Below are 57,671 nucleotides of genomic sequence, written 5' to 3'. Positions count from 1 at the left end.
AATCGCTTTTCTGTTCATTTTCAGTGACGGCTTCGATGGCGAGCATGATACCCGCTTGGCCCAAGCGCTCGCCCCCTTCGGTGTTGCACTGTTCGCGCTCGTAACTTTCTGCACGGTTAGCTGGCGAGGTTCCATTAGCGTTAGGCAGGCCAATCAAGCTGAGAACGAAGGGCGCGCAAAACTGCTTCAGGAGGGAGCTAAACTTTTGAGCGAGCCAAGCAAACCATCCCATGTGTCTGCCGGTGTCGCTACTCTAAGTGTGCTCATTCATAGCGGGCAAGGGGACTACGCGCGGAGCGCAATGAATCTGCTCGCTGATTTTGTCGAAGATCACATGCGTAACTATCACGGCAACCGGCATCGAGAAGAGATTTCCGGCGTCATGCGGTCGGGAGACGAGGCCGGTTTTAATACCGGCCGAAGCATCACCTTCTACGCTGCAGAGCCAGAACAGGATTACCACTACGACGATGATCCTGTATACTGGCACTACATTCCAGGGTTTGCCTCAGTAAGATATTTCGGAGGGGAATTTCCCTTCGATGACGAATACGAAATTGATAGATTGGAAAATGCATCGTTTAACGGCGTAACAATAGTGGGATGGAAGCGCGTAACGGTTGACGGTCGATTTGAGAGATCCATGTTCAAGAACTGCGGTATCACTCGTGTCGACTCGATTGATTCAGTTAATTTTCATGCGAATTATAAATATGCTTTTGAGAAATGTGATTTTTCGAATTGCATATTCGCGGATGAGAAGATCCTCGCGGTGGATTTTCGAGAGGGCGAAAATTACTTTCGGGCTGATGCCCCTCCTACACTCGCTGGCGGAACTGCGGCAATCGACTGGGCTGCGTTACTGAATCGGAGAGGATGACTGAACGTCATAAATCAATAACCTCCCTTTTGGGCCTTTCAGCTTCAGGTCCTGAGGCTTGGCGGTTGTCCGCTTCGAACCAGTCGCCGCTTGGCTATCGAGGGATTCTACATGCTCTGTGACAATTTGGGCTGACACGCTACCACGTCAGAACACAGGGGTTGTTATGGCTTCGTTTTCCCAAGAACAGCTGCAGGCAATTGCGGATGCACTCGCGGATACGTCGGAGGGATTGAGAGGCCCCGAAATTGGTCGCCTTCTGACGAGCTGTCGTATCAAGGATACCGATCCCGCCATCACGAAAAGACATCGCCTCTACAACGCCTTCGCCCATGAGCAGAATACGCGCCGCGATCGCACTCGCATCATTGGGTTCATCCGGAAGGCCATGAAGCCGGCGCGGTTTGTCCGCGAGCCTGAACGCTTCGAACCAATGCGTGCGAACCTCAACCGGGCGCTCGCGTTCACGGGGCTTTCGGTCGCCGCTTCTGGCGAGCTATCGAAGGCAGAAAAGGTCGAGACGCTCGGGCAGGCAGAGCGGCGAGCGCGAGAGCTGCGCGAAGACCTCGCTTCACGAGGCGTGCATCCGGACGTAATGAAGTTCTGTCGGCAAGAACTGCTGCAGGACAACTATTTCCACGCTGTGCTCGAAGCGGTGAAAAGCATCGCCGCCAAGGTGCGGTTCCGCACCGGGCTCGATGACGACGGCGCCGTGCTCGTCGACAGGGCGTTCTCGGGGACACCTCCGATGCTGGCAATCAATGCCCTCGCTACGAAAAGCGAGCAGGACGAGCAGAAGGGCTTCGGTAATCTCCTGAAAGGGACGTTCGGGATGTTCCGCAATCCCACCGCACACGAGGCGCGAATAAACTGGGCGATGTCAAAGGAAGACGCCGAAGACTTGCTGTCGCTTGTTTCGTTGATTCACCGTCGCCTGGACGCTGCCAGCATGCCTCCGCGGAGCTGATTGAAGGCGGTTGGCCTCTCCCTATTCGCCTAAGTCCGGGCGCCGCTTTCGACGTTCGCGCCACGCGCGATCTTCTCTTCGTAGGAGTGACTGTTTATGCCTTGCACGCACGTTCTTAACCGCGCGTCCGACCTTGGCGATATCGGCCCGCAGCCGATCTGGGGAAGCGCCCAAAGTCTCAGCTATGGATTCCGCCGTGGTGTTTTCCCGCATGAATTCGCGAGAAACCACCGCCATCTCGGGTCCAACGGGAAATATGCTGCGATGGATGTCGATGTGGTTACCCACGATTTCCAATTGGAAGGGGTTGTCCAAAGCCCGGATGAAACGATCCGGCGTCGGCTGATCCCCGAGCCATAAATCGTAGAGAGCGGATCGATGCAGCAAAGTCACATCATCGGTGACGTGGTGTGCCGTCTTTGCGTGCACATACCTGTCCTGGAAGAACCTCGTAACAGCAGACCAGTCCGTGAAGTAGACGCCATCCTGCAACCCTGGCAAAGAAAAAGGCAGCGAATTTAGTATGCAAGGGACGACCTCCTTGTTCGCAGCCTCAGGGCCAAATTCCTCGGTTAGGATATCTGGATATTGCCGAAGCGCGTCTGCTTGGCGCTGCAGTTGGCGCGCGTTGGAGCGGTTTTCGAGCGCGAAGTAATACGCCTGTGCGGGGTTTCGGCCCGAGAGGCTGCGATTCTTACACTCAAACAGAAAAACACGGTCGCCCCAGACAAGAACGGCATCGAATTCATATACCTCTGCCTCGCGTTTGACCTTAAAGCCCCGGCAATCCATTTCGCGGTCAGTGAAAAACTTGCGTACGCTGGTCTCGAAAGCGGCTCCCTTTCGTGACAGCTGCTCGCGCAGTCTGGAGAGGTTTGAGAGGACGACGCTGACAATATGGGTTGCGAGAACGGCCGGAGCGAAGAGAATAAGCTTGCCGCTAGAGGTCCTTACCAGCGGGCAGTCATACATATCGCGGCTGGTCCGTCCCAAAGACACATGCCCGAGAAAGATCCGTGTCGCCTCCGCAGAGAGCCCCACCTGCTGCAATCTGGCGGACAGCTCGGCCTCTTCGATAAGGATTACGCCAGCAGGGCTACTGTCGAAGCGCTCCTCCGCCAGGCCTTTCAGGAATGCGTAGCCACGCAGCCATTCGACCAAGCGGAGTTTGCCCGGCCGAGCAAGATCCTCGACCACCGCGTAGCCTAATATTGCGGACAACGATACGGCCGAATGAGCCTCCTCGGCCGACACGTAAGCATCCGGAAGCAGAGGAGCAGGGCCGGCGATGCCGCGTAATCCCTGACGCATTCGCGTTTCAAAGGACATCTCCAGGAATGTCTGCACCAGACGGTCCTGCAGCCGTTCGTTGGCGATGAAATCCCACAGCCACGTTTCCGTCGGGCCTGTGTGGATTACGCGCTGAATATTGTCGGGCAGCCCCTTTGGACGGGCCTCGCCCGTCAGTTCGGTCCACTCCGTCTCTAGAAATCTGCGGTGTTCCTCCGTGCGTTCCCACCGACCCCAGCAGATACCAAGGACTTCGGTGGAGCCCGCCTTGTAGATGGTTTCCTCATCCGCAGGTTCGAAATCTGGCACGACGAGCAGGCCATTCTTGTCGAACCAATCGTTGGTATACCCTTCCATCAACAGGGTGCTGGTCAGAGTCTTGACGATCGCGTCGGAGGCTGCATCAGGCGAAAAGTCGTTGCCATCGTCGTCCTTCAGGAGAACGCCTGCCATGGCCTCAAGGGTTTCTCCCTGGCGTATGGCTGCAGCGGCGCGCTTATTTACGTCCTTATACTGAGCGTTTGCGCGCTGTAGGTAGGCGGCTACCCTTACGTCTGGCAGCAACTTCGATACCTCAGCGCGAGCGAGCAATGTGAGAATGCCACGATAGCCATCCTCGATCGTCCGAAACGTCGCGCGGACGCTCTCAAAGCAAGACAGCGCGTCGTCTCCCAAGCGTTCCTTGAGATATGCGGCCAGTCCGTCGAGCAGCTGGTCTCGTAGCTTCTCGCGTTTCGGGTCTGGATATCTGAGAACTAACCGCCCGCATCGCCTTACGTGGCCCAGCAGTTCACCGGCGAGCGCTTCATCGAACTCGATCGCGTCCAGGTGAGTCTTAAGCTTTTGCCACGACAAGTCGTCGAGGGCGTCTTTGATCTCGCCTTCGCTAAGTTGCTTTTCCATGTGACTTATCTGCGGCTTGAATGCGCCGGCGTCCTTTTCAACCAAATGGGCTGCAATCTCTGAGCGCAGATCTGGTGTTTTCGCAAGGGCACGTGCGACATTCAGTTGAGAACTCTACACGGCTCACCGTGAAAATTATTGGTTTAGCTACTGAATGAGCCGATTAGAGTGCCAAGCGGGCTCTTGGGAATCTGTCATGATCATCGACCAGAAGCATGCCATCTCTTGGTCCCTCGTCGAGCGCGGCGCCGACGGCCGGAAAGTGATGACGGATCCCGCAATCACAAAACCATTCCTCTATCACATGCTGGAATGGCGTTACGCCAAGCTGATTTTCGAAACAAACAAACTGCGGCTCTCGCCCGTTCGATGTTGGCAGGACCCCTATGAGCGGTGGTGGTGCGATCGTCTGTTCAATCGCCCCGGACCCTTGTCGGGATTTCAATCGTACGGCTCGTGTTGGACCACAGGTGCACATGACGAACCGCGTTGGCGAATGGCAGGCTTTGGTCCCGAAAAAGAAACTCCTGTTGTCCGTATCCGCTGTCGTGTGGACGCGATGGTGAACGCGGCAAAAGCCCTCATCGAGAACAGCGCCGGCTCCGCTTTTCTAGGCCGCGTCCAGTATCGTGGCGAGAGAACTCTTGTTCGTCTGGCTCAGTCGATCGCAGAAGGATCGAAGAAAGAAGTTACCCGGATGGCCGCGACCATGCTGTTGCACAAGCGGCGGGCCTTCAAGTTCGAAGACGAAGTGAGACTCCTTTGGCTGGACAAGCAGGCATTGAGAGAGGGTGTCTATATCGACATCGAGGCGAAGACGTTCATCAATCAAGTGATGATTACACCTCATGCAAGCCCCACTGAAACGGCGAACATCAAACGGGAGATGAAGCTTTTTGGCGTATCTTGCCTCGCGTCTGGCGTGTTGAAGTCGCCGCGTTAGGTCGGTCTGCGAATCCACAAGTGGCGACCACCTAACTTTCAAGGCCCGCGTTCAATACGGCATGTCGATCACGGCGCCCGGCTCCCGGTCAGCCAATCCCCAAAACCGCTGACCTTGCCCCAGTTTCTATCCAGTTTTGAGTTCGTTTCCGGCGTGGGTTGTGCCCTGCTGGGCGGGTGATGCGACGGGCGCTGGCGCGGAGCCTTTGGCATAGCGCAGCGCGAGCGACCGTCGCGGATTGAAGGTGCTGGCGAACTCGGCCGGTGTCTGCCAGGCGATTTGGGAGTGCGGCCGCGCGGTGTTGTAGTCGGCGCGCCACAGGGCGATGGCTACGCGCGCCTGAGCCAGCGAGGTAAACAGCGTCTCGTTGAGCAGTTCATCGCGCAGTCGGCCGTTGAAGCTCTCGATGAAGCCATTCTGCATCGGCTTGCCGGGCGCAATGTAATGCCATTCGACGCGGCTCTGATCCGCCCATGAGAGGATGGCGTTCGAGGTGAACTCGCTGCCATTGTCGCTGACGATCATCCTCGGCCGGCCGCGCTCGGTAATGAGCCGGTCCAATTCGCGGGCAACCCGCATGCCCGAGAGAGACGTATCAACGATGAGTGCCAAGCACTCTCTCGTGCAGTCGTCGACGACGGCCATGATGCGGAAGCGGCGCCCGTCGGTGAGCTGGTCCGACACGAAGTCGAGCGACCAGCGCTCGTCGGGCCTCAGCGGCACCAGCATCGGCGCCCTGGTCCCGATCGCCCGTTTGCGGCCGCCACGGCGGCGAACGGCGAGCTTCTCCTCCCGATAGAGCCGGAACAGCTTCTTGTGGTTCACGACCAGGCCCTCCCGCCTCAGCATCACGAGAAGACGCCGGTAGCCGAACCGGCGACGCTCCTGCGCGATCGCCTTCATCCGCTCGCGAACCTCGCGGTCGTCCGGCCTGCTGGTCTCGTAGCGAACCGTCATGCGGCAACAGCCGATGGCTTTACACGCCCGCCGTTCGCTCATCCCGAAGCCTTCCTTCAGGCGAGTGACAGCTTTCCGCTTGGCCGCGGGCGTCACCATTAATGGGATGGTCCGCCCCGTCCTCCCGCAGCATCATCTGGGCAGTCACAACAAAGGAGGTTGCAATGTCCCCACGCAATGCGCCGCGCCCTGCGGCCGTCTATGGTGTCGATATCGGCAAGAACATCTTCCACGTCGTCGGCTTGGACAGCGACGGCGAGCCCGTCCAGCGAGTTCGCTTCCGACGCGATACGTTGATGAAGTTCTTTGAGCGGGCAGCGCCGGCAATCGTCGGGATGGAATCGTGCGCTGGATCGCAATGGATCGCCAGGAGACTGCATGCGCTGGGGCACAAGGTTCGCCTGATCCCAGCGCAGTTCGTGAAGCCCTACGTGAAGTCGAACAAGAGTGACATTATCGATGCCGAGGCCATCGCCGAAGCTGCCACTCGGCCGACGATGCGGTTCGCAGCAATCAAGAGCGAGAAACAAGCTGACCTCCAGGCGCTGCATCGGGTACGCGACCAGATGATCGGCACGCGAACCCGTCTGATCAACCAGATGCGAGCGTTCTGCCTGGAATATGGCATCGCGTTGAGACAGGGAGCGGGCCTGTTCAAACTCGACCTGCCACTGGTTCTGGACGACGCGTCGAACGACCTCTCGCCGGCGATGCGCAAACTGCTCTCGGACCTGTTCGCCGACCTACGCCGGCTGGAGCAGCGCATCGACGACGTGACGAGGGAGATCGCTGGGATTGCAGATCGAGAAGATGTTGCCCGCCGGCTTATGACGATCCCCGGAATCGGAGCACTGGGCGCCACCGCCCTTCTTGCGGCCGTCGGCAATGGGCGCCAGTTCCGGAAGGCCCGCGATCTGGCCGCTTGGCTGGGCCTTGTCCCTCGAGAATACTCGACCGGAGGCAAGCAGAAGCTACTCGGTATCAGCAAGCGCGGGAACCGCTACGTTCGCAAGCTGCTCGTTCATGGCGCGCGATCATGCTTCCGTCACCTGGATCGAACCCGGGATCGCCTGGGAAGCTGGCTTGACGGGTTGCAGAGCCGTATGCACCCGAACAAAGCTGTTGTCGCACTTGCCGCCAAGATGGCGCGCATTGTCTGGGTTGTCCTGACCAAGCCGGGAGCGCTCTACGAACGCAGGGACCCTGCTTTCGCCTGACGCTCCGGCTCGATTGCAAGGCTCGGGAATAGTGATGACGAAACAGTGGATCAGCATGCCGTAAGCCCTGTGCAAAAAAGCGGGCTTCGTGCCCGAACCATTTATTGGGAACGGCGTGCGCGGATCTCATCATGGCCTGGCTGCAACAGCAGCTCACTCGCGAGAGGCCGGATACATTTACGCAACTGGAATCGTCATCGGCGATGTCGCGAACCCTTGCACGGACGGGGCGGACCATACATTCTTTCCCACAAGATCCTTCAACGCGGCATTGTCGAGCATGGCGTCGGCCAGAAGCCGCTTCAGCCGCGTGTTCTCGTCCTCCAGTGCCTTCAGTCGCCGAGCCTCGGAGATATCCATCCCGCCGGAACGGGCCTTCCAGTTGTAGATCGAGGCGTCGCTGACCCCGTGCTTGCGGCACAGATCGGCAACCGATACCCCGGCCTCGTGTTCCTTCAAAATTCCGATGATCTGCTCTTCAGAGAAGCGGCTACGTTTCATGTCCTGGTCCTCTCGATGGGCCAGAACGAACTTCAAACCGGATTAGATCAGAGGGGCAAGGTCACCCGGGCCATCAGCACCGGCACCGCGGCGACGCCGGGGCAGACATTCTGCCGTTCGACATCATCTACCGGAGCTATATGAAACTGATGGAATTCTATCATGAGCGCAGAGTTTCCTTTCGCGAATGAAAGAAAGCTCGATTGACTCTCCCGCCCCATTCCCGTCTCGTTGAATCAACGTGCGGTTGCGGCGTGCAGAGCCAGTCGACGATCGCGCTTCATGAAAGGAAACCCATGGCAAGGCATCGCACCGCTGTGCACTCGACTACGTTGCAGCGCCCCGACTTACGGCCAGGGCTTTTTTCGCGCTTGCTTTCAACGCCGCCGACAAGGACGTACTCGGGGCGTCCGACAACATGAAAGTGTCGTTCATCGGCGTACCCGTTCGCGTCGATGCGAACGTCGTGGGCACGCCGACCATCGACCGCATCCTGGACAACAAATCAGGTTCCCTCCTCGATTACGACCTCCGCCTCCTCACCACAATCGCCAATCTGCTTGGGCAGACAGTGAAGCTGCATCGCATGTTCCTGGCAGCGGGAGCGTCAATCGGCAGAAACGACTTTGACTGCTGCCACGGACAGTGTTTTTCCGCGGCGCCGTGGAAGAGCGGACCGGGCAACAAGGTGCTGCAACTGGGGCCGATGATGCCAGACAGGTTGGCCACGCGGCCGACTGAGGCTGCTCCTTCGGCCGCCGCTACGGTCCCGTCCGTCCTCAGCGACCAGGCACCGCTGGCGCCTGCCAGCGCAGCCTCTTTAAAGGTACGAGTATGTCAAATCGCGAGCGTGTCATCGCGGCCGTGGAGAGATGTGGCTCAGTGCAGGCAAAGGCGGCGCCTGCTTGGACTGACGCCGCGCCAGATTGGATACACGCTGAGGAAATACGGCATCAGATCAAGCGTCCTTGAAAGGCCGACCGAGGCAAATATCAGGGACAAATCAAGCATTGGTGGTTGGCGGAGCCTTGGCCCGATGACGAGTGGATGCGGACCTGAGGGTCGGGCCAATCCGACCCGGGAGGACAGCCCGCCCGACCTCACGGGATCAATGTGCTGACAACGGCGGTGTGAACGAACCGTCGGTCGGCCATCTGCTCTAGACCATCAGTTCATCCCGGATTCCCTCTGCGACTGAAACGGAGAAAAACATGTCCGATGCAAAACTTCAGAGTGTGCTTTCGTCTCTTTCGCAAGTGGCGAGACAGTTAGATGCTCTGCCATCCGATACACCAGCGCCGGATTCAAGTTGGGTAAAACTAAACACGAATGAAAACCCCTTCCCGCTTCCGGCAATCATAATGCAAAGTGCGATTGCAGCTCTCGAACGGCAGTATCTATATCCAGAAGACGATAACATCAGCTTGAGGGAAGCAGCCGCGAATGCCTACAACGTCTCCCTGGATCAGGTGATCGCCGGCAACGGATCGTCTGAACTGCTTGGACTTGTCTACAGAGCATTCCTTGCCCCGGGGGATAGCGTGGCGATGATGTCGCCAGGCTTTTCGTTCAACCGCAAACTTGCAACGTTGCAGGGTGCTCAATTTGTCGAAATCGAATTTAGCGAAGATAATTCCTTGCCGATGGAGCAATTGCTCTTCGGTCCTGCAAAGGACGCCAAGTTCATTCTGTTAGCCAATCCGAACAATCCGACTGGAACGTTCGTTCCGGTGGCCGATATCGAACGCCTGGTAGCGAAATCGGACCGCTTGATTGTGCTGGATGAGGCCTACGTCGACTTTGCACCCGAGAATGGTCTACGCCTCATCAATCGCTATTCGAACCTTCTGGTCTTAAGGACATTTTCGAAAAGCTATGCTGCCGCCGGCGTTCGCGTCGGTTTCGGTTTCGGTCACCCTGAAATTATCGGCAGGCTACGCAACATCCAGAACGTCTTCAACATGAATGTGATCGGGCAGGCGGTTGGTATCAGCGTCCTTGCGCACCGCGCCGCCTATGCAGACAACCACAGACACATCAGGCATGAACGACGGCGAGTGACGCTCGCGCTGTCGCAACTTGGATTTTCCGTAATCCCTTCCCACGCAAACTTCTTGCTTGCCCGCGTGCCAACGGGACAGGACGGCTCATGGTGGCAATCAGCCTTTGCAAGGCAAAAAATACTTGTTGCCGTCTTTCCCGATAAAGGTTTGGAAAATTACATCCGCGTCAGCATCGGTACAAAAGAGCAAATGGATGCGTTTCTTCGTGCCGCTAGTCGTATTAGTAGAATATTGAATATGTCAAGGCCCCCGCATTAGGTTGTTAAGGCTCTGCTTTAGCATTTCGCAGGCAATAATCCGAGCGATTACACAAGCGAGAAACCTTTAAATTGCTTGGAATACGCAAGCAGGACTTGTTGCGTCAAAAATGGAGACAATATCATGGATAAGGCCTTTCCTTCAGGCCTAGCTGTCGGAATCTTCGATCATCTGGACGAGGACGGCCCCGATATCGCCCGACAGTACGAAGATCGCCTGATGTTAGCGGAGGCGTGCGATCACCTTGGGTTCTATGCATATCATCTCGCAGAGCACCATTGTACCCCACATGGGAGAGGTCCCTCACCGAATCTGTTCTTGTCGAGCGTAGCCCAGCGAACCCGGCGCCTTCGTGTCGGACCGTTGGTAATGTTGCTTGCCCTCTATCATCCGCTACGTGCGTTCGAAGAGATCTGTATGCTGGACCAATTGAGCGGTGGCAGGCTCGAACTTGGGATAGGGCGTGGCTCGCTCCCGATCGAATTGGGTTACTTCGGGATTGGCTCGGACGTGGCGCCAAACCACTATGCGGAAGCCAGCGAAATTCTTATCAATGCGCTGAAGGGCGGCACGCTATCGTATCAAGGTCGCCATTTTGAGTTGAACAGCGTTCCGCTGACGCTAAGAACTCATCAGCGTCCACATCCGCCGACTTGGATCGCCACCAATCGACCGGAATCGGCAGTCTGGGCCGCTGCGAATGGCATGAACATAGCGTGCGTGGGACCTTCCTCTTCCGTTAGAAGAATCACTGATGCCTTCCGCGCCGGTCGAGAGCACACAAGTGAGGCGGACGACCAAGCGCCATTTCTTGGATTGCTCCGAATGGTCGTGATTGGGCGTTCTGAAACAGATGCACGTTCACTCGCCGCACCTGCTTACGAACGGTGGCTCAAGAGCTTTAAATTCCTTTATGATCTCAATGCCATGCCGACTCCACCAAACCTGCCGCTGACCTTCGATGCAGCAATCGAGAAGGAATTGTGCGTAGTAGGAACGGCAGCATCTGCGGGACAAGCTCTTCTTGATCAGCTGGAAGCGGCGGGTGCAAACTACCTCCTTTGTCAACCGGCGTTTGGGAATCTGTCGTTAGATGCTTCCCTATATACCGCAACGGCGATTCAATCCGCAATTATGGCTCGAGTTGGCTAACCCCGGTTCGAACGTTCGCTCACCCAACAACGTGCCAAGCGGCATGCTGTCGCTAGCGACGACTAGGTGCGGGTTTCGGATGACCCATCAACCGGTTGGCACAGAGGCATGCGGCTTCCTCCTCGAAGCGGCGTGTTGTTCATAGGCGAAAGCGACCGTGTATGCCGCATTCTCACCCCGATAGGGCCTTCATGTCCTAGGAGTAGACCCACGATCGCCTGCCAGACTTGATCGGAGCGTTGGATACGTTCGGGCCGATCAGCTTATCGGCCCGATATCCTTCGATCCGGCAAGCGCATCGAAAACATGTTGCTTGGCTTGGCGCACGCTCGCTTCCAGCGACGCTCCAAGAGCAAGCGAGGCGGCGACTGCGCTGGCCATCATGCAACCCGTTCCGCGCATCTCTCGCGGCAAGCGGGGCGCCTCAAACCGAACTGCAGGTTGGTTCGGCTGCAAAAGCACGTCGACGCAACGGGTTCCTTGTGCATGGCCGCCCTTGACGAGTACGGCGGTCCTCACCGTCCTCGATAGCTCTTCAGCCTGACGACAAGCCCCTTCTTCGTCCGCGGCCGGTGACGAGCCGGTAAACGCAGCCAGCTCGACCAGGTTAGGCGTTACAAGCCGGCAGATCGGCATCAGATCGTGGCGCAGCATATTAATGGCATCGTCCGCCAGCAGATTGCGTCCCGAGGTAGAGGCCAGGACCGGGTCGAGTATCACAGGCACTTGGCGGTTGACCAAAACAGCGCCGACTGCCTCAACAGCCGCCGATGTCCCAATCATGCCTATCTTGACGGCCGCGACAGCGTTGGCAGCGAACGCGGCGCGCATCTGAGCGGCGACAAGCTCCGACGGCACAAGCTTGACGTGCTCGACAGCCGAGTGCGTCTGGACTGTCACGGCGGTGATGGCAAGACAACTGCGCAGCCCGAAGGCGGAAACCGTTTCTATATCGCGGGCAATTCCAGCTCCACCGCTGGAGTCCGATCCGCCAACGACAAGGACATGCGGTTCCCGCCTCAGCGCCATCGCTCCGTCTTTTCGATCCATTCTCGCGTGCGCGCTTCGGGGTCGGCATTCAGCGTGATATCGGTGACCACTGCCGCGCTATCGGCGTCCGCCGCGAAAACACCGTTGAGCCTGTCAGGGTTGAGACCGCCAATGGCGACCAATGGGATTGGCGCTACCCGATGCTTCCATTCTCTGATCCGTTCGAGTCCCTGCGGCGCCCATTTCATCGTCTTCAGGATGGTTCGATAGATCGGCCCAAGCGCGATATAGTCCGGCCCGGCGGCCATCGCCGTTTCCAGTTCGATATCATCATGTGTGCTCAGTCCGAGCCTCACGCCGGCTACCCGAATCCGCGAACGATCGGCGGTCTGCAAATCCTCCTGGCCAAGGTGGACGAAGTCGCAGCCTTCCTCGATTGCCAGGCGCCAGTGGTCGTTGACGATGAGCTGGCAACGGTTTTGGGCGCACAAGGCCTTTGCCTTGCGGATCTCCGCGCGCAACCCGGCCTCATCCATGGTCTTGATGCGAAGCTGAACCAGCTTGACGCCGAGTGGGACCAGCCGTTCGATCCAGGCAGCGCTGTCGACGATCAGGTAGAAGGGATCGAGTTTCATGAAAAAACCGCCCTGCCAATTGTCGGCGTCGATGGCACGGCGACGTCGCGCGGTTCGAGCATTCCCGAGCTGTAAGCTTCACGGCCGGCTTCGACAGCCTTGCCGAACGCACGCGCCATGCCGACCGGATCAGCCGCCCTGGCGACCGCGGTGTTCAGCAGCACGGCGTCAAAGCCGAGTTCCATGACGGTTGCCGCGTGCGACGGCCGTCCGAGCCCCGCATCCACAATCAGCGGGACATCCGGGAAGTGTCCGCGCATCGAACGCAGTGCCATGATGTTGACCGGCCCGAGGGCGGAACCGATCGGTGCGCACCACGGCATCAGGACCTTGCAGCCCGCCTCCAGCAGCCGCTCGGCGACAACAAGGTCGTCGGTGGTATAGGGAAATACCGTAAAACCGTCCTCGCACAGGATGCGCGCGGCTTCGACCAGGCCGAACACGTCCGGTTGCAGCGTGTCCTGGTTGCCGATCACTTCGAGCTTGATCCAGCTCGTGCCGAACACTTCGCGCGCCATCTTCGCGGTCGTGACCGCTTCCTTGACGGAGTGGCAGCCGGCAGTGTTGGGAAGGATTCTCGTGCCGAGCGCGCGGATCAACGACCAGAATTTTTCGCCGGCCCTCCCGCCTGCCATCTCACGCCGCAACGAGACTGTCACCACCGATGTGCCCGACGCCTTGACCGCATCGGCAAGGATGGCCGGTGAAGGATACTGAGCCGTGCCGAGAAGCAGCCGCGAGGGAAGCGACGTTCCGAAAAGTTCGAACATGCTAGCCTCCCTGCATCGGCGAAAGGATTTCGATCCGATCGCCGTCGCTCAACCGGAATTCCGCCCGGTTGGCTTTGTGCACGAGGTCGCTGTTGACGGCGGTCGCCAGCCAATCGCCCTCATAGTCGAGCGCGGCAAGCAGCTCGGCCAGGGTGTTGGCGGCAACCTCATGCGCTTCGCCGTTGACCAACAGTTTCATGAGCTAGCTCCTTAGTTCCGTCATGATTGAAAACCAGGTCGGCCGCCTGGCGCGCCATGGCGGGCGCGAGAAGAAAGCCATGGCGATAAAGCCCGTTGATCGCGACGGTGCTTCCACATGCCTCGACACGCGGCAGGTTGTCTGGAAAGGCCGGGCGAATGCCGACGCCGGTCTCAATGATGTCAGCTTCGCCGAATGCCGGATGGAGGGCATAGGCGGCCCCCAAAAGCTCCATCATTGAACGAGCCGTGACAGGTCCAGTGGACTGGCTCTCGATCATCGTCGCGCCGATCATGAAACGGTGGTCGGTGCGTGGCACCATATAGAGCGGAAAGCGCGGATGAAGCAGGCGGACCGGGCGCGACAGCGAGACATCAGGCGTACGCAGGATCAGCATCTCGCCACGAACGCCACGCAGCCTTCCATCGACGGCGGACATTCCCGTGCAGTCGATTTGACGACCGAACCCGGAAACAGCCGGGGCATCGGCGCAGAAGTGGAATTCGACTCCCATCGCCGCCAGCCTGTCATGAAGTGCCGCCATCGCCTGGCGCGGGTCGAGATGGGCTTCGTCGGAGAAGAGCAGTCCGCGGCGGAAACGACCGGCGAGGTCGGGCTCGAGCAACGCGATTTCATCCTCATCGACGCGCCGATGACCCGACGTGCGGCTGGCGAACCGGTCGAGTTCGCCCGCATCGCGCGGCGCGGCCACGACCAGTGTTCCGGCCCGCGTCACCTGCCCGGGCGTTGCCGCCTCCCACCAGTCGGCGGCATCGCGTCCGAGATCCAGCACCGGTTGCTCGGCGCTTTCGCGCTCGCACCATGGCGCCAGCATGCCGCCGGCGAACCACGACGCATTGCCGCCGAGGCCATGTCTTGTCTCAGCAACTGTCACCGCCGCGCCGCGCGTGGCGAGTTCGAAGGCGACGGTGAGGCCGGCGACGCCGGCCCCTTTGACCAGCACCCTCATGACCGCTCATGCGCCTCCGGCACCAGCGGTGTGCCGGTCTCGTCCGCCGGCACGTAGAGATCGCCGCCCTCGCGGTATTTCGCCGCCATCGCCGCCATGCCTTCCTTCTGTGCCTCGGCGCGGATGTCGTGGGAAATGCGCATGGAGCAGAATTTCGGCCCGCACATCGAGCAGAAATGTGCCAGCTTGTGCGCCTCCTTGGGCAAGGTCTGGTCGTGGAAGGATCGCGCGGTTTCGGGATCGAGCGACAGGTTGAATTGGTCCTCCCAGCGGAACTCGAAGCGCGCGCGGGAGAGGGCATCATCCCTGACTTTCGCCGCCGGATGGCCCTTCGCCAGATCGGCGGCATGGGCGGCGATCTTGTAGGTGATCACGCCAATCTTGACGTCGTTGCGATCGGGAAGGCCGAGATGTTCCTTCGGCGTGACGTAGCAGAGCATGGCGGTGCCGAACCACCCGATCATGGCAGCACCAATGCCGGAGGTGATGTGGTCATAGCCCGGCGCAATGTCGGTCGTCAGCGGTCCAAGCGTGTAGAACGGCGCCTCGCCGCAAACGGCGAGCTGCTTGTCCATGTTCTCCTTGATCTTGTGCATCGGCACGTGGCCAGGCCCTTCAATCATCACCTGGCAGTCCTTCGCCCAGGCGATCCTCGTCAGCTCGCCGAGCGTTTCCAGCTCGGCGAATTGCGCCGCGTCGTTGGCATCGGCGATCGAGCCGGGACGAAGGCCGTCGCCGAGCGAGAAGGACACATCATAGGCGCGGCAGATGTCGCAGATCTCTGCGAAATGCTCGTAGAGGAAGCTTTCGCGGTGATGGTGCAGGCACCATTTGGCCATGATCGAACCACCGCGCGAGACGATACCGGTGACCCGGTCAACGGTCAGCGGGATGTAGTGCAGCCGCACGCCGGCGTGGATGGTGAAATAGTCGACGCCTTGTTCGGCCTGTTCGATCAACGTGTCGCGGTACACCTCCCAGGTCAGATCCTCGGCGATGCCGCCGACCTTCTCGAGCGCCTGGTAAAGCGGCACCGTGCCGATCGGCACCGGCGCGTTGCGCACGATCCAGTCGCGGATGTTGTGGATGTTGCGGCCGGTCGACAGGTCCATCACAGTATCGGCGCCCCAGCGGATCGCCCAGACCATCTTTTCGACCTCTTCGGCCATCGACGATGTGACGGCCGAGTTACCGATATTGGCGTTGATCTTGACCAGGAAATTGCGACCGATGATCATCGGTTCGCTCTCAGGATGATTGATGTTGGCGGGAATGATCGCCCGCCCGCGCGCCACCTCTTCGCGCACGAATTCCGGCGTGACGAAATCGGGAATAGCGGCGCCGAAGCTTTCACCGTCGCGCGGCAGCTTGCCGCGCATGATCTCGCGTCCAAGGTTCTCGCGGATGGCGACGAACTCCATTTCGGGCGTGATGATGCCGGCGCGCGCGTAGGCGAGCTGTGTCACCGCCTTGCCGGCCTTGGCCCTGAGCGGCCGGTTGCGGACCGGAAATTCCGGCGTCAGGCGCTCGCCCGCCGCGAATCCGTTGTCTTCCGGCCGGACATGACGGCCGTCATAGGCTTCGATATCGCCGCGTGCCGCAATCCATTCATGGCGAAGCCGGGCGAGGCCTTTTTCGATGCTGGTTTCGACAGTCGGGTCCGTATAGGGGCCGGACGGATCGTAGACGGTGACGGGCGGTTCGCCCGCCGTCGGATGGACGGAGATTTCGCGCATCGGCACCCTGATCTGAGGGTGGATGGCACCGGGCTTGTGGATTTTCCGCGAGGCGGGCAGTGGTCCCGTCGACACGGCGGGGGTGAAGGCATTCATCGTGAGGCTCCTTTGCTCATGCATTGGAGACCCAGTTCTGTGCCGGAAGGATGAAAAGACACTTCTGTGGACCTGCCAAAACAGGACCTCGGGCGTGAACTCCCGCAAAGCGCTTGCACCGTCCCTACGCCAGTATGAACTGGATCAGGTTCAACGGGTCACTGCGCCGCGACAGCCAGCAGTATCTCAGCCCCTTGCCGGGACTCCCCTGGTGAATGCGCCGAATTGAACGGGCCGGCGCTGCTTTGTCAAGCCCATTCGGCCGGCGGTGACGACCGGCGGCTAATCAAAACCGGGCGGAGAGCTCGCGCACGTATCGAGAGCAAGTCACGCCTGGCGGAGCGGCGAAGCGCTCACGATAGGCGAGCCATGATGCGGATTCGAAGCGTTTTCCAGCACGGCATTTTCGGGCTTGCCGAACCGAGGTTGCTATCGCCCAATTGGGTGAGATTGCTTTGGATATCTGTCTTGCTCGTCGTCGGCAATCCTTCCGCTTCGGCTAGACGCCCCGTTTGTTTCCCCAGAGCAGAACATGAAGCTGCGGCAGTACACGCGCCTCGAACCACCTGTCACGGGTCACCTTTTCGACCAGCCATTCCATGCGCCTCATCACACCGGCCATGTCGATGAACGCGTCTTCGTTGCCGGGACGCGGCGGCGTGTGATTGCCGGGCTGCAGATAGACGGGTAATTGCGGGTAGCGCGCCGCGGCGTCCTTGGCGTAGGCATAGTCATCCTCGTCGAAGACGACGAGCTTGAGCGCCATCTGTGGCTTGTCCAGCGCCACCTCTATGCAGGCGTCGAACGCGGCCCAATCCGTCGTCATTTCGCTTGAGGGCGGCTTGGGGCTGAGCACCAGCACGTCGAGATCCGCGAACCATTGCCTAGGCACCGAGCCTTGGGTTTCCAAAGCAAAGCGGTAGCCCTCACCATGCCCGCGATCGATCAGCTGGCCAAGCGGCTGTATGGCCGGATTGCCGCCCGACAGCGACACCATCACGGGCTGACCGCCGGAAAGCGCAATGACCTTTTCCCAGACCGCGTCGGGAGACATCATCTCCCAATCATGGCGGAAGCGACTGTCCACCGCATGCAGGCTGTCGCACCAGGAACAGCGATAATCGCACCCGCCCGTTCTTACGAACACCGTCGGCAAGCCGATAAGCATGCCTTCGCCCTGAATGGTCGGACCAAAAATCTCGCTGACGCGGATTCCGGGATGCACCGCGCACGTCATGGCCGGAATTCCGCCCATGTTTTCGGCGTCTCGCTCACCCGCACGGCGGAGGTTTGTGGTAGCCGCACCTTGCACCAGTCGTAGAAGTGCCTGGCCAGACATTCCGCTGTCACCCGGTCATGCCCCAGCACGTCGTTAAGATGCCGATGGTCGAACGTCCCATCGATGTAGTGCTTGAGCGAAGCTAGGTCTTGATAGTCGCGCACAAAGCCATGTTCGTCCAGTTCGCCACCTGAAAGCTCCACGACGACGATGTAGTTGTGGCCGTGCAGACGTGCGCACTGATGATCTGGTGGCAAGGAGGTGAGCTGATGCGAGGCCGAGAAGTGGAACTCTTTGGTAATGCGGAACATTACGCGCTCCTCGTCTGGATAGCGTGGAGCCAGAAGTCTGCGTCCTCATAATCTGTCGGGTCGGTGATGCCGGCCAGATCGAATGCTTCGCGCCGTTCGACGCATGTCCCGCAGCGACCGCAATGACGTGCGCCGCCCTTGTAGCAGGACCACGTCGCCTCGAACGGTGTGGCGTACTTTGCCCCCTCGCTGACGATGTCGGCCTTCGACATATTCACATACGGAGCGTACAGGCGGATATCGGCGTAGCCTGCGAGCGCATGGTTCTGCATCGTCTGAAAGGCGTCGATAAAAGCGGGCCGGCAATCGGGATAGATGAAATGATCTCCGCCGTGGACGGCAGTGGCCACCGCATCGGCCTTCTGCGCGGCGGCAACCCCGAAGGCGATGGCCAGCATGATGGCGTTCCTATTCGGCACCACCGTGATCCTCATGGAGTCTTCGGCATAGTGCCCGTCGGGCACGTCCACATTATCAGTCAGCGCCGAGCCGCTCAGGTTCCGGCCAACATCGCGGATATCGACGATCTGGTGCGGAACACCCAGCCGCTTGGCGCAGATGGCGGCAAAGCCGAGTTCCTTTTTGTGCCTCTGGCCATAATCGAACGAAAGCAGGCCAATGAGTTTCTGCTCGGTCGCCACCTTGTGAGCGAGCGAAACAGAGTCCAATCCGCCGGAGCAGATGACGAGGGCATTCATGGTTTGAGTCCTTGTTTTGACCGGGTAAGGCTGCGACCGGAGATTTCTCTGCGTTCCCACTACTCCACGGAGCCGGTTTTGTGAATGGGGTGGACGCGATTGAGCGCACGTACCTTGTTGTTAGGTCCCCAAGATGACTTTGCACGCGACTTGTCGCGCATCTTCGACCGCTGGGGGGCTGACGCCGGCACTGCGTATATAGGCGTATAGACGATGCAGAACCATTACCTAGGAATCACATGGTTCCATTGCGCTGATCGAGACGGCCTTCTAGCCCTATCCATGCCATGGATGCATTCCATCCAAACAACCAAGTTTACGGACCTGTCATGATGCTGCATAGCGAATTACCGGCAGGCACCGATCGATCACTCCACTTCCTTGATCATTAGATGAGCGCGCCAAAAGATTCCATTAGAAGGAGAACTGTGGATGCCCCTGTGCCAGTGGATGCCCTGCTGTTCGGCGGAACTCTGAGGGTCCTTACGCCACACCGTGTTGTAGAGACCGCATACCTGAACAGCAGGTGGCTGAGAACGATGGCGCTTGCAATAGAAAGTACTTGCCCATTGCAACATCACCCCACCCTGACTGTCCACTAGCAAAGCGAAATCATGAAATTCGGGTCAAGCGGCGTTCGAGGTTTGGCTTCGGAATTGGTCGGCAAGGCCAGCGGACTTTATACCGAAGCTTTCGCTTGGCGTTTGATTTCCAGCCGGGTTCAGCCGAATAGTTCGGTCTTCATAGGCCGCGACCTACGTGACAGCAGTCAAGCGATAGCCAACAATTGCATGGCGGCGTTGGCCGCAAATGGTTTCCAGCCGATCGATTGCGGCACCATACCCACGCCTGCCCTGGCACTATATGCATGCAAACACGGCGCGGCGGCTCTTATGGTCACCGGGTCGCACATTCCAGCCGATCGCAATGGCATCAAATTCTATGGCCCGAATGGTGAAATCAGCAAGGCGGATGAGGCCGCGATTACGCGCTTTGTAGCCGAAAGATCAATTGCGTATTGCTTACCAACGGCTTGTCTGGGAACGACGTGGCCTATGCACCGTGAAGAAGCGATCGCCTCTTATCGAGAGCGCGCCCATGACATGCTGGAGCCGGGCTCACTTTCCGGCATGAGACTTGGTGTCTATCAGCACAGTTCGGTCGCGGCGGAACTGTTGGTACAGGTTCTTCGATCGCTCGGTGCCAGCGTGGTCGCCGTCGGGAAAACCGGGACCTTCGTACCTGTCGATACCGAAGCCGTGGACGCAGCAACAATCGCAAAATTGAAGAAGTGGGTCCGCGAATTCGGTCTCGATGCCATCGTGTCGACCGATGCGGACGCTGATCGGCCACTCATAGCTGATGAAAATGGCGATCTTCTTCGCGGCGACCTGGTTGGGCTTGCAACGGCTCTTTTCCTGAAGGCAGACACGATCGTGACGCCAGTGACCTCCAATTCGGGAATTTCGAAGGCCTTTGGTTTCGCGGTCCAGAGGACGAAAGTCGGGTCTCCATTTGTCATTGAAGCAATGGAAGCATTACACGGCGCCGGCGGCGTCATCGTCGGCTTTGAGGCCAATGGTGGTGTTCTGCTGGGCTCGGATTGTGTGGTGAATGGGAAGACATTGACTGCACTGCCGACGCGGGACTCATTCCTCCCGATTATGGCCGTCCTCAGTACCATGGCGTCGACAAAAAAGAAGCTGTCGCGACTGCGCGGGCTTTGGAATCTTCCTGTGTGCGCCAGTGACCGGCTTCAGAACTTCCCCGCGGAAAGTTCGCGCAGATTGATGGATCATCTCGCAAGCCGGAACGCACTGCAGCACTTTCTTGCCTCGTTCGGGACCGTCGCCGAAATTGACGAAACCGATGGCCTCAGGGCGCGGATGCTTTCAGGTGAGATCATACATCTGCGGCCTTCCGGCAATGCCCCGGAACTGCGCTGCTACTCGGAAGCTTCGACCGAGAGCAGGGCCATGGCGATCGTCGCCTCGACGCTGCAAGGGGCACATGCGTTCGCGCTTACAGACGAGATAGAGGACCTTTGATGAAAGTGGTTCCGGTCATCATCAGCGGTGGAGCTGGTTCGCGGCTCTGGCCCGCCTCAAGGCAATCGCACCCCAAACCTTTCCTCAAGGTGGCGGATGGACTTTCGCTCATCCAGCACACCGTGTTGCGCGCCGCTTCGATGCAGCATGTCGTGGAGCTTGTTACCGTGACGTCCACGGGGCACCTCTTCCTTACGAAAGACGTTTTCGACGAGCTGGATTCCGTTGTTTTGCCACGCACCTTTCTGCTTGAGCCTGAGGGTCGGGATACCGCCGCCGCCGTCGCTGCGGCAACCGTCCATGCCAAGGCAACACAGGGTCCCGATGCTGTTCTGTGTGTTTTTCCCGCCGACCATATGATTGGTGATCTGCCCGCATTTCAAACCGCCATGAACCGGGCAATCGAACAGGCGCAGCAGGGGCGTATTGCAACCTTGGGCATAACCCCGGATAGGCCAGACACCGCATTCGGCTACATCGAGGCCGACGGTGAGAAAGTTGTCCGGTTCGTCGAGAAACCGAACGCCGAGACTGCCAAATCTTATGTCGCGTCCAAACGTTTCTTCTGGAACGCCGGCATCTTCTGCTTCAAGGCGCAGGTCATGCTCGACGAAATGGCTGCGCATTGCCCGCAGGTGATCGATGCCGTTCTCGATAGCTATGATAACGCTCGCGTCAGCCACGGCGAACATGTTGCCAGCGTCGAACTCTCATCTGAGCACTTCGCCATGGCGCCGCGTATTTCACTCGACCATGCGGTGATGGAAAAAACCCACAATCTCGCTGTCGTTCCCTGCGAAATGGGGTGGAACGACATTGGATCTTGGAACGCAATGGCCGAACTGGTCGCCGCTGACGGGAGCGGCAACAGGATTCGCGGCGATGTCCATGTGGTCGACACCGTGGGCAGTTACATAAGCTCGGACAAACGCGTCATCGGCACCGTCGGCATCAGCGACCTGGTGATCGTGGATTCCCCCGATGCATTGCTTGTTGCATCCCGCGATCGCGTCCAGGACGTCAAGAAACTCTTCGAGGGCCTCAAGGCTGCGGGACATGAAGCGCACTTGCTTCACAGTACCGTGCACCGGCCCTGGGGCACCTACACGGTTCTGGAGGAAAGCGAGCGCTTCAAAATCAAGCGCATCGAGGTGAAGCCGGGCGGACGCTTGAGCCTGCAGATGCACCATCACCGCTCCGAGCACTGGGTCGTGGTCAGCGGCACTGCGAAAATAGTCAACGGCGACCAGGAGCTACTCCTGACCACCAATCAATCCACCTATATCCCTTGCGGCCACAAACACCGGCTCGAAAACCCCGGCAATATCGGACTGGTGATGATCGAGGTCCAAAGCGGCGAGTATCTCGGCGAAGATGACATCGTGCGGCTTGAGGACGTATACGGTCGAACCTGACAGTTCAACGTCACATGCCCTACGTTGGCTTGGCAGACCGAACCTGCGTCGGCATGGGTCGCAGGTCGGCGCATCTCTTCTCTGTTGTGCCTCCCGGCGGCGCAGGGTAAGGCGGCACTCCCTTCTAGGCCCGCCGCGGCGTCCCGCAACCCTTCGCTGTCGCTTCGGCTCCTTCTCTTCGTTTCGGCCCTTCGGATGCAGTCCGCCTGAACGGCGGCCCTTCCGGTCGCAACTCGCCGCCCACCCCCGCTTCCGTCCCGCTTCCGGGGGCCGTCGAGCGTCGGAATCGCTCCTGTTTCCGTCTTGCGAAGGCCCGTTGCGCAGGAATCGGCACAGGCCTCGTCCGAGCGGTTCTCCGCTCGCTCGCCGCCTCGATCAAGCCAACAAACGGGCGCGAGGATTGCCACAGGCAGAAGCTGCCCAAGCCATCATCGTGACGATTTGCTCTTTTGCAGCTCGGTTCGTTTAGCGTGCCAGTCGGGTGGGGTCTGACCGAGAATGTTGCGAACGAAGAAGTCCAGGAGTTTGCGCTCAGTATAGATGCCTGGCGCGCCGTGATCGGCACCAGGCACATAGACCATGTCGAAATCTTTTCCCGCCTTGATGAGGCGGTCGGCAAGCTGGAGCGAGGAGGACGGGTCGACATTGTGGTCCATTTCGCCGACGACGATCATCAGCTTGCCCCGCAGCCTGTAGGCATTGTCGATGGCGGAGGATTGGGAATATTCAATGCCGACTGGCCACCCCATCCACTGTTCGTTCCACCAGATCTTGTCTATCCGGTTGTCATAGCAGCCACTGTTGGCGACCGCGACCTTATAGAATTCGGGATGGAAGAGCAGCGCGCCCACCGCGCTCTGGCCGCCTGCGGACCAGCCGAAAATGCCGACATTGGAGATATCGTACCACGGATACCTCGCGGCGGCCGCCTTGTGCCATAGGATGCGATCGGGAAAGCCTGCGTCCTTCAGATTTTTCCAGGCAACGTCATGAAAGGCGCGCGAGCGGTTGTTGGTACCCATGCCATCGATCTGCACAACGACGAAGCCCAGTTGCGTGAGCGGCTCTGTCCGCCTTGAGAAGGATTTTGGGGCAAAAGAGCCCTGCGGCCCGGCATAGATATTCTCCACGACCGGGTACTTCTTCTTCGGATCGAAATTGGCGGGCAGGTGAATCACGCCCCAGATGTCAGTCTTGCCGTCGCGCCCCTTGGCGTGGAAGCTGAGTGGCGGCTGCCAGCCGGCGGCGACGAGCTCGGACGTGTCGGCGGTCTCCACCTGCATGAGCTTGGCATTATCGATGGCGCGGTAGAGCGTCATGCGGGGCGGCAGATCGATGCGTGACCAGATATCGACATAATAGCGGCCGTCGGGAGAGAACTCGACATGGTGGTTGGCCGGCTCGGGCGTGAGCTCAGTCAGCCCCTCACCGTCGAAGCCGATGCGGTACGCATGGACGAAATAAGGGTCCTCCCCCGGGTTCATCCCGCTCGCCTCGAACCAGATCTGGCGCTTGACCGGATCGACATGGTTGACCCCCCGGACGACCCACTCACCGCTGGTGATCTGATTCTTGAGCGCGCCGGTCCGGCCGTCGAACAGGTACAGGTGCTCGTGCCCATCGCGCTCGGACGCCCAGATGATCTCCTTCCCGTCGTCGACATCGTAACGAAAGATTTTCCCGGTACCCTCCTGATCCATCACCAGAGGCTGGTAATCAACAAATGTCTTGCTGGTCTCGTCGATGATCGAGCGCGCACGGGCCGTGGCGGCGTCTACCTCGACCAGCCGATAGAGCTGATGCCCGCGCTGGTTATATTCGAAAGTAAAGCCGCGACCGTCCGCCCACCACCGGAGAGGTGAAAGTTCGAAGGGGTTCGAGAACAGGGCGTCGTCAATCGCGACTTGGCGCTGGCTGGCAATCTCGAACAGAACCGGCTGGGGTAGCGGAAGGACATCACCCGGCTTGGGGTAGACCAGGGTTGAATGTTCGCGCTGCAACCGGTCCGTCGACGAATCGAGGTAGGGGACCTCCCGCTTGTAGCCGGGGCGAACGCGGTAGGCCGCGAGATGGCGCGAGTCCGGCGACCAATTCAGCGTCGAAAAGACGTAGTAATTGCCCTCGGATCCATCCCGACTCAGCGCAACATCCTGCAATCCGTCCTTGCTGCGCAGGAAAACATTGTAGTTTTTTATATAGACGATCCATTTGCCGTCGGGCGAGACGCTCCTCTGGTCGGGGATATTCTCAGCCGGTGGCGTGTAGTAGTGGCTGAGCTGAAACTCCGGGGCCTCCACATCCAATTTTGTGCTGGTGCAGGCATAGCTTGCAACGTCGCAGCTCCACCGGACCTGCTCAATCAGGAAGTCGAGCCTGCGACCATCCTCGGTCAGTTCGAAACGCTCGAAGGGAAGATCGCCGGCCTGATAGCTCTTATGGCTCGCTTCATTTAGGCCCGCCGCCAGACGGGCCTGATCGAAGGCGGCCCGTTTCAAACCCGTGGCAGCATCGACCCGCATGAACTGCTGCTCGCCGTGGCTAGTCCGGCGGTATGCGAACGCGTTGGCTCCAGTCAGCCAGAACGGCCGCTCGGGGACATTCACGAGCCCGCGATAGCGATTGTTGATCGTCAGTGCCCGCTCCAAATCGCTCAGCGCTAGCGATGGATGCGCATCGTTCGAACCGTTGGCCAGCGCCCGAGCGGTCGCCGATCCCGATGCCCCTTGAATTGATAACGCGAGCGCCAAAGCGCCGATCTTGAACATATCTGTTCACCTCTTTCGGTTTTCGGAAGACGCATTGTTGGAGTCTGGCTTTTCATCGCCGGCATGCAGCAGCGTTGAGCGTTGCTCGAAGCAGTCAGCACGCGGGTGCAGCCAAGACGGCAGTCACCATGACCCGTGCGCCCTACGCGGATCCAGGAACTGGCCGAGTGAACCAGACTGAAGAGTTGGCATCCGAGCCAGCAGGGTATTTTCCATGTCCACAATGAGGGAATGTTCAAAGCCCCATGACGCTTGCAATCACACCTGGAAGGGCCGGAATTTGGCCCGGCACAAAGCGTTGGCTATCGACATTCTCTGCATGGCTGTCGTCAGTCCGTTGATCCGTGTCCGGATGAACGATGCAATATGTGCGCCAAAGGAAATGCCTTTAGATCAAGGCGATCGATCGGACCGGCTGTGTCGGATGACCGACATTAACGTCGCATCTCCGACAGCTCGGACAACCCCAAGTCACATTGACCTTGGGTGTATGTCAGGTTGACAAGAGTGGACCGTCGGGCCGACCGCAAAAGGGAGCACGAGGCGCCCTTCATTCGACTCGGCTGCGCGTAAGCCGCCTTCGCCTTCCGTTGCCGTCGGAATCAGGGCTGTGGTGTGTGATCGATAGCCTGACAGGGCTTCCCGCCGAGAGATACGGTCGGCCGCTCACCGGGCTGACCCGGTACGAGGCCGAAGAGGCTGCCTTTAACCTCAGCGAGAGCACTCCGCCATGGATGGCTTTGGTCAGACGTCGCAGACGTTAATCAAGGCTGCCGATTCCACGGATGGTCGGACGCGATGCGCCTCCCACTCCATCACACCCGTTCGCGTAACCTCACCTCTTCCTTCTGGATGCGTGCGTCATGGCAGGGGGCGCATGTGCTCCCCAGTTCGCCGTAGCATAAGAGCCGGACCGTCGCGGTGCGCCACCAGATGGTTGGCGACCGTGGCCGGAACCGTCGCCCGTTCTCTTGCCGATGAAGTGCTGGGTGCCCGACACCGAAATGGCGCGCGATCTCCCGAACCTTCTGCCGATCCTGACACGGGCGATCGGCTGGAACCTCATCGAGCAGCAGTATGACGAGTTGATCAAATATGCGGCGGCCCTGCAGCACCGCACGGCCGATGCGGAATCGATCCTGCGCCGCTTTGCGCGGGCGAGCGTGCAGCGCCCGAGCTACAAGGCGCTGGCCCAACCGGGTGCGACGATTACATGCTCGAGGCTCTATTCGGTCTTCCCGATAGTGTCTATGGCGACCTTCCTGTGTCCGAAACTGAACAAGAATGTCAGAGCCCCACCCGCTGGCCGTACAGCCAGGCACCGGCTGGCGAGCAAGCGGTTGAACGAAACGGAGCGCAAATCCGGCACGCAAATTGCTTTGATCTCGTAAGTGAGACGTCGGCAGGGCGTCGGGGAGGATTGAGAAATCAACCAGGAGCGTGCTCGATGCCCGCGATGAGACGGCCAGAACAGGACGATGAACCCAGCCACACCTGGGGAGCTGGACCGCTATAGCCAGCCGCGGCGCCTCCTCGTAGATCGCGCCTCCTTCAGCAAAGCCGTCCACCAGCACTACGAGGCCACCCTATGCAGCTCTCGAACCTGGCCACAGCGCGCATGTACATTCAAGTGCGCCCCTCAGCCTTGCGTGGTCCGCTCGAAGCGCGCCAGGAACGCATTGTGTGTGGACGAGGAACGTGCGCTTGGCAGTTCAGGGGGCGCGAGCGCTCTCGCACTCCTCCGATGCGCCGCACCCATTCTTCTGATCAGCCGGTTTGACCCGCCATGTCGCCTTTGCATTTCATCTATCGTCCCTTTGAGACGCTTATCCGCCCGCTGGATATCCCCTACGCGCCTTTACCGGCAACAGGTCCGTTTGCCCTGCTTCTGCATTTCGCACGCATGTTCCGTGGCGCGCTGGCGGCCATCGCCGTCTTCATGATGGCGGTCGAGGGAATCAACCTCGCGGTGATCTGGGGCATGTATATCATTGTGGACGGGGTGAGCACGAATGGTGCGGCGGTTTTCCTTGAGGAAGCTTGGCCTATGCTCACGTTCCTCGGCCTGCTGATGTTCCCCGCGCAACCGCTGCTGATGTTCATCGCCAAGACATTGGGTTCCCAGGCAGTGTCCGTATGCATGCCCGCGGCTATGCAATGGCATGGCTACAAGGCGGTCGAACGTCAGGACCTTGCATTCTTCCACGATCTCTTCGCCGGCCAGGTGGCGTCGCGCATTTCGCAACTCGCCTCCGCCGTGCAGCAGCAGATCGTCGTAGCGTCTTCCAGCATACCGTATTTTCTCGTGCAGTTTCTCGGTTCGCTTTCGCTGCTTGCCACGCTGTCCTGGCCGCTGGCGCTTCCGGTCTTTTTTTGGATCGTGGCGAACGTCGCTGTCGCGGTTGTGGCAGTGCCATATTTTGCCGTGCGGTCCCGCCACTCTGCCCGCGCGCGCAGCCTCGTCGTCGGCGCCATGACCGACCTCTACAGCAACATCCACGTGGTCAAGCTGTTTGCGGCCGAAGACAGCGAGGCGGACGCAATGCGCACCATCATGGGAGATTCCATCGAGACGCAACAGCTTGAGCGGCGCATCCAGTTAACAACCGACACCGGCGTCGTCCTGCTGAACGTCCTTCTTTCGCTGACCAACATCGCCGTCGGGCTTTGGGGACTCGTGGCCGGTTTTGTCACCACCGGCCAATTTGTTGCTTCAATCGCACTCGTTCAGCGGCTCAATGCCAACTCCCTGGCCTTTCTCCAGCTAGGACAGCAGATATTCCAGGCTGTGGGCACGATACGCGACGCGATGCCGGTCATCACCACGCCTCCAACGGTAACCGATGTCTCCGGAGCCAGGCCGCTGGCCGTTGTCGCCGGCACGGTCGAGTTCAGGGATATCCGGTTCGAATACCGGCAAGGAAAAGGGGTAATCGAGAATCTATCGCTCAGGGTCCGCGCCGGCGAGAAGGTCGGGCTCGTCGGCATGTCGGGGGCCGGCAAGTCAACGCTTGTCAGCCTGCTTCTGCGGTTCTTCGACGTAAACGATGGCGCAATCGTCGTCGACGGCCAGGATATCCGTTCGGTGACGCAGGCAAGCCTGCGTCAGAATATCGGGGTCGTGACCCAGGATGTCTCGTTGCTCCATCGCTCTGTCGGGGACAATATCCGTTACGGCCGGCCGGATGCCTCGCCGGAGGAGGTCGAACGCGCCGCAATGCTGGCCGATGCGGACGGTTTCGTGGCCGATCTCAAGGACAGCGAAAACCGCACCGGCTACGATGCTTTCGTCGGTGACCGCGGGGTGAAGCTTTCTGGCGGCCAGCGTCAGCGGGTCGCGATCGCTCGGGTGCTGCTTAAGGACGCGCCAATCCTCCTTCTAGACGAGGCGACTTCTGCCCTGGACAGTGAAGCCGAGGCGGCGGTCCAAGAAAAACTCGAGCTTATGATGGAGGGCAAGACGGTGATCGCCATTGCCCACCGCCTGTCGACGATTGCCAGCATGGACAGGATCGTCGTGCTCGACAAAGGGCGCATCGTTGAGGAGGGCTCCCCCTCGGAGCTACTTAAACGCGACGGCCTGTATGCCCGCCTGTGGCGGCGGCAGACCGGCGGCCACATTGCCGACAGTTCCGAGGAGAAATAAGCCGACTGGAAGGTCGTTCGTCACGGCTCCGCGCTGCTCGCAATGCTTGGCTGTTGTCGTAGAGAGCGGGCATATTCGCGTTAGACAAATCTCGGCTTTCGCCGCCTCCGTCGCAAATGTGTGGGAACGGGCGACGAGATGCCACAGGAGCTCTTCGGTTCTATCGCGAGAAGCTGGTTCTATCGCGAGAAGCTGACCGTCCGCCGCCGTGCAGATGCTGGAACCGCCGAGTTTAAGCAGTGGTGATCGCTCGACTTGGTCTTCGATCGTTCCACATCCTCACTGTCGTCGACGATTGGACGCGGGACACAAAGCGCGCTGCTGATTCCGGGCGTTTTCCCTTGGTGCGGAATCGATCACAAAATTCGGCAATTGGACGCTCTCGGGTCTGCTCCGCGGCGGCCTTTCGATTAACCCAAGCGATATTGACCATCACTGGCGGAGCAGGGTGTACGAAGAGGACTTTCGTACCATTCCCTTCATCTCGCTCGGCGCCAAGGCTGGTTATCAAATCACCGAACGCGCTAGCCTTCCTAGCCGGCAATTTCGATGAGTACTTCCGCGCGAAAGGCGATATGACAGTGTACGACATCCCGACGGGCGCCCGAAGCAGCACGACCTTAAAAGGCGCTGGCATGGACTTCTATGCCTTCACCATGTCGGCCGGCTTCAAGCTGACGTTTTGAGTGCAATCGCGTCTGACGCTGAGCACATACGTGACGCCAGTCCGCCATCTGCTCGCGGAACGTGCCTATAGCTTGATCGGGCTTCCGCGATGCCCTCGTCCAGCACGGCATCACCCCCTGATTCCGGCTCATGCGAAGCACAACCATAACTACGATCCGGTTCTCTACCGCCAACGCCACAAGATCGATAACACCTTCGCTCACGTCAAGCACTGGCGACGCATTCATACCCGACAACCGCTGCGCTCACGCCTTCCTTGTCCGCTATCGCTTTCGCCGCATTTTCATCTTCTGGGATCAACGCGCTAGCCGATAGACCTTGCTTGCGAGGGGAACGATCGCGATGTTGCGATCGATCACGGCGATGACGTCTTTGCCGAGCCATAGGTTGTTCTTCTCGGCGCTCCACACGTCGAGAAGCGCTGGACGGTTTCCTAGGCGCAATCGAGAACCAGCTTCTCAGGCAGGCGTGCTTTTGCTGCCAGGTATCGGAGCTCGTCTTCGTTGAATTCGCTGACCTTGTTCGTACGCGCGAATTTCAGCGCTGCCGTTTCATCGGGAATGTAGGGGATGGTCGATATGAGATCGTAGGGCGGAGACAAAGCAGGCGTCCTGCGATCGTAATAGATCAGCGACCAGTTTTTGAGGTGCATGTCGGCATTGCCGATCAGTGTGCAATAAACCAACCGCCGGATGAATTCGGCGATGCTCTCTTCGTTGGTTTCGATCCCGAGGACCGTGGCGATGTTGCGGTAGCTCGCACTTTCGTACTTCTGTTCGGGATAGCGGCGAAAGACCTCCGCGAAGTCCTCTATGTGGACGAGATTTGCGCCGTCTCGATCGAAACGACGAAGGGCGAAAGCCTTGTCCCCCGCAGCCGCCTCAGCCCCGCGGAAAGGCCTTCCAGAGAGTCGACATGGACCAAGTCGATTCCAGGAACATTGATGCCGAGGCGAGAGGCGATCGTCATCATCGAGAATTCGTTCTCGGGGACGCCATCAAACCGCTCAGCCGGGAGTTTGGCAATCCAGGAGCCGCCGACGCCCTTGGCCCGAATGACGAGGCCGCTGTTCTTGCGCTTGTTTCTGATGGCTGAGAATTTGAGCTGCACGCCGGCGAGCGAAACCGCAGTGCCTTGTCTTTTTGTCTGCCGCCGCCGACAGCGTTATCGGCGGGCGGCTAGGCCTCTCCATTCGTCGGCGTGACGGTCACGGCGCCGGGTAGATCGCGCCCCAGCACCCACAGCAAGAAAAACTCGCGCACCTCCTTCACGCCAGCCCGATCTGCCAGGTACTTGCGCAATGGACCTTCCGGCAACAGGTTTGAGAAGAAGGGCGATACCTGGATATGCGTGGCTGGTTGCTCGGTGACGAGCCCGCCGTGATCGTCTTTGAAGGAGAGAGTTAAGGTCGGCCGTCGCGCCTCGTCGATGTATTCCTGGATGAATGCAAAGATCTGGTCTCCTTGCAAGAGCCTGAGCGTGCCGATCTTGTTTCCATGCAGGGCGACATTGAGGACGGACACATCAGGCATTGTCCTCCTCCAGATCATAGGCTGGTTTCGGGCCGGCTGTCGTTACATTGACAGCGTGAACCAGACGATTGCGCAATGCCTGCAGCGATCCGGCTTCGCGGATGGCCGAGCTCCCTCAGGACCGTCGACGCGCGATGCAATTGCGTGTCATTGGGTAGTGCTGTGCGCAGCGTCGTTCGTCGCGAGTCAGATACACATAAATGCCGGTGCTGCCGAGCAGGCCGATGGAATCGACCTCAGCCGCGATCAGCCGGCTGACCAGTTTCCGTAGCGCGTCAACGTCGACCCGGCCGGAACGATCGGCGGGGGTGATCGGAAAAGCAGACAGGCCGTTTGCGAAAAATCATGGTTCAATTCCTCGATCGGTGGGGGCGAAACCCGGCCAGTAGTGGCCGTCAGGCGTCGGCCGCTTGCCGAAGATGGCCTGACCGACGCGCACGACAGTGGCGCCTTCCTCGATGGCTTCCTCGAAGTCTCCGGTCATACCCATGGAGAGCCCGGTGAGCGCGGCGTTGTGCTTCACGGCTTTGTCCCGCAGCCGGCGCAGCAGAATGAAGCAAGGCCGCACCTTGGCCATGTCGGAGGAAAACAGCGCAAGTGTCATCAACCCGCATGGCCGGAGACGGGGAAGCTGATCGAGGGTCTCCACGAAGGGCAGCAGTGCGTTCGGATGGAGGCCGAACTTGCTGTCCTCGCCAGACGTGTTGACCTGCACATAGACGTCGAGGAAGCGATCTTCGCGCTCCAGCCTCGTGTTCAGAAGGTCGGCGAGCCGCAGGCTGTCGAGTGCATGAAACTCACGCGCGAAGCGGGTCAGATATTTGGCCTTGTTGGTCTGGAGATGTCCGACGATGCTCCAGTCGATGGCGAGATCGTGAAGCGCCTCGCACTTTGTCATTGCCTCCTGGATCTTGTTCTCGCCGAAGGTGCTGATGCCGACGTCGAAGGCATATCGCAGGATATGGGCCGGCACCGTCTTGGTGATCGGCAGCAACCGCACGGAGGCACGGTCGCGGCCGGCCCGTGCGCAAGCAAGCGTGATGCGCTCTTCAACCGACGCCAGATTGGTGCGGAAGCTGGTAAGGGGATCAGGCCCGAATCGTTCGACGTCCTCGGGCGAAAGCGGCGGATTGTTCGTGCCCATTGTGATCTGCCCCCTTCACCGCCCGGTGGCCAGATAGCCGCCGGCTTCCGTGATTGCGCGTTGAACCAAGGTGAGACCGGCGCCTGCGAAAAACAGCGCCAGTCCACCGTCAATCCAACGTTGCGCGTTGGCGTAGGGCCTCGACATGACCGGAAAGGAGAAAACGATCGCGTATCCGCTGAATATGATGACAGACAACACCGCATATCCGAGCAGGATGACGAAGGGCCTATAGGCTGGAGCCCCCGGCTGAAGCCCGAGAGAGATTGTAGCGACCCAGGCCATGACGGCTTTGGGGTTTGCCACATGGATCAGCACGCCCCGACGATTGAACATCCTAAACTCCGCGCGGGAGGGTTGAGTTTCGGCCAGCTTCGCCAGGTCCTTCCCCTGGAGGGCCGCCCGCAATGCAATCACCGCAAGATAGATGAGATAGGAACCGCCGACGACGATCTGGATGGCGTACAGCGTTTTAGGATAGGTCAGAAGCAATGCGGCCAGCCCTGTCGATGCGAGTGTCGCCCAGGTCCAGGAGATGGTGATCACCCCGGCGGCAAGTGCGAACGCTGCCGTACGGCCGCGGCTCATCGCTGTGCTCATGATCGCCATATTACTGGGCCTGGGCTCAAGGCGCCCAGGATGTAAGCTGCATAGGCCATGAGCAGGGAATGGAGAGGCGATACGTCCACGATCGATATCCTGGTGTTCGCGTGAGGAGCGCGATATGCGAAGGGCCAGAGCAACGATTGCCTGCCCTATTAATTCGTCCGTGCGGCGAGAGGTTCGTCCAGGCGACCGGCCCGTTCGAGTTCTTGCAGTTCGTCGCCCCCGCCCACATGGGTTGAGCCAATGAAAATCTGCGGGACCGTCCGGCGGCCGCCGCTGCGGGCGACCATGACGTTCGCCGCTTCCGGATCGCGCTCAACGTCAAGCTCGATGAACGCAACGCGCTTTTTCGGTCAGGAGCGCCTTCGCGGCCTTGCAGTGGGGGACAGTCCGGGGTGGTGTAGATCAGCACGCCCGACCTTTGCGCCGGAGCGGTGTTTTCTTGCAGCCAAGCGACGACTTCGGCCGCCGACCTGTTCGGCGGGAACACCGGATAGAAGACGTGTTCAATCACCCCGTCCTTGATGACGAGGGTCAGCCGCTTGATCAGCCGCATGCCTTCCACGGTCATGGTTGGCAGGCGCAGCGCGTCAGTCAGCTTGAACTCGGCATCGCTCACGATCGGGAAGGCCAGGCCGAGCCGATCGGACAGCTCTTTCTGATATTCTGGGGTTTGCGTGCTCAATCCGTAGATCGTGACGCCGAAGGCGGCGAACACATCCTTTTCGGCCTGAAACGACAGGGTTTGCGGCGTGCATCCGCGCGCACCGGGAATGTCGTTCCAACCCGGCGGCAATTCGACCCCGGGAACCCCGGTCATCGGATAGGCATAGACGACGACGCGACCCGACAAGGCGGACAAGTCCACCAGTTCGCCGAAGGTCGTGCGGAGCGTCACGCTTGGCATTTGCATGCCGGCCAGATCATCGGCCTCGCCATCGTCCACCGGGGGTGGCAGGTTGTCGGGAAGGGAAAACGGATTGGCGGGGTGCTCGGGATTGGTCATGGGTTGGGTCTCCATTGCGATTACTTTCCCATGCGCTCAAAGTGTAGCCACATTGAAAGACTGAGCACTCCTGCTGACTTTGTCGTTTGGCGTTCTCCGCAGATGCTACAGGTTTCGACCAATTTATGTTTGCTTACCATTCCCAGCGGTTTGGGGTTGCTAAAAGTCTATGAATTTCTCTGAAGGATCTGTTGCAACGCCTGTACGCGGGTTGGCGGGGTGCTGATCAGGCAGCGAGACTGGCGAACTGCTTGGGCCAGGAGGGTTCGGATTGAAAGCGTATCTCGCTTGTCGTTTGCTCAAACCAGAGGATGCAGGGCTGCTGCCGCTCATTCGCCATTTGGTCGACGAGCAGTCCATCTATGGCTATCGCCGCATCACCGCGCCAGCGCTCAGAATTCGCTCCCCGAGGGAGTTCATTCGGGCACAAACCCGGCCGCGGATCCGCTCAATCTCACCGTCTCTTCTCTGCAGCAAGGCTACCGGCGGCGAGAATGCGCTGACGCCAGAAGATGATTTGGGAATCATCCGTCCCGGCCGTCAGATGATCGTGACATTCTTCTGCTATTTGGACTTCCGCAGAGCGAATCGATTCCGTAGAAATAAGAATTCTGCCACCGCCCCGCCGCCGTAAGGGTATTGATATACCCTTTTGGATTTTGATCCGACCTGGCAGGCGGCGGGTAATCTTCAGAGGCCGACGTCAGGCAGCGTTCGGGATACCCGAGATTTCATCGAAGATACTCTCAGCCAAGCCAAGCGCCCGAGCGATCCGATCGCGATAGCCCTTGTCGAAACAATGGCCAGATTCGATCAGCCCGACCTCCTCGACTGTCAGACCGCTGGTCACGGCAATGTCCTCGGTCGAATAGCCAAGATGTTCCCGATATGCCTGAATTACGGGTTTTCCGTTTGAGATTGCGGTAAGCACTGCCTCGGGCAGCGCGAAAGGCGTTGCGGTCATTTTGCCTCCAAATGCAGAGAACGGCCATTCGATAGCTCGAACCAAGCGGCGGCCGATGTTGAAATAGGATGCCGAAACAGCCCGAGCCGGCGGCATCCAAAATGCGATCACTCTCGAACGTGTGAGAGGCGCTACGCTAATATGGCGGCCGCCGCCGTTTAGATCAAGAACCTTGGCTCGCTTTACGAGGATTGCTCCAGTGGCCACAATTCGACGACACAGTGCGCAGCGCCGTCATCACGCTCACATCGATGATTGCGCGGCCGCTTTAACGCGCCGTCGGCTTACGGCGCGATTGAGGAGCCGCGCGATCTGGCGGTCGGGCACTAGGCGCACCAGCTCGCGGACCAGCGTCAAAGTATCTGCGGGGCTGCCTAGCGATGCTGGCCGGCGGTGTTCATCTTGAGCCTCAATACCTTGTGGTCCCCTGCCGCCCATGCGGGAGGCCGGGTGCCCATCGGACAAGACGCTGAGGGACCAAACATCTCTCTGTTTCAGCCCGACTGTTGGCTGTCAGATCCGCGACACCGGAGTAGGGCTGCGCTTTGCTGCGAATTCCGTTCAACCTATTGAATGATGACCAGAAAATCCCCCGGAGGTTCCTTCTGCTTAGTTGGCACGACTTTTGATGCTTCTCGAGAGGCGACAGGAGATACCGACTGGGCGTTCATCGTGGGTGACATCGCGCGCAATGCAACGAAGGAAGACAATATGTCAGGTCCGCGTCAGATTCGATTTTATGCAAAGAGGATTGCCGCCTTTAGCGCAAGGCGTTCACGAACCGCATATCAACAATGGCTTCCGTGCAAAACGCAGGGAGATCACTTGTGAAAATCCTATTCGCTACGGTGGCTGTCGCGTTGCCGGCCATCGCTTTTGCTGCGCAAACGATCCCCGTATACCTCAGAGAAACGGCACGGGCCACCTTCAAGGCTCTACCGTCCATCACGCCGACAGTCGCCAACAACCCGATCACACCGGAGAAGATAGCCCTGGGCAAGGCAATGTTCTTCGATCCACGCGTCTCGGCGTCAGGCGTCTTGTCGTGCAACTCGTGCCACAACTTGGCCACCGGGGGCGACGACAATCATGAAAGCTCGATCGGCCATGGTTGGCAGAAGGGACCGCGCAACGCGCCGACGGTACTGAACGCTGTCTTCAACATCGCGCAGTTCTGGGATGGTCGTGCTGAAGACCTGAAGGCTCAGGCCAAGGCACCGATCCAAGCCGCTGTCGAAATGGCCAACACACCAGGTCAACTCATCGCCACGCTCAAGTCGATGCCGAAATATGTCGAGTGGTTCAATTCAGCTTTCCCGGGCGAAGCCGATCGCGTCACCTTCGAAAACGTCGCCAGGGCAATCGAAGCCTTTGAGGCGACACTGGTCACACCGGCGCCCTTCGATGCCTTCCTCAACGGCGATGACGCCGCTATGACTTCCGAACAGAAACAGGGCCTGACGCTTTTCATGGACAAAGGCTGCTCGTCCTGCCACGGCGGTATCAACGTGGGTGGGGAGGGCTATTCCCCATTCGGCCTCGTTGAAAAGCCCAGCACCGATGTCCTGCCGGAAAACGACAAAGGCCGATTTGCCGTCACCCATGAAGCCGACGATTCATATGTTTTCCGCGTGGCGCCGTTGCGCAACGTAGCACTCACCGCGCCATACTTTCATTCGGGCAAGGTTTGGGATCTGAAACAGGCCGTCGCCATTATGGGGACCACCCAGCTCGGCCAAGAATTGACGGAAAAAGAAGTCGACCTGCTCGTTGCCTTCCTTAATTCGCTGACCGGAAAAGTACCGGAGGTCGCCTATCCCGTCTTACCCGCCGAAACGCTGACAACGCCTCGACCTGTATTGCATATCCTCCCGCAATGATTGGCCGGAGCTGGCTAGCGAAGGTCGCAATCACGGATGATTGCGACCTTCACTGGGACGAGACGATCATGACTTCCGGCGAGGCCTATCCAACTGGAAAGCTAGGGGGACTTTCATTTCCGAATTCAATTGAAACGCTAAATGAAAACCTGACCCGTCGACGCCCGCTTGCGTCACGACAGCATGACCCGCCTTGCCGGCCACGTCGATCAGACGCTCCGACTAGCCGACTGTGTCGTGATGTGTCGTTACATGAACCCCCTACCCCCGCTTTAGATTCGCTGACAAGCTCGCAACCACCTGATCGAGCTATCGCGGACAATATTCCGCGAGCCGCTGGCGTGCGCCCAGCAGAAACCGGATGCCTTCAGATCCACCCCTTCAAAACGTGCTCGATGGCGTTGCGACGCGCGAGCCGCTGTTCCAGCTCTGCAAACGCATCGATATGAAAACAAAGCTGCGGCCAGCCAGCGACGTGGCCCGAGCATTTGTCAATGCACACCGCAAGTGCCGCTTGCTCTCGGGCTATCTCATCCATATAGCTCGGCGCAACAGAGGAAGCGCCAGTTGTTCAGTCATCGTCAGCCGCGACCTCCTGTGCAATTCGTTCTAACAAGGAAGAAACTATGAGGCGGCAGACCCGACCGTTCACTGTGGAGGTCAAACAAAAGCGCAATTATCAAAAACGGGGCCATTCCATCTGGAGCGATGTCGATCTCTCTGCGGCTATAGCCGACACAACAAGGGAGCTCAAAGATATGGATCTGCCAAATCGTCGGCTGATTGACTCTAATGTCATAGCCCTTGATGCTGAACACGCGCACAAACCGCGAGCGGAGTATCTCATGGCAAATCCCCTAGACGCTGAATCAGTAGAAGCTGCAACCGAACACGCTCCCAAAGGAAGGACGCCTGAAACGAAGAAGAAAACCCCACCTTCGCGGAAGGCCAAGACTGAGCCTGGTCGCAAGAATGGCGCCAATACGGCGTCCCCGGCGGAAGCAACAGCAACAGCAGCGGCCGTGCGGAGCGCCCGGAAGGTCTACTCCGGAAAAGAGCGCGCCCAAATGCTCGCTCAGGTCGAGACGTCGATCAGCGGCGGCACCACTCTCAAGAGCGCCGTAAAGCAGGCGGGTATATCGGAACAGACCTATTATCACTGGAAGAAGGCCGCGGCGCCTAGATCCGATGGTGACGATCTCAAGGCCCTGGTCGCCCTCGAGAAAGAAAACAAGCGATTGAAGAGCCTGCTCGCGGAACGCCTGCGCACAGAGAACGCGGAACTGAAGAGGAAGCTAGGGCTGCAATAAGGCTTCAGAAGATGCCGCCATTCGACCAGACGGTAGAACTGTGATCGAAGGCTCGCCGGCTGTCGGATGGACGGAGATTTTGCGCACCGCGAGGCGGGCACTTCGGCCTGCCTACTTACAAGGTTTTCGGGCATGGGACGCGCAACGCTGGCACCGTCCCTACGCCAGCATGAACTGAATCAGGTTCAATGGGTCATTGCGCCGCGAAAGCCAGCAGTATCTCAGCCCCTTGCCGGGACTCCCCTAGTGAATGCGTCAAATCGAGCGGACGATCTGCCATCTTGTTAAGCGCATTCGGCTCGCGGCGGTCATCGGCGGCCGGTCGAACCCGAGGGACGCTCGCGCATGTGTCGGCGACAAACCAAGGTCCGGAAACAATGGGCGGATTAAGGGCACCGCCGTGCCGTCGGACTAAAGATCAATCCTTATGATGATCACGCCTTCAACCGCCACCAAAGGTTTGCCCGTAGATCGCCTCGATCCGCCGTGCCTCGTCATTGGTCAGCGCGGCGAATTCCTTATTGCAAGCACGGCTCGACAGGTGGCGAGCACGCCCCTGTGCTCGTTGATCTGGTCCAGTATCGCGGCCGAGACAGGAAAAACCACTCCCGGCGGATTGAAGCGGTACATGGCAAGCACGTGTCAATCAGGGATCGGTGAATGCGGCCGAAGGCAAGGATGACAGCATCAAGGTTTTACGCTGGGCCTTGATCGAAGGCCACCATTCCATCGATGGCCGCGGCGGATTGTCAGGGCGAAGTCAATGGGACGCGGATGCTGTGGGATTATAGCCCACCCATGCACAGGTACTTCATTTCGAGATAATCCTCGAGGCCGTGGCGCGACCCCTCACGACCGATCCCTGATTGCTTCATTCCGCCAAAGGGTGCAGCCTCGGATGACATGCGTCCCGTATTGATGCCGACCATTCCGTATTCGAGGGCTTCAGCCACGCGCCACACGCGCTTTAGATTGGAAGCGTAGAAGTAGGCTGCAAGACCGTAAATCGTGTCATTCGCCTCGCGCACCACCTGGTCGGGATCGTTGAAGCGGATTATGGGAGCCAGCGGTCCGAAGGTTTCTTCCTGAGCGACCCGCATTGTCCTTTCGACGTCGGTGATCACCGTGGGCTCGAAGAAGGTTCCCGATTCGCCGATACGGTTGCCACCGCAACGGATCTTCCCACCCTGCCGCACAGCATCGCGAATATGATCTTCAATCTTTGCAAGCGCGCACTTATCGATCAGGGGACCGATCGCGACTTCTGGCTCGAAACCGTCACCGACGCGCAATGCACTGACGCGCTTGGTGAATTTGTCGCAGAATTCATTATACACGCTGGACTGTACGTAAAGCCGATTGGCTGAAACGCAGGTCTGGCCTGCATTCCGAAACTTTGCCTGTAGCGCACCATCGACGGCAGCGTCGACGTCTGCATCATCAAAAACAATGAAAGGAGCGTTACCACCAAGTTCGAAGCTGGTTCTTTTGATCTGATCCGAGCACTGCCTCATGAGCAGCCGCCCGACCTCGGTCGACCCAGTGAAGCTGATCTTGCGGACCTTCGGGTTCGAGCAAAGTTCACGCCCAACCGCATCGCCTTCCGATGCGTAGATCAAGTTTAGAACGCCATCGGGAAAACCTGCCATCCGGGCAAGCGTGAACATAGCACCCGCGACAAGCGGTGTTTGCTCCGCGGGTTTCAGAACAATCGCGCACCCGGCGGCAAGCGCAGGCGAAATCTTGCGAGCCACCATCGAGGCGGGAAAATTCCAAGGAGTAATGGCGCCGACAACACCGATCGGCTGTTTGATTACCAGCATACGCCTGTCGTTAGAAGGCGGCGAAATCGTCTCGCCATAGATGCGATTGGCCTCCTCGGCATACCATTGGAGGTAGGCTGCGGCATGGGCGATTTCAGACTTCGCCTCTGCAAGCGGCTTACCCATTTCAGCCGTCAAAATGGCTGCAAGATCCTCGCTGTGGTCGAGGATCAGTTGGTGCCATTCCCATAAGATGTCGGAGCGCTCGCGCGCGGTGAGCGCCGCCCAATGTTCCTGCGCAGCTTCAGCCTTATCGATTGCCTTGGAAACGTCCCGGACATCCATATCTGGAAGCTCAGCCAACAGCTCGCCCGTTGAGGGATTGAACACCGAAAAACGCCTCGTGGATTGCTCCGCCTTCCGACCAGGCACACCGGCCAGATCGCCAAATAGCTCGGGATTTTTGAGACGTCTCGTCAGCGACTGTGTCACGGTCAAACCGTCGTCCCCCTTCATGGTTAAGTTACTAGCTTCGCAACGTACTAATAAGCACACCTTGTGCCAGATGATCGGACGAGATCGTTCCGGCCCTCCGTCATTGCAAGCGCAGCTTCCCGACTGATTAGCCCATAGCAATGACAGCCTCAATCACGAGTCGCGCTAAGGCTTTCGCTCCATAACAGGCAAGCGCGCGGATAGAGCTCGTGAAGAGCTGGCATAGGCGGAGTCGATCATCGAAATCGCCGACGTTGGCAACAGCACTGCGGTATCATTCTTTGAGCGGCTTCCACGGCCGCTCGTATCAGGCATATCGAAAACCGACCGCCATGGTCGAACGTGCCATCGATGTAGTGGCTTGAGCGCTGCTAAGTCTTGATAGTCGCGCACAAAGCCATGTTTGTTCAGTTCGCCACCCGAAAGCTCCACTGCGACGATGTAGTGTGGCCGTGTAGGCGCGCGCACTACAATATCACGCGAGCCCAACCTTTTCCGACCGGCTCCGTCCCAAAAAAAGGGGGCGGCGTCGCTGCCGCCCTCTCGGTATCCGAAAGCTGATAGAGGCTAGATTAGAAGTCCATGCCGCCCATGCCGCCCATGCCGCCGCCGCCCATGCCGCCAGGCATGCCGCCGCCGCCAGCCGACTCCTTCTTCGGAGCCTCCGCGATCATGGCTTCGGTGGTGACCAGCAGGCCGGCGACCGAGGCCGCGTCCTGGAGAGCCGTGCGCACGACCTTGACCGGATCGACGATGCCCATGGCGATCATGTCGCCATATTCGCCGGTCTGGGCGTTGAAACCGAAGGTCGCGCCCTTGTTCTCAAGGATCTTGCCGGCAACGATCGAGGCTTCCGCACCGGCGTTGGCCGCGATCTGGCGGGCCGGAGCCTGCAGCGCACGACGCACGATGCTGATGCCAGCGGTCTGGTCGGAGTTTGCGCCGACAGCGTTGATGCTCAGCGAAGCGCGCAGCAGGGCAACGCCGCCGCCGGGAACGATGCCTTCTTCCACGGCCGCGCGTGTCGCGTTCAGCGCATCGTCAACGCGGTCCTTCTTTTCCTTGACTTCGACTTCCGTCGCACCGCCGACGCGGATCACCGCAACGCCGCCCGCCAGCTTGGCGAGACGTTCCTGCAGCTTCTCCTTGTCGTAGTCCGAGGTGGTCTCTTCGATCTGCTGCTTGATCTGGGCGACGCGGCCCTGGATCTCTTCCTTCTTGCCGGCGCCGTCGACGATGGTGGTGTTCTCCTTGGAGATCGACACCTTCTTGGCGCGGCCGAGCATGTTGAGGCCGACGTTCTCGAGCTTGATGCCGAGGTCTTCGGAGATGACCTGGCCACCGGTGAGGATGGCGATGTCTTCCAGCATGGCCTTGCGGCGATCACCGAAGCCCGGCGCCTTGACGGCGGCGATCTTCAGGCCGCCACGCAGCTTGTTGACGACCAGCGTGGCCAGAGCCTCGCCTTCGACGTCTTCCGAGATGATGAGCAGCGGCTTCGAGGTCTGCACGACGGCTTCGAGAACCGGCAGCATGGCCTGCAGGTTGGAGAGCTTCTTCTCGTGCAGCAGGATGTAGACGTCCTCGAGATCGGCAACCATCTTGTCGGCGTTGGTGACGAAGTAGGGCGAGAGGTAGCCGCGGTCGAACTGCATGCCTTCGACGACTTCGAGTTCGGTCTCGGCAGTCTTGGCTTCCTCGACCGTGATGACGCCTTCGTTGCCGACCTTCTGCATCGCTTCCGCGATCATCTTGCCGACCGACTCGTCGCCATTGCCGGCGATCGTGCCGACCTGGGCAACCTCTTCCGAGGTCTTGATCTTCTTGGCGTTCTTGATCAGCGTCGCGACGACGTCGGTCACGGCAAGATCGATGCCGCGCTTCAGGTCCATCGGGTTCATGCCGGCGGCAACCGCCTTGTGGCCTTCCTGGACGATCGATTGCGCCAGAACGGTCGCGGTCGTGGTGCCGTCGCCGGCGATGTCGTTGGTCTTCGAAGCGACTTCGCGGACCATCTGTGCGCCCATGTTTTCGAACTTGTCTTCAAGCTCGATTTCCTTGGCGACGGTGACGCCGTCCTTGGTGATGCGCGGGGCGCCGAACGACTTGTCGATAACGACGTTGCGGCCCTTGGGGCCGAGCGTCACCTTCACCGCGTCGGCGAGGATGTTGACACCGCGCAGCATGCGCTCGCGGGCGTCACGGGAGAATTTTACGTCTTTGGCAGCCATTTTGTACTCCTGGGCATTTCGCCCGAAATTCAGATTGGATGGTACGGATGAAAGGCAGCGGCGTGTTAGCCGATGATGCCCATGATGTCGGCTTCCTTCATGATCAGAAGGTCTTCGCCATTGAGCTTGACTTCGGTGCCCGACCACTTGCCGAACAGGATACGGTCGCCAGCCTTGACGTCCAGGGGCACGAGCTTGCCAGCTTCGTCGCGGGCGCCCGAGCCGACGGCGATGATCTCGCCTTCCTGCGGCTTTTCCTTTGCCGTGTCGGGGATGATGATCCCGCCGGCGGTCTTGGATTCGGATTCGACCCGGCGAACGACCACGCGGTCATGAAGCGGGCGGAACTTCGACTTTGCCATTTTTTCTTCCTCGATGAGAACGGTGAGAAAAGCGTCCGGCGACGCCGGATAACTTACAAAGCTCGGCTATGCCGGCCTGCGGTTAGCACTCACCAAGGGCGAGCGCTAACAATGCGACGAGATAAGCCCTAGGCTGGGGCTAGTCAAGACAAGAGGGTGGGCGATCACGATTTTCCGGACGATGCAGCCCTGAAAGAGTCGAGCCAATCGATGGTGTTCGGAGGCTCGACCCACAGGATGAATCCACCCTGCGGATCGGTAACCATTGTGCCTTCCGCGATCTGCCAGCGCGCTTCGTCGCACCGTAGAGAGCGAGGTGAGGGGCTGAGCATTTGGTAGCGCCGAGACGTGCCGAGCTTTTGCGTGGAGTGGCCATGCGGGATGTCTCCTTTAGCATCATCTCCCGCACCAGAGGCTTGCCCGTTCATAGGACTGTATTTCTATCCACAGGGTGGATGCATCTCATCGAAACAAACGATTTTATCAATCTTCCGGAATCTCGCGTTTGACGTCAGCACCTCACACGCCCTGATCGCCCGCTCCCTTATCGTGTGACGACTGCGAAAAAGAGCCCGAAAGGAGAAGACTTTTCCATGAGCTCAGACGTGCGATGGAAGTTGCCCCGGGAAAATGAGTTGCGGTTGGATGCCAACGCCTCAGACCAACCGGAACTCATCCGGTCTCTATAATCCGATTGCTGTTGGTGAGTGGCACAAGCCTGGCTAGGGGTGATTTTCGCGACGTGACTGGCAGAGGTATGGCGCCCGCGCCCGCGTCAAAAGGCATTGCTATAGAAAGGAACAGAATGGCTGATCAACTCGCAACGGAAATCATTGCCACGATCAAGAACCGCGTCGAATCGGAGAGCGGCGAGAGTGTGTCCACCATCGGCGAAATAACGACTGCCACGGAACTGACCTCGCTCGAGTGTCCGGTCCACTCTCGCAGATGTGTATCTCGACCTGCCGCCCACGCGCGTCGAGGATGTGCTCGTCGTGGTTGTGCCGATTGGACGCTCGATGAGCGAGTGGCCATCCGGCACCCTGATCGTTCGGAACGGTCCGGAGCTATGAAACATCTTGAAGTGCCGGGTGATCGCGCTGAGGCACCAGAGCGGCAGATTTTTTGCAGAGGTACTCGGACTGAATACGCGTTCCCATTCACGTTAGCTGTGGATAACAAGGCTGAATTAACATGCAAAATCTGCGCATCTAAATCGATTTGAGCACTCACGGACGTTGCGGACCAGAATCGCCGTCACCCTGAAATCGACAAGGCATCGGCTATCCCAAAATCGGGGCTTGACGTTACGTAAGGTCCTATGTTTTCCGATGTGCGGGAACGACTTCCAGTCTCAGCCCAAGGGCGACGAAAATGAGGGGCAGCAATGGTGGCTGGCGAACCTAATGACGTGCGGGTCAAGCGTTGTAGTGGGGGGTGGGTTGTTCATATTGTCGAGGACGGCAAACTGACAGTTCTTCGGTTCAAGACACAGTTTCCCGCCGAAAATTACGCCGATGGCCAACGAGCCAGGCTCGGTCTTGCTGCCAAGCCACCGATCGACGAACCTGATATGTAACCGGATCAGGCGTCGGATGGCTGGCGAGCCTTGGCGCCGGCGGGAAACCTTTGCCGAAGGCCCACCTCAATGCTGCTTGCGGCCGTTCGGCTAGCCATATTCGCGATGATGGTTGGCACCGCTGCCGATGCGGAAGACTGTGGCCTGCTTGATCGACACGGCGGCAAAGATCATGAAAAGCCAGGTCGTCAAGGACCCAGCCGCGGCGCTTGAGAAAGCAGAAAGAATTTGCAAGCCGCCACCGCAAGTAACCTGAGACAAGGGTCAGACATGCAAACCGCTGTTCGCGGATCAGCAGCTGCGAGACATTGCGCCATCCCACGAAGGCCCACGGTGCCCAAGGCGCAGTAGGCATCGGCCTTTTTCAGCAACTTCGTCGAGTCTTAGACCAGACGCTCTTCAGTGCCGAGGCTCGCACATCTGCGGAGCGCGGCTCACGCCCCGGAGACCAAGGCTGGAATTGCCAAAGCTTCATTCGCCTCATCAAGGATCGAGAAACTGTAACGGCCGTCTGTGTCAAGATCGACGGAGTAGCTCAGGCGGTCGAGTATGTAGTTATCCTGGTCGAACGTGACGATGCGCGGCTTCAGCGAGGTGATATGCGCTTCGTCCAGGTAGATGGAGTTGCAGACGATAATTGGGTCGTCGGGCTGACAGGTGCGAGCCGCCGCTCCGTTGAGGATGCAGCACCGTGAACCGCGCTCGCCGAGGATGACATAGGTCGAAATCCGCGCACCGGAATTCTTGTTCCATATCTCCACGAATTCCATCGGCAGGATCCCGGCTGCCTCGCAGTGGTCGGGGTCGAGCGTTATCGAACCATGGTAGTTGAGGTTCGCTTCGGTGACGTGGATGCCGTGCAGCTTGCCGGCGACTAGTTTTCGCATTGGTCGTTGTCCCTGTATTCATCGTTCAAGGTCAGTCTTGGCAGTTCGGTTCGCGCGGCTAAATTCCAACGACGAGCGCACCGCCGCTAAGACCCGCACCCGCGGCCGCCAGAAGAACCTTCTCCCCCGGCCGGAACGGCGCCGCCCGATGGGCGAGCGACAGCGAGAGCGGGATCGTCGCGGCGGAAGAGTTGCCATACCCGGCGATCGTCTTGACGATCGCTTCATCGGCGATGCCGAGGTTTCGCCCGACCGCATCGAAAATGCGGGCATTGGCCTGGTGCGGTACGAACCGATCGATGTCCTGCGGCCGCATCCGGGCCGCCGCGAGTGCGTCCTGCGAGCAGGCAGTCATCATCTCAACCGCCTTGGCGAACACTTCGCGGCCGTCGGTGATCGTCATGCGGGTCTGCTCGAGATCGAGGTCGCCATGGAACGGGGTGTTGCTTCCGCCGGCGGGAATCTGGATCAACCCATAGCGCGATCCGTCGGAATTCACCGAAGCGCCGAGAATGCCTCGATCCGGTTTATCGCACGGACCAATCACCACGGCGCCAGCAGCATCGGCAAACAGCACGGCGCTGGCGCGCTCGGCGGGATTGATGCGGCGGCTAAGGATGTTGGCGGCGATGACGAGGCTCACCTTGCCATGCAGCCGGGTGAATCCGTCAGCGAACATCAGCGCATAGATGAAGCCGGCGCAGGCGCCGGTGAGATCGATAGCGCCGGCCCGGCCGAGCCCCAGCCGATGTGCGACCAGCGGCGCACTTGGTGGCAGAAGGTGGTCGGGGGTCGAGGTGGCGAGCAACAGAAGACCGATGTCGCTCCGGTCGATGCCGGCATTCGCCAGCGCCATGTCGCCGGCTTGCGCGGCAAGGCCCGACAGCGTGTCTTCGTCGGTTGCCCAGAAGCGCGAGCGAATGCCGGTGCGCCGCTCGATCCAGCCGGGTTCAAGCCCGAGACGGTCTTCAATTTCCGGGTTCTCGACCTTGCGCGACGGCGCATGATGACCAAACCCGAGGACGCGCGACGATCCGCTCATGGCTTTGTGCCGAAGCGTTCGCCGGCCTCCTCGATGGCGTCATGGAGCCCGTCCAATTCCTCGCCGGTGATGCAATAGGGCGGCAGAAGATAGAGGACGTTGCCGAGCGGGCGCACGAGCATGCCGCGCTCGAGGAAGAATGCGCGCAGCTTTGGCCCAATCTCGGCCAGGTAACCGGCTGAGCCAGTGCGCAGATCGAGGGCCGCGATCGTGCCGGTCGCCCGGCTGTCGGTGAAGTTGGCATTGTCGCGAAAGCGCTGAAGCCCGGCGGCCTGCCTCGCGCTCAGGGCCGCGACCCGCTCGGCCACCGGCTCGTCGTGCCAGATCTCGACATTGGCAAGTGCTGCCGCACAAGCAATCGGATTGGCGGTATAGGAGCTCGAGTGGAAAAACGTCTTCTTGCGGTCCTCGGAATAATGGGCCTGAAAGATGGCATCGGTGGCTAGTGTGGCGGCCAGCGGGATGGCACCGCCGGTCAAGCCCTTCGAGGTGCACAGGATATCAGGAGATATGGACGCCTGCTCGCAGGCGAACATGGTCCCGGTGCGCCCCCAGCCGGTCATCACCTCGTCGGCGATCAGCAGAGTGCCGGAGGTTTCTGCGATCTTCTTCAATTCGGTGAGAACCGAGGCCGGATACATCAGCATGCCGCCGGCGCCAAGCACCAGCGGCTCGACGATCAGCGCGGCCGCGCGCCGGTCGCGGGAAACTGCCTCGAACCGATCCAGCGTCTCCTGCTCTCGCCCGGCGGCCGGAAACGGGATGGTGTCGACCTCGAACAGCAAAGGCTCGTAGGCGGCGTTGAACACGCCGCGGGCGCCGACGCTCATCGTGCCGATCGTGTCGCCATGATAGCTGTGCTCCATTACGGCGATGCGCGAGCGCGGCGCGCCGATGTTGCGGAAATAGCCGAGCGCCATCTTCAATGCGACTTCGACTGAGGTCGAGCCGCTGTCGGAATAGAACACCCGGTCGAGGCCTGCGGGCGCGAGGCCGACAAGCGCCTCGGCCAGGCGTTCGGCCGGCTCGTGGGTGAAGCCGGCGAAGATGATCTGGTCGAGGCTCGACGCGGTCGCCTCGATGGCCTTCATGATGCGGGGATGGCGGTGGCCATGGGTGACGACCCACCAGGAGGAAATCGCGTCCAGGATGCGAGCGCCGTCGGCCTTGTGGAGATAGGCGCCTTCCGTCAGCACGATTTCAGGGATCGCCGGCTCGAGCGCGTGCTGTGTGAACGGATGCCAGACTCGGGACTGCGCCATCATTCGCCTCCGGCAATCAGGGCAAGGTCAAAGCTGGCAGCCATCGCGTCTGTCAGGGTTTCGCTCGTCAGCGGATCGAGCAGCGGCAGTCTGCCGAGCTGTGGCACGCCGCTGAATTCCACGATTGTCCTTTGCGTATCGGCCACCTCCTCGCCAATGAAGGCGAGGCCGATGAGCGGGATGGAGCGAGCCCGCAGCGCCTCGATCGACAACAGGGTGTGATTGATGGTGCCGAGCGCGGTGCGCGCGCAAAGGATGACCGGCAGTTGCCATTCCCGGAAAATATCGATGAACCTTGTCTGTCGATTGAGCGGCACCATCAGGCCGCCGGCGCCTTCGATGATGAGCGGACCCGGTAGGACTGGAAGCGAGAGTTTTGCCACGTCTATCGCGACGCCGTCGAGTTCGGCTGAACGATGCGGCGATAGCGGCTCCTTCAGGCGATACACTTCGGGCAGCACGCGCCCCGGCGGAAGGCCGGCAAGCCGCGCAACAACCTCGCTGTCGGTCTCGCCGTCGAGGCCCGACTGCACCGGCTTCCAGTAGAAGCCGTCGAGGAAGCCGGCCAATCCCGCCGAAAACACCGTCTTGCCGATTCCGGTATCTGTTCCGGTGATGACGATGCGCTTGGTCATGTCGCCTCCGATCATGTTTGGGCCAACACCTCAACGAGCGCCTCGACCATCGCTGAAATGTCGGCTTCGTCGACGTTGAGCGTCAGCGAAATGCGCAGTCGCGATGTGCCCTCGGGCACGGTCGGTGGACGAATGCCGCGAATGTCGAAGCCGCGCGCCTGCAGTGCTGCCGCCACCGCCATGGTGCGCCTGTTATCGCCGATGACAAAGGGCTGGATCTGCGAGTCGCTGGGCTTCACGCCGCAGCGCTCGGCCAATTGGCGGCCCGCGAAGGCAACGCGCTCCTGCAGCTGGACACGACGCTGGGGCTCATCGGACAGCATGGCAATCGCTTCGCGCACTGCCACTGCCATCAGCGGCGATGGCGCGGTGGAATAGATGAATGGCCGGGAGCGGTTGACGAGATAGTCGCACAGCAGTCCAGGCCCGGTGACGAGTGCGCCGGACGCGCCGAGCGCCTTGCCGCATGTGTGAAGTGCGACGATGTTGTCGCGGCCCTCGAAAGCGGCGGCCAGCCCCCGGCCGTCCCGTCCCCAGATGCCGGTGGCATGCGCTTCATCGACGACGAGGAATGCCTCGTGCTGATCGGCAAGCGCGACCAGGCTTTCCAGCGGCGCGCGGTCGCCGTCCATGCTGTAGAGGCTTTCGATCACGATCCAGACGCGCCCGGTGCCGCCTTCGGCGCGCCAGCGCGTGATCGCATCCTCGACGGCATCGACGTCGTTATGCGCGGCGAGCTTGAACTCGGCGCGGCCAGCGCGGGCCCCCTCATGCATGCTGGCATGGGCGAGCTCGTCGAGGACGAGCAGGTCACCCTTCTGCGGCAAGGCGGTCAGGAGGGCGAAGTTGGCGATGTAGCCGCTGCCGAAGAACAGCGCGCGTTCGGCTCCGAAGAACGTCGCCGCGTCTGCCTCCAGTTGCTCATGTTCCGGCGCGTTGCCGCGTAACAGCCGCGATCCGGTCGCGCCGACCGGCGTGCCCTGCGCGATCGCCGCCGCAACCGCGTCGCCAAGCCTCCTCGAGGCGGCGAGGCCGAGATAGTCGTTCGACGAGAAGTCGAGGCCGGCGCGCGACGACAGCGCCCGCAGCCGGTCCTTGCGCGCCAGCCCCTGCAAGGTCGCGTCATAGCGGGCAAGCGGTGCCCCGTTCATTGCGCCTCGAGTTCCATGGGCTCGATTCCGAGGCGCCGGAACAGCAGAGTATCCTTGTCCTCGCCGGGATTGTCCGCCGTCAGCAGCGTATCGCCAACGAAGATCGAGTTGGCGCCGGCAAAAAAGCACAGCGCCTGCATCTCGTCGGTCATAGCGGTGCGGCCGGCGGAAAGACGCACATGCGATTTCGGCATCATGATGCGCGCCAGCGCGATGACGCGCACGAATTCGATCGGCTCGATGGGTTTAGCCTCGGCAAGCGGGGTGCCCTCGATCGGGATAAGCATGTTGATCGGAACGCTTTCGGGATGTTCCGGCAGATTGGCCAGCGTCACCAGCATATCGATCCGGTCCACCGGTTCTTCGCCCATGCCGACAATGCCGCCGCTGCAGACCTTGATGCCGGCTTGGCGAACCTGCTCGAGCGTATCGAGCCGATCGGCAAAGCTGCGGGTCGAGATGATCTCGCTGTAGTAGCGTTCAGACGTATCGATGTTGTGGTTGTAATAGTCGAGACCCGCCTGCTTCAGGCGAGCGGTTTGCTCGAGATCGAGCATGCCGAGCGTCATGCAGGTCTCCATGCCCAGCGCCTTGACGCCTTCGACCATCGCCACCACTGCATCCATGTCGCGCCCCTTCGGGTTTCGCCAGGCCGCGCCCATGCAATAGCGGGTGGCGCCGGCGTCACGCGCCTTGGTCGCCTCTGTGATGACGCGCCTGACCTCCATCAGCTTCGACGCCTTCAGGCCGGTTTCGTGATGGGCCGACTGGCTGCAATAGCCGCAATCCTCCGGACATCCGCCTGTCTTGATGCTGAGAAGCCGGCTGAGCTGGACCTTGTTGGGATCGAAATTCTGGCGGTGCACGGTCTGCGCCTGAAACAGCAGGTCGTTGAACGGCGCGTCGTGGAGCGCTTGGGCTTCCGCTCGCGTCCAAGGGGGAAGCGCCCAACCGATTGGATCCGAGGTCAGGTCTGGGCTGAGTTCGTTCATAAGGTCTTGTTCTCCATAATCTTCCGTCCTTGACCTGGAGCGTTGCAGTGGATGCTGAAGACAAGGCGCATGCCAGCGGGAAGTCTTCTATCGAAACGCGACTGGTGGCGCTCTTGAGCGGACTCTCCAACTGCTGCCCGCAGGCTCAACTCACGTCATCCGTGGGGACTACGGTTTCCGTTATTTTACTCTGAGCACAGGAATGCTCCTTTCTGATCGCGTCGCAGGATTCGGTGAAGGCGACGTCCAGCAGATAACTCAGAAGTTCCAGCCCGTGAGAGGCCGCCAACTGGCGCATCTCGTCGAGTCGGCAGATGATGACGCCAAGGGCTGCGACGCGGCTTTCTGTGCCTTGCTGGTCCGTCCCTCCCGCCTCCGTTGTTGAAGCGTGTCGCCTGGCGCCGAGAAGGCTTGCGTCGGCTGTTGGTGGAACCGGGGACGTGCTGACGCAGGTTAGCCTGCGACCAAAGGAGTTTTTGCGATCCTGGTTCATGTCCTCTCCATCAGTTCAGATGCCTGTTGCAATTTCGGTCGGCCGGCATGTCGAGACCAATGTCGAGGATGGGCGCGCTGTGGGTAAGCCAGCCGACCGATATGAGGTCGACGCCGGTCGCCGCAATTGCCGGGGCGCTCGCCCGCGTTACCCGGCCCGAAGCCTCGGTGATCGCGCGGCCACCGACCATAGCCACAGCCTGCGCAAGGTCCTCGACCGACATGTTGTCGAGGAGCACGGCGTCGACGCCCGCTGTAAGCGCGATCTCCAACTGGTCCAGCCTGTCGACCTCGACCTCGATCTTGACCATGTGACCGATGGCGCTGCGCGCCCGCTCAATTGCGGTGCGGATATCGCCGGCAATGGCGATGTGGTTGTCCTTGATCAGCACGGCGTCGTCGAGCGCGAAGCGGTGATTGGCACCGCCGCCCGCTCGTACCGCATACTTTTCCAGGACACGCAGGCCGGGCGTCGTTTTGCGTGTGCACACGATTTTTGCGTTATGGCCCCTCACCGCGTTTACGAGCGTAGCCGTTGCCGTCGCGATGCCGCTGAGTTTGCATAAGAAATTGAGCGCCGTCCGCTCCGCCGTCAGCAGGCTGCGCGCCGGCCCGTTTACGATCGCGATGGTCTGGCCGGCCGAAACCTTGCCGCCCTCAGGACACCGCAGCTGGATGCTGATCCCGGGATCGACCAGCAGGAAGGCAAACATGACCAAGTCGAGCCCGGCAACAACGCCTGCCTGCCGGGCATTCAACGCCAGCGTCGCTTTGCAATCGGCGGGGATGATCGCATCGCTCGTGATGTCGCCGGCTCTGCCCAGGTCTTCAAGCAGGGCACAACGAACGATGGGCTCCATGATGATCTGGGGAAGTGGTGCAAGTGAAGTCATGTCAACGGCTCCGTTCGGATGCTTGCCATCTGAGCGTGACGGCATTCTCAAAAGCTGTGCAGAGCGTCAGTCGTGAGGGGAGGGCGGCGGCATCGCGCCCGGGGAAATCGGATCGATAGTGGGAGCCGCGGCTCTCCTCGCGCCGAAGGGCGGCGATCGCCATCAACAATGCCACCAGGGCCGGATCGGCCGCGGCCGTCTCGCAAACAGAGATCGGCAGCAGTGTCGCGACCGTGTCTCGCAATGATTTCCCATCCCGAACAATGCCAAGCGCATTGGACACAATCGGGCGAATAGGTGAAGGGTCGGGCCGGATGGGAACAGTTGCCGGAAGCCTAGGCCACTGCCAACCCGCAGCGGTAGCCGCGACGCTTTCAGCCACCCAGGCGGCGGTTGCAACCGCTTCGGTCAGCGAGTTGCTGGCAAGGCGGTTGGCGCCATGCAGTCCTGTGCATGCGACTTCGCCACAGGCCCACAGGCCGCTAACGGAAGTTCGCCCCTCGGCGTCAACGGCCACGCCGCCCATGTGATAGTGAGCAGCGGGTCGCACGGGAATGGGTTCCACCGCCGGATCGATGCCGGCATGCTTGCAAATAGCGTCGATTGCCGGAAAGCGTCTTGCGAATTTCTGCCCGAGACAATGTCGGGCATCGAGATAGACGCCATGCCCGGCTGCGAGCTGATCCGAGATCGCCCGCGCGACCACATCGCGCGATGCGAGTTCTGCCCCGGGCGTGTCTGCCAGGAAGCGATGGCCGTGCTCATCGATCAGCACCGCGCCTTCGCCACGCACTGCTTCGCTGACAAGCGGCATTGGCCGGCGCGCAATGTCGAGGGCCGTCGGGTGGAATTGCACGAATTCGAGATCGGCTAGTTCCGCTCCAGCACAGGCTGCCAGCGCCAGGCCGTGCCCGAATGAGGAGAGCGGATTGGTTGTATCGCAAAACAGGCCGCCTATACCACCGGTCGCCAGCACCACGCGGCGTGTGGGCAATGCGAACACGGCGCCATGCAGGACAGTCAGCAAGCCAACAATGCTGCCCTCTGCGACAACCAAGCGAAGCGCTGTCATGCCTTCCATGATCGTGATCGAACGGGTTCGCCGCGCCACGCCGAGTAGCGCCCGAAACAACTCGCGGCCAGTTGCGTCGCCGGCGGCGTGCACGATGCGGCGACGCGAATGCGCCGCTTCCAGGCCCAGCTGCAGCCTCCCGTCTAGCGAGCGGTCGAAAGGAGTACCAAGACGAATGAGATTCTCGACGGCTTGAGGTGCGGCCTCTACCACCCGCCTGGCCATTTGTTCGTCGCAAAGCCCATCGCCGGCAGCAAGCGTATCGGCGAGGTGCAGGTCGGGGCTGTCGTCCTCCCCCAGACTCGCTGCGAGCCCGCCCTGGGCTAGAATGCTCGAGGCTTCGGTTCCGAGCGAGGTCCTTGACAGAAGGACGACTGGTTGCGGCGCCAAGTGTAGCGCCGTCATGAGCCCGGCGATACCAGCGCCGATGATGACCGGCGCTCCGCCAATGTGATGGATGTCCGCCGTCATACAAAGAGCATGCGTTCCACAGCCCAGCGGGCCCGTTCAGCGACATGAGGATCGATCGTGACGACGTGGCGGTTCTCCTCGAGCGCGGTCCGGATGTTGGCGAGCGTGATGCGCTTCATATGCGGGCACAGATTGCATGGGCGCACGAAATCTACTTCCGGATGCTCGACCGCGACGTTGTCGCTCATGGAACATTCCGTCATCAGCACCACACGCGCCGGCCTATGCCGCGCGACATAGTCGGACATCGCCGCCGTCGAGCCGGCGAAGTCGGCTTCCGCGACCACTTCAGGCGGACATTCGGGATGGGCAAGTACACTGATGCCGGGATGGGCCTCACGCAGCTCGCGGATGTCGGCCGCGGTGAAGCGTTCGTGCACCTCGCAGCGCCCCTTCCAGGCAATGATCTCGACCTTGGTCTGCGCCGCGATGTTCTTCGCCAGATATTCATCGGGCAGCATGATCACACGAGGCGCGCCGAGCGATTTCACCACCGCGAGCGCATTGCCCGAGGTGCAGCAGATGTCGGATTCAGCCTTCACCGCGGCGGAGGTGTTGACGTAGGTCACCACTGGAACGCTCGGATAACGCTGCCGCATCAGGCGCACGTCTTCGGCGGTGATCGACTCGGCCAGCGAACAGCCGGCGCCGAGATCCGGGATGAGCACGGTCTTGTCCGGATTGAGGAGCTTGGCGGTCTCGGCCATAAAATGCACGCCCGCGAGCACGATGATTTCGGCATCGACTGTCATCGCCTTGCGGGCCAGCGCCAGGCTGTCGCCGACGATGTCAGCCACGCAGTGAAAAATCTCCGGCGTCTGGTAGTTATGCGCCAGGATGACCGCATTGCGCTGTCGCTTCAGATTCAGGATTGCGTCGATATCCTCGACGAAGACCGACCACTCGATCGGTGGGATAACGCGCCGAACGCGGTCGTACAGTGAGGCGCTCGAAGGCAGGACGGCACTCATCGAGCCTCCAGTTATAGTCCATCTGATTATAAGATATATATAATCGTTGTGACTATAAGGGGTGTCAAGCCCGTGCGAGCGGTAATTTTGTGCCGGCCACAGGCCTCTCGTCGAGAATAGTATGGTGGAAGCGGTAGAGTTGCGCAGGCCGGCCGCCGGTCTCGGCGGTCGTCGCCCCGGTCTTCTCAACCAGTTCCTGCTGCTCTATGAGCCGGCGAAAGTTCGGCTTGTTGATGAGCCTGCCGGAGAGCGCCTCCACAGTTCGCTGTAGCTGCAAAAGCGTGAAGAGCGGCGGCATCAGTTCGAACACAACAGGCCGGTATTTGATTTTGGAGCGCAGTCGCGCAATAGCCGTTGCCAGAATGCGGCGGTGATCGGCGATCATCGATCTGCCCGGCACCGAAGCGAGGATGGCCGAAACTCCGCCGCGCTTTGCTTCCTCCACCAGGGCGGCTTCGTAGAGCAGCTCGTAGCGCTGCAGCGCGAGTTCTTCGTTCCATGCCCGGCCGTCCAAGGCAAAGGCAACCGCCGCTCTCCGTCGGCGATCGAAGCGCGTCGCGCCGTCGTCCGCGCCGTCCGCCCATTCGATAAGGCGCGGCCGCAATTCTTCCAGCACTATCGGGGGCCTGCCGGACCGATGATCCTCCCACGGGAAATAGTCGTACCAGCTGGCCCAACTGCGCCTGCCCGAGGCGCCCGCATCTTCTTCGCGGGTGAGTGCGAGATAGCTGATCGAGATCACGCGCTGGTTGGCGCCGACCCGATCGCGATCGGCAAAGGTGTAGAGCTGCTCGATATAACCGAGAGGCTGACCGGTCTGCAGTTCCACCCATGCCCTAAGCCCCGACTGGAGCGAACGATGAGCGAGCTCAAACGGGCCCGAGGGAAGAGCGGCCCCCTGTTCGATGGTCAGAACACATGGTCCAGCGTCGTTCACGGCGACCACGACTGCGATCAGGTCGGCGTTGACATTGTTGGTCTTGCCTATGGTTCTGCCTTTCCTTGGTCCTTTGGCCTGATCCATGGTTCCTGAGCCACTTGGGTTAGACCTCCGCGCGAACTGTCTAAACCGATTTAGTTCTGTTCTTTATCATACCAATCGTCGCGTCAACACCACGCGCTGTGGCGACTTTACCTCTTCGAACCTGCACAAAAATATGCCAAACGCGACACTCGCCGTGGGTGACGCTGGGTGAGGAGCGACGTCGATTGAGCGTCGGAGGTGTCGTAAAAGGCGATCACGCCGCCGGATATGCGTGCGCGAAAGGCAGCACGGCGCTTATCTGCCTGACGACCTACACCACTCCGGTAGGGTTGGTTGACGGCGTACTGTTCTCCGTTTCAATGGCGAGACATCCGGCACGGGGCCGGCGGAGCGACATGGCCATCGGACCGACCATGACGGCGCTGCGTTTGCGCCAACTTGACTGGGATACCAAGCGCCGTGCGGTCGAGCGGACCGTGGATTGCGGCCGGCGCCAACAGGAGGGCTGTAACGCCTCACCGACGGAGGTCCGAGCCGTACCAATCAACGCTAATTTGTCCCAGCTATTCGCCTCGCGCGCTATCTCGCGGCCCCGCTTGAAGTCCGACAGCAGGTTCAGAGATTCTTGATCTCGATACCGTATTTCCTCAGCGCGTAACCAATCTGGCGCGGCGTCAGTCCAAGCAGGCGCGCTGCCTTTGCCTGTACCCAGCCGGATCTTTCCATGGCCGCGATGAGACGCTCGCGATCGGTCATCTTCGCGTCGCTTACGAGGCCTAGCCGAACAGGCGCTGGCAGTGCCTGCTCGCTGTCGTCATGCGGGACCCCAATGGCGGCCGAAGCAAAAGCACCAGACGATTGCATGGCCGGGTTCAGTGGCGATGGTGCGATCGGCTCCGATTTCGGCGCAGTTTCCTTCGATGCGTGCTTCCATAGCATCGCGGAAAGGCATCCGCCATGGCAGCAGTCAAAGTCGTTTCTGCCGATTGACGCTCCCGCTGCCAGGGTCGCTGTCCGCTGCACGCAATTTTCAAGCTCGCGGACATTTCCGGGAAAAGCACAGTTCATCAGCACTTCAGTCGCACTCGCATCAAAGACCATCGTACGGCCGTTCTCGCTGTTGAAATTCTTGAGAAACTCAGCGGCAAGGAGCGGAATATCACCGCGCCTTTCGCGCAATGGCGGCACCAGCAGGGGAACAACGCTGATGCGATAATAAAGGTCGGCGCGAAACTCGTTCCTTGCAACCGCGTCTTCCAGGTTCCTGTTCGTGGCGGCAATCACGCGAACGTCGACCTTAATCGTCTGGTTGCTGCCGACGCGCTCGAACTCCTGCTCCTGCAGCACGCGCAGCAGCTTTGCCTGGAACGAGGCCGAAATCTCACCGATCTCGTCCAGAAACAACGTTCCCTTGTCGGCGAGCTCAAAGCGCCCCTTGCGCGAGTTGAATGCACTGGTAAAGGCACCCTTTTCGTGACCGAACAGTTCGGATTCCAGGACTGTCTCAGGGAGCGCTGCGCAATTGAGCTTGATGAACGGCCGCTTGGCGCGTCCCGACATCTCGTGAACGGCCTTGGCGACCAGCTCCTTGCCGGTCCCGGATTCCCCGCGCAGCAAAACGGTGCTGTTGGACCTGGCTACTAACGCGACCTTCTCAAGCAGCCCGCGCAGCGCCGGGCTGTCGCCAATGATCCCCTTGACATGAGCCCTTTTGCCCTCATGCCCAGGCTGCTTGAGTTCGCCGAATTGCTTTTGCATCCGGATTTTCTCGGCCATCAGTCGCTCGCGGTCGGACGCGAACAGGCGATGCAGCTTCACTGTCTGTCCAACCAGATTAGCGATTGTGGTAAGGAGACGCAGGTCGTGATCGAGGAGGGAGCCTGATTTGTTGTCCAGGATGCGGTCGATGGTCAGCGTGCCCACGACGTTCGCATCGACGCGAATGGGTACGCCGATGAACGACACTTTCATGTTGTCGGACGCCCCGAGCACGTCCTTGTCGGCGGCGTTGAAAGCCGGATCCAACGCTATGTTCTCGGCGACGAGCGCCATGCCCGTCGTTATGATCTGGTCGATCGCCGCCCGTGGCAGATGCTTGCGGTAGCGCTCATCGCTGCCTTCGCTCCAGCCGGCGCCGACGGTCATGTCCGGTATGCCGGCACCGTCGCAGAGCGAGATGATGCCGTGCCGCACCTGCACCAACGATGGCAGGAGGTCGACGACGTTGGCCAACGTGGCTTCCAGCCCAGAGGGAGCGGTGAGCGCTGTCGACGTTTCAAAGATGTCCGGCGCCCTCTCGTGCAACGGCACAATAGGGACCACGTTATTCATCTCGGACTTTGAATTAGGGCTTTTCATTTTTGGAAGCGATATGCGGCGTGACGAGATCTGCCTGGCACTTTGCTCGGAGTTGCGAGTATCGTGCATGTGATCATCCATCTCGCGCCATGAAATCGATGCCCGAGGCAAGTGCGCCGATTGTCCAGCGCGTGGATGTCCTTGGCGAATCGCATTCGTCGGCGTCTTCGCTCCGCAGGCCGCTGCATAATCGACGAGTTTGCTCGCCCCGC

43 protein-coding genes, 9 pseudogenes and 2 riboswitches (1 of these 54 only partly in view) are annotated in these 57,671 nt (G+C 60.0%); of the genes and pseudogenes, 15 read left to right on the top strand and 37 right to left on the bottom strand.

Annotated features, from left to right (window positions below):
- Together MESS4_RS18660 and MESS4_RS18655 are read left to right on the top strand one after the other, a co-directional pair.
- Window positions 1–880: the 3' portion of a hypothetical protein gene (locus MESS4_RS18660; RefSeq protein WP_006334045.1), read on the top strand. Its footprint begins 110 nt before the window's first position; the window shows 880 of its 990 coding nt (coding positions 111–990); its start codon lies beyond the left edge, outside the window; it ends in the stop codon at window positions 878–880.
- A gap of 166 nt (window positions 881–1,046) precedes the next feature.
- A complete protein-coding gene (locus MESS4_RS18655; RefSeq protein WP_006334038.1) occupies window positions 1,047–1,847 on the top strand; it encodes a TIGR02391 family protein in 801 nt (266 codons plus the stop codon).
- Between the two features lie 21 nt (window positions 1,848–1,868).
- On the opposite strand, the gene MESS4_RS18650 is transcribed toward MESS4_RS18655, so the two are convergent.
- Window positions 1,869–4,040 (bottom strand): nuclease-related domain-containing protein, encoded by a 2,172-nt coding sequence (locus tag MESS4_RS18650; protein ID WP_006334036.1) that lies wholly within the window; start codon window positions 4,038–4,040, stop codon window positions 1,869–1,871.
- Between the two features lie 196 nt (window positions 4,041–4,236).
- On the opposite strand from MESS4_RS18650, the gene MESS4_RS18645 reads away from it, so the two are divergent.
- Entirely contained in the window at window positions 4,237–4,983 is a 747-nt protein-coding gene (locus MESS4_RS18645; RefSeq protein WP_006334034.1) for a hypothetical protein, read from the top strand.
- 126 nt (window positions 4,984–5,109) lie between these two features.
- On the opposite strand, the pseudogene MESS4_RS18640 reads toward MESS4_RS18645, so the two are convergent.
- Window positions 5,110–6,039: pseudogene (locus tag MESS4_RS18640) on the bottom strand (IS3 family transposase); the annotation flags it as partial.
- 65 nt (window positions 6,040–6,104) lie between these two features.
- Between MESS4_RS18640 and MESS4_RS18635 the strand changes: the two are divergent.
- On the top strand, window positions 6,105–7,157 hold the full coding sequence (locus MESS4_RS18635; protein WP_006334031.1) for an IS110 family transposase: 1,053 nt from the start codon (window positions 6,105–6,107) through the stop codon (window positions 7,155–7,157).
- A gap of 243 nt (window positions 7,158–7,400) precedes the next feature.
- Here MESS4_RS18635 and MESS4_RS18630 read toward each other — a convergent pair.
- Window positions 7,401–7,658, bottom strand: a pseudogene (locus MESS4_RS18630) (transposase); the annotation flags it as partial.
- A 418-nt stretch (window positions 7,659–8,076) separates the two neighbouring features.
- Here MESS4_RS18630 and MESS4_RS18625 point away from each other — a divergent pair.
- The 3 genes from MESS4_RS18625 (at window position 8,077) to MESS4_RS18615 (ending at window position 11,131) form a co-directional block, all read left to right on the top strand.
- Complete coding sequence (locus MESS4_RS18625) at window positions 8,077–8,778, top strand: NifA family transcriptional regulator (protein WP_006334027.1); 702 nt, start codon at window positions 8,077–8,079, stop codon at window positions 8,776–8,778.
- Window positions 8,779–8,869: 91 nt separating this feature from the next.
- Entirely contained in the window at window positions 8,870–9,979 is a 1,110-nt protein-coding gene (gene hisC / locus MESS4_RS18620; protein WP_006334025.1) for a histidinol-phosphate transaminase, read from the top strand.
- Window positions 9,980–10,102: 123 nt separating this feature from the next.
- A complete protein-coding gene (locus MESS4_RS18615) occupies window positions 10,103–11,131 on the top strand; it encodes an LLM class flavin-dependent oxidoreductase (RefSeq protein WP_006334024.1) in 1,029 nt (342 codons plus the stop codon).
- A gap of 258 nt (window positions 11,132–11,389) precedes the next feature.
- Here the strand turns inward: MESS4_RS18615 and MESS4_RS18610 are convergent, their stop codons facing one another.
- The 9 genes from MESS4_RS18610 to queC all read right to left on the bottom strand — a co-directional run bounded on the left by MESS4_RS18610 (window position 11,390) and on the right by queC (window position 18,815).
- Complete coding sequence (locus MESS4_RS18610) at window positions 11,390–12,160, bottom strand: PfkB family carbohydrate kinase (protein ID WP_006334023.1); 771 nt, start codon at window positions 12,158–12,160, stop codon at window positions 11,390–11,392.
- Window positions 12,151–12,756: a thiamine phosphate synthase gene (locus tag MESS4_RS18605; RefSeq protein WP_006334022.1), complete on the bottom strand. Its 606-nt coding sequence runs from the start codon at window positions 12,754–12,756 to the stop codon at window positions 12,151–12,153. The genes MESS4_RS18610 and MESS4_RS18605 overlap by 10 nt, the downstream gene beginning before the upstream one ends.
- A complete protein-coding gene (locus tag MESS4_RS18600; protein ID WP_006334021.1) occupies window positions 12,753–13,526 on the bottom strand; it encodes a thiazole synthase in 774 nt (257 codons plus the stop codon). Before MESS4_RS18600 ends, MESS4_RS18605 begins: the two co-directional genes overlap by 4 nt.
- A 1-nt stretch (window position 13,527) precedes the next feature.
- Entirely contained in the window at window positions 13,528–13,725 is a 198-nt protein-coding gene (gene thiS, locus MESS4_RS18595; RefSeq protein ID WP_006334020.1) for a sulfur carrier protein ThiS, read from the bottom strand.
- Complete coding sequence (gene thiO, locus MESS4_RS18590; RefSeq protein WP_006334019.1) at window positions 13,694–14,695, bottom strand: glycine oxidase ThiO; 1,002 nt, start codon at window positions 14,693–14,695, stop codon at window positions 13,694–13,696. Before thiO ends, thiS begins: the two co-directional genes overlap by 32 nt.
- Window positions 14,692–16,527 carry a phosphomethylpyrimidine synthase ThiC gene (gene thiC, locus MESS4_RS18585; RefSeq protein ID WP_006334018.1) on the bottom strand — a complete coding sequence of 612 codons (1,836 nt, stop codon included), beginning with the start codon at window positions 16,525–16,527 and terminating at the stop codon, window positions 14,692–14,694. Before thiC ends, thiO begins: the two co-directional genes overlap by 4 nt.
- 103 nt (window positions 16,528–16,630) lie before the next feature.
- Window positions 16,631–16,747: riboswitch (TPP riboswitch) on the bottom strand.
- 279 nt (window positions 16,748–17,026) lie between these two features.
- Window positions 17,027–17,764, bottom strand: a complete 738-nt coding sequence (gene queE / locus MESS4_RS18580) for a 7-carboxy-7-deazaguanine synthase QueE (RefSeq protein WP_006334017.1) — start codon at window positions 17,762–17,764, stop codon at window positions 17,027–17,029.
- On the bottom strand, window positions 17,761–18,117 hold the full coding sequence (gene queD, locus MESS4_RS18575) for a 6-carboxytetrahydropterin synthase QueD (protein ID WP_006334016.1): 357 nt from the start codon (window positions 18,115–18,117) through the stop codon (window positions 17,761–17,763). Before queD ends, queE begins: the two co-directional genes overlap by 4 nt.
- Complete coding sequence (gene queC / locus MESS4_RS18570; RefSeq protein WP_006334015.1) at window positions 18,117–18,815, bottom strand: 7-cyano-7-deazaguanine synthase QueC; 699 nt, start codon at window positions 18,813–18,815, stop codon at window positions 18,117–18,119. The genes queD and queC overlap by 1 nt, the downstream gene beginning before the upstream one ends.
- A gap of 614 nt (window positions 18,816–19,429) precedes the next feature.
- Here queC and MESS4_RS18565 point away from each other — a divergent pair.
- Both MESS4_RS18565 and MESS4_RS18560 read left to right on the top strand, forming a co-directional pair.
- Complete coding sequence (locus MESS4_RS18565; protein WP_006334013.1) at window positions 19,430–20,863, top strand: phosphomannomutase; 1,434 nt, start codon at window positions 19,430–19,432, stop codon at window positions 20,861–20,863.
- Complete coding sequence (locus tag MESS4_RS18560; RefSeq protein WP_006334012.1) at window positions 20,863–22,278, top strand: mannose-1-phosphate guanylyltransferase/mannose-6-phosphate isomerase; 1,416 nt, start codon at window positions 20,863–20,865, stop codon at window positions 22,276–22,278. Before MESS4_RS18565 ends, MESS4_RS18560 begins: the two co-directional genes overlap by 1 nt.
- A 428-nt stretch (window positions 22,279–22,706) precedes the next feature.
- On the opposite strand, the gene MESS4_RS18555 is transcribed toward MESS4_RS18560, so the two are convergent.
- Window positions 22,707–25,043 carry a S9 family peptidase gene (locus MESS4_RS18555; protein ID WP_006334011.1) on the bottom strand — a complete coding sequence of 779 codons (2,337 nt, stop codon included), beginning with the start codon at window positions 25,041–25,043 and terminating at the stop codon, window positions 22,707–22,709.
- Between the two features lie 989 nt (window positions 25,044–26,032).
- Here MESS4_RS18555 and MESS4_RS32435 point away from each other — a divergent pair.
- Window positions 26,033–26,245 (top strand): annotated as a pseudogene (locus MESS4_RS32435) (Tn3 family transposase); the annotation flags it as partial.
- Window positions 26,246–26,829: 584 nt separating this feature from the next.
- Window positions 26,830–28,689: an ABC transporter ATP-binding protein gene (locus MESS4_RS18545; RefSeq protein WP_006334005.1), complete on the top strand. Its 1,860-nt coding sequence runs from the start codon at window positions 26,830–26,832 to the stop codon at window positions 28,687–28,689.
- Between the two features lie 983 nt (window positions 28,690–29,672).
- Here MESS4_RS18545 and MESS4_RS35005 read toward each other — a convergent pair.
- The 6 genes and pseudogenes from MESS4_RS35005 to MESS4_RS18525 form a co-directional block, all read right to left on the bottom strand.
- Window positions 29,673–30,908, bottom strand: a pseudogene (locus MESS4_RS35005) (type II toxin-antitoxin system HipA family toxin).
- 163 nt (window positions 30,909–31,071) lie between these two features.
- Window positions 31,072–31,236 (bottom strand): annotated as a pseudogene (locus MESS4_RS32425) (dihydrodipicolinate synthase family protein); the annotation flags it as partial.
- Between the two features lie 15 nt (window positions 31,237–31,251).
- Complete coding sequence (locus tag MESS4_RS18535; RefSeq protein WP_006333993.1) at window positions 31,252–32,052, bottom strand: YggS family pyridoxal phosphate-dependent enzyme; 801 nt, start codon at window positions 32,050–32,052, stop codon at window positions 31,252–31,254.
- A gap of 15 nt (window positions 32,053–32,067) precedes the next feature.
- Window positions 32,068–32,661 (bottom strand): LysE family translocator, encoded by a 594-nt coding sequence (locus MESS4_RS18530; RefSeq protein WP_051070896.1) that lies wholly within the window; start codon window positions 32,659–32,661, stop codon window positions 32,068–32,070.
- A 149-nt stretch (window positions 32,662–32,810) separates the two neighbouring features.
- Window positions 32,811–33,070 (bottom strand): annotated as a pseudogene (gene grxC / locus MESS4_RS34635) (glutaredoxin 3).
- Between the two features lie 63 nt (window positions 33,071–33,133).
- Window positions 33,134–33,565, bottom strand: a pseudogene (locus MESS4_RS18525) (peroxiredoxin); the annotation flags it as partial.
- A gap of 370 nt (window positions 33,566–33,935) precedes the next feature.
- On the opposite strand from MESS4_RS18525, the gene MESS4_RS18520 reads away from it, so the two are divergent.
- A complete protein-coding gene (locus MESS4_RS18520; RefSeq protein WP_006333989.1) occupies window positions 33,936–34,298 on the top strand; it encodes a hypothetical protein in 363 nt (120 codons plus the stop codon).
- 69 nt (window positions 34,299–34,367) lie between these two features.
- On the opposite strand, the gene MESS4_RS18515 is transcribed toward MESS4_RS18520, so the two are convergent.
- Window positions 34,368–34,724, bottom strand: coding sequence for a transcriptional regulator (locus MESS4_RS18515; protein ID WP_036241572.1), 357 nt, complete (start codon window positions 34,722–34,724; stop codon window positions 34,368–34,370).
- Between the two features lie 698 nt (window positions 34,725–35,422).
- On the opposite strand from MESS4_RS18515, the gene MESS4_RS18510 reads away from it, so the two are divergent.
- Window positions 35,423–36,508: a cytochrome-c peroxidase gene (locus tag MESS4_RS18510; protein WP_036241570.1), complete on the top strand. Its 1,086-nt coding sequence runs from the start codon at window positions 35,423–35,425 to the stop codon at window positions 36,506–36,508.
- A 367-nt stretch (window positions 36,509–36,875) separates the two neighbouring features.
- Here MESS4_RS18510 and MESS4_RS34000 read toward each other — a convergent pair whose 3' ends face one another.
- On the bottom strand, window positions 36,876–37,046 hold the full coding sequence (locus MESS4_RS34000; RefSeq protein ID WP_198292772.1) for a hypothetical protein: 171 nt from the start codon (window positions 37,044–37,046) through the stop codon (window positions 36,876–36,878).
- A gap of 88 nt (window positions 37,047–37,134) precedes the next feature.
- Between MESS4_RS34000 and MESS4_RS18500 the strand changes: the two genes are divergently transcribed.
- Window positions 37,135–37,818 (top strand): transposase, encoded by a 684-nt coding sequence (locus tag MESS4_RS18500; RefSeq protein WP_006333971.1) that lies wholly within the window; start codon window positions 37,135–37,137, stop codon window positions 37,816–37,818.
- 138 nt (window positions 37,819–37,956) lie between these two features.
- Window positions 37,957–38,073: riboswitch (TPP riboswitch) on the bottom strand.
- Between the two features lie 530 nt (window positions 38,074–38,603).
- Here MESS4_RS18500 and MESS4_RS18495 read toward each other — a convergent pair.
- From MESS4_RS18495 to groES, 4 genes and pseudogenes are all read right to left on the bottom strand, one after another.
- On the bottom strand, window positions 38,604–40,097 hold the full coding sequence (locus MESS4_RS18495; protein ID WP_006333969.1) for an NAD-dependent succinate-semialdehyde dehydrogenase: 1,494 nt from the start codon (window positions 40,095–40,097) through the stop codon (window positions 38,604–38,606).
- Between the two features lie 311 nt (window positions 40,098–40,408).
- A pseudogene (locus tag MESS4_RS33605) lies at window positions 40,409–40,543 on the bottom strand (6-carboxytetrahydropterin synthase); the annotation flags it as partial.
- A 105-nt stretch (window positions 40,544–40,648) separates the two neighbouring features.
- The gene (groL, locus tag MESS4_RS18490) at window positions 40,649–42,307 is read right to left on the bottom strand and encodes a chaperonin GroEL (protein WP_006333967.1); all 1,659 of its coding nucleotides are present in this window, start codon (window positions 42,305–42,307) and stop codon (window positions 40,649–40,651) included.
- A gap of 65 nt (window positions 42,308–42,372) precedes the next feature.
- Complete coding sequence (groES, locus tag MESS4_RS18485) at window positions 42,373–42,669, bottom strand: co-chaperone GroES (RefSeq protein ID WP_006333965.1); 297 nt, start codon at window positions 42,667–42,669, stop codon at window positions 42,373–42,375.
- Window positions 42,670–43,598: 929 nt separating this feature from the next.
- On the opposite strand from groES, the pseudogene MESS4_RS32410 reads away from it, so the two are divergent.
- Window positions 43,599–43,742, top strand: a pseudogene (locus MESS4_RS32410) (acyltransferase); the annotation flags it as partial.
- 940 nt (window positions 43,743–44,682) lie between these two features.
- Here the strand turns inward: MESS4_RS32410 and panD are convergent.
- The 12 genes from panD to nifA all read right to left on the bottom strand — a co-directional run bounded on the left by panD (window position 44,683) and on the right by nifA (window position 57,432).
- A complete protein-coding gene (gene panD, locus MESS4_RS18480) occupies window positions 44,683–45,135 on the bottom strand; it encodes an aspartate 1-decarboxylase (protein ID WP_006333949.1) in 453 nt (150 codons plus the stop codon).
- A 58-nt stretch (window positions 45,136–45,193) separates the two neighbouring features.
- On the bottom strand, window positions 45,194–46,177 hold the full coding sequence (locus MESS4_RS18475) for a beta-ketoacyl-ACP synthase III (RefSeq protein WP_006333947.1): 984 nt from the start codon (window positions 46,175–46,177) through the stop codon (window positions 45,194–45,196).
- Window positions 46,174–47,439, bottom strand: a complete 1,266-nt coding sequence (locus tag MESS4_RS18470) for an adenosylmethionine--8-amino-7-oxononanoate transaminase (protein WP_006333934.1) — start codon at window positions 47,437–47,439, stop codon at window positions 46,174–46,176. Before MESS4_RS18470 ends, MESS4_RS18475 begins: the two co-directional genes overlap by 4 nt.
- The gene (gene bioD / locus MESS4_RS18465) at window positions 47,439–48,074 is read right to left on the bottom strand and encodes a dethiobiotin synthase (RefSeq protein WP_036241602.1); all 636 of its coding nucleotides are present in this window, start codon (window positions 48,072–48,074) and stop codon (window positions 47,439–47,441) included. The genes MESS4_RS18470 and bioD overlap by 1 nt, the downstream gene beginning before the upstream one ends.
- A gap of 11 nt (window positions 48,075–48,085) precedes the next feature.
- On the bottom strand, window positions 48,086–49,225 hold the full coding sequence (locus MESS4_RS18460) for an 8-amino-7-oxononanoate synthase (protein ID WP_006333932.1): 1,140 nt from the start codon (window positions 49,223–49,225) through the stop codon (window positions 48,086–48,088).
- Window positions 49,222–50,217, bottom strand: a complete 996-nt coding sequence (gene bioB / locus MESS4_RS18455) for a biotin synthase BioB (protein ID WP_006333931.1) — start codon at window positions 50,215–50,217, stop codon at window positions 49,222–49,224. Before bioB ends, MESS4_RS18460 begins: the two co-directional genes overlap by 4 nt.
- Window positions 50,218–50,362: 145 nt before the next feature.
- The gene (locus tag MESS4_RS18450; RefSeq protein ID WP_006333930.1) at window positions 50,363–50,710 is read right to left on the bottom strand and encodes a hypothetical protein; all 348 of its coding nucleotides are present in this window, start codon (window positions 50,708–50,710) and stop codon (window positions 50,363–50,365) included.
- A gap of 10 nt (window positions 50,711–50,720) precedes the next feature.
- A complete protein-coding gene (nadC, locus tag MESS4_RS18445; RefSeq protein WP_006333929.1) occupies window positions 50,721–51,602 on the bottom strand; it encodes a carboxylating nicotinate-nucleotide diphosphorylase in 882 nt (293 codons plus the stop codon).
- A 1-nt stretch (window position 51,603) separates the two neighbouring features.
- Window positions 51,604–53,145 (bottom strand): L-aspartate oxidase, encoded by a 1,542-nt coding sequence (locus tag MESS4_RS18440; protein ID WP_006333928.1) that lies wholly within the window; start codon window positions 53,143–53,145, stop codon window positions 51,604–51,606.
- Window positions 53,142–54,116, bottom strand: a complete 975-nt coding sequence (gene nadA, locus MESS4_RS18435; RefSeq protein ID WP_006333927.1) for a quinolinate synthase NadA — start codon at window positions 54,114–54,116, stop codon at window positions 53,142–53,144. The genes MESS4_RS18440 and nadA overlap by 4 nt, the downstream gene beginning before the upstream one ends.
- A gap of 64 nt (window positions 54,117–54,180) precedes the next feature.
- Window positions 54,181–55,140, bottom strand: a complete 960-nt coding sequence (locus MESS4_RS18430; RefSeq protein WP_006333926.1) for a hypothetical protein — start codon at window positions 55,138–55,140, stop codon at window positions 54,181–54,183.
- A 576-nt stretch (window positions 55,141–55,716) separates the two neighbouring features.
- On the bottom strand, window positions 55,717–57,432 hold the full coding sequence (gene nifA / locus MESS4_RS18425; protein ID WP_006333925.1) for a nif-specific transcriptional activator NifA: 1,716 nt from the start codon (window positions 57,430–57,432) through the stop codon (window positions 55,717–55,719).
- Window positions 57,433–57,671 lie beyond the last annotated feature (239 nt).

It is taken from the genome of Mesorhizobium sp. STM 4661 (genome assembly GCF_000359125.1).
Taxonomy (GTDB): domain Bacteria; phylum Pseudomonadota; class Alphaproteobacteria; order Rhizobiales; family Rhizobiaceae; genus Mesorhizobium.
The sequence above is the reverse complement of the archived record's forward strand: the minus strand, read 5'-3'. Positions and strand labels throughout refer to the sequence as shown.

Bases quoted from the DNA above. Each gene is read 5' to 3' on its own strand.
- MESS4_RS18655 (WP_006334038.1), top strand. From the start codon at position 1,047: ATGGCTTCGTTTTCCCAAGAACAGCTGCAGGCAATTGCGGATGCACTC.
- MESS4_RS18650 (WP_006334036.1), bottom strand. From the start codon at position 4,040: ATGGAAAAGCAACTTAGCGAAGGCGAGATCAAAGACGCCCTCGACGAC.
- MESS4_RS18645 (WP_006334034.1), top strand. From the start codon at position 4,237: ATGATCATCGACCAGAAGCATGCCATCTCTTGGTCCCTCGTCGAGCGC.
- MESS4_RS18635 (WP_006334031.1), top strand. From the start codon at position 6,105: ATGTCCCCACGCAATGCGCCGCGCCCTGCGGCCGTCTATGGTGTCGAT.
- MESS4_RS18625 (WP_006334027.1), top strand. From the start codon at position 8,077: ATGAAAGTGTCGTTCATCGGCGTACCCGTTCGCGTCGATGCGAACGTC.
- hisC (WP_006334025.1), top strand. From the start codon at position 8,870: ATGTCCGATGCAAAACTTCAGAGTGTGCTTTCGTCTCTTTCGCAAGTG.
- MESS4_RS18615 (WP_006334024.1), top strand. From the start codon at position 10,103: ATGGATAAGGCCTTTCCTTCAGGCCTAGCTGTCGGAATCTTCGATCAT.
- MESS4_RS18610 (WP_006334023.1), bottom strand. From the start codon at position 12,160: ATGGCGCTGAGGCGGGAACCGCATGTCCTTGTCGTTGGCGGATCGGAC.
- MESS4_RS18605 (WP_006334022.1), bottom strand. From the start codon at position 12,756: ATGAAACTCGATCCCTTCTACCTGATCGTCGACAGCGCTGCCTGGATC.
- MESS4_RS18600 (WP_006334021.1), bottom strand. From the start codon at position 13,526: ATGTTCGAACTTTTCGGAACGTCGCTTCCCTCGCGGCTGCTTCTCGGC.
- thiS (WP_006334020.1), bottom strand. From the start codon at position 13,725: ATGAAACTGTTGGTCAACGGCGAAGCGCATGAGGTTGCCGCCAACACC.
- thiO (WP_006334019.1), bottom strand. From the start codon at position 14,695: ATGAGGGTGCTGGTCAAAGGGGCCGGCGTCGCCGGCCTCACCGTCGCC.
- thiC (WP_006334018.1), bottom strand. From the start codon at position 16,527: ATGAATGCCTTCACCCCCGCCGTGTCGACGGGACCACTGCCCGCCTCG.
- queE (WP_006334017.1), bottom strand. From the start codon at position 17,764: ATGACGTGCGCGGTGCATCCCGGAATCCGCGTCAGCGAGATTTTTGGT.
- queD (WP_006334016.1), bottom strand. From the start codon at position 18,117: ATGTTCCGCATTACCAAAGAGTTCCACTTCTCGGCCTCGCATCAGCTC.
- queC (WP_006334015.1), bottom strand. From the start codon at position 18,815: ATGAATGCCCTCGTCATCTGCTCCGGCGGATTGGACTCTGTTTCGCTC.
- MESS4_RS18565 (WP_006334013.1), top strand. From the start codon at position 19,430: ATGAAATTCGGGTCAAGCGGCGTTCGAGGTTTGGCTTCGGAATTGGTC.
- MESS4_RS18560 (WP_006334012.1), top strand. From the start codon at position 20,863: ATGAAAGTGGTTCCGGTCATCATCAGCGGTGGAGCTGGTTCGCGGCTC.
- MESS4_RS18555 (WP_006334011.1), bottom strand. From the start codon at position 25,043: ATGTTCAAGATCGGCGCTTTGGCGCTCGCGTTATCAATTCAAGGGGCA.
- MESS4_RS18545 (WP_006334005.1), top strand. From the start codon at position 26,830: ATGTCGCCTTTGCATTTCATCTATCGTCCCTTTGAGACGCTTATCCGC.
- MESS4_RS18535 (WP_006333993.1), bottom strand. From the start codon at position 32,052: ATGGGCACGAACAATCCGCCGCTTTCGCCCGAGGACGTCGAACGATTC.
- MESS4_RS18530 (WP_051070896.1), bottom strand. From the start codon at position 32,661: ATGGCGATCATGAGCACAGCGATGAGCCGCGGCCGTACGGCAGCGTTC.
- MESS4_RS18515 (WP_036241572.1), bottom strand. From the start codon at position 34,724: ATGCCGCCGGCTCGGGCTGTTTCGGCATCCTATTTCAACATCGGCCGC.
- MESS4_RS18510 (WP_036241570.1), top strand. From the start codon at position 35,423: ATGGCTTCCGTGCAAAACGCAGGGAGATCACTTGTGAAAATCCTATTC.
- MESS4_RS34000 (WP_198292772.1), bottom strand. From the start codon at position 37,046: ATGGATGAGATAGCCCGAGAGCAAGCGGCACTTGCGGTGTGCATTGAC.
- MESS4_RS18500 (WP_006333971.1), top strand. From the start codon at position 37,135: ATGAGGCGGCAGACCCGACCGTTCACTGTGGAGGTCAAACAAAAGCGC.
- MESS4_RS18495 (WP_006333969.1), bottom strand. From the start codon at position 40,097: ATGAAGGGGGACGACGGTTTGACCGTGACACAGTCGCTGACGAGACGT.
- groL (WP_006333967.1), bottom strand. From the start codon at position 42,307: ATGGCTGCCAAAGACGTAAAATTCTCCCGTGACGCCCGCGAGCGCATG.
- groES (WP_006333965.1), bottom strand. From the start codon at position 42,669: ATGGCAAAGTCGAAGTTCCGCCCGCTTCATGACCGCGTGGTCGTTCGC.
- panD (WP_006333949.1), bottom strand. From the start codon at position 45,135: ATGCGAAAACTAGTCGCCGGCAAGCTGCACGGCATCCACGTCACCGAA.
- MESS4_RS18475 (WP_006333947.1), bottom strand. From the start codon at position 46,177: ATGAGCGGATCGTCGCGCGTCCTCGGGTTTGGTCATCATGCGCCGTCG.
- MESS4_RS18470 (WP_006333934.1), bottom strand. From the start codon at position 47,439: ATGGCGCAGTCCCGAGTCTGGCATCCGTTCACACAGCACGCGCTCGAG.
- bioD (WP_036241602.1), bottom strand. From the start codon at position 48,074: ATGACCAAGCGCATCGTCATCACCGGAACAGATACCGGAATCGGCAAG.
- MESS4_RS18460 (WP_006333932.1), bottom strand. From the start codon at position 49,225: ATGAACGGGGCACCGCTTGCCCGCTATGACGCGACCTTGCAGGGGCTG.
- bioB (WP_006333931.1), bottom strand. From the start codon at position 50,217: ATGAACGAACTCAGCCCAGACCTGACCTCGGATCCAATCGGTTGGGCG.
- MESS4_RS18450 (WP_006333930.1), bottom strand. From the start codon at position 50,710: ATGAACCAGGATCGCAAAAACTCCTTTGGTCGCAGGCTAACCTGCGTC.
- nadC (WP_006333929.1), bottom strand. From the start codon at position 51,602: ATGACTTCACTTGCACCACTTCCCCAGATCATCATGGAGCCCATCGTT.
- MESS4_RS18440 (WP_006333928.1), bottom strand. From the start codon at position 53,145: ATGACGGCGGACATCCATCACATTGGCGGAGCGCCGGTCATCATCGGC.
- nadA (WP_006333927.1), bottom strand. From the start codon at position 54,116: ATGAGTGCCGTCCTGCCTTCGAGCGCCTCACTGTACGACCGCGTTCGG.
- MESS4_RS18430 (WP_006333926.1), bottom strand. From the start codon at position 55,140: ATGGATCAGGCCAAAGGACCAAGGAAAGGCAGAACCATAGGCAAGACC.
- nifA (WP_006333925.1), bottom strand. From the start codon at position 57,432: ATGAATAACGTGGTCCCTATTGTGCCGTTGCACGAGAGGGCGCCGGAC.